This window comes from Allobosea sp. CCNWLY174 (assembly GCF_037120455.1).
Classification (GTDB): domain Bacteria; phylum Pseudomonadota; class Alphaproteobacteria; order Rhizobiales; family Beijerinckiaceae; genus Allobosea; species Allobosea lupini.
The window spans coordinates 110690-167519 of record NZ_JBBBBQ010000004.1; the positions used below are offsets into that span (position 1 = coordinate 110690).

51 protein-coding genes and 1 pseudogene (2 of these 52 cut by a window edge) are annotated in these 56830 nt (G+C 67.8%); 31 read left to right on the forward strand and 21 right to left on the reverse strand.

Annotated features, from left to right (window positions below):
• From V7S63_RS14090 to V7S63_RS14120, 7 genes are all read left to right on the forward strand, one after another.
• Positions 1-269 carry the end of a Cro/CI family transcriptional regulator gene (locus V7S63_RS14090; RefSeq protein ID WP_336530684.1) on the forward strand. 523 nt of this gene lie to the left of the window's left edge, so only the last 269 of its 792 coding nucleotides appear in the window; its start codon lies beyond the left edge, outside the window; the stop codon is at positions 267-269.
• Positions 266-487: a formate dehydrogenase gene (locus V7S63_RS14095; protein WP_427363187.1), complete on the forward strand. Its 222-nt coding sequence runs from the start codon at positions 266-268 to the stop codon at positions 485-487. The genes V7S63_RS14090 and V7S63_RS14095 overlap by 4 nt, the downstream gene beginning before the upstream one ends.
• A 12-nt stretch (positions 488-499) precedes the next feature.
• Complete coding sequence (locus tag V7S63_RS14100) at positions 500-3478, forward strand: formate dehydrogenase subunit alpha (RefSeq protein ID WP_100961438.1); 2979 nt, start codon at positions 500-502, stop codon at positions 3476-3478.
• Positions 3479-3492: 14 nt separating this feature from the next.
• Positions 3493-4089, forward strand: coding sequence for a formate dehydrogenase FDH3 subunit beta (gene fdh3B, locus V7S63_RS14105; RefSeq protein WP_091831965.1), 597 nt, complete (start codon positions 3493-3495; stop codon positions 4087-4089).
• Positions 4090-4178: 89 nt separating this feature from the next.
• Positions 4179-5183: a formate dehydrogenase subunit gamma gene (locus tag V7S63_RS14110; protein WP_091831963.1), complete on the forward strand. Its 1005-nt coding sequence runs from the start codon at positions 4179-4181 to the stop codon at positions 5181-5183.
• A 94-nt stretch (positions 5184-5277) separates the two neighbouring features.
• Positions 5278-5808 carry a molybdopterin-guanine dinucleotide biosynthesis protein B gene (gene mobB, locus V7S63_RS14115; RefSeq protein ID WP_336530685.1) on the forward strand — a complete coding sequence of 177 codons (531 nt, stop codon included), beginning with the start codon at positions 5278-5280 and terminating at the stop codon, positions 5806-5808.
• 2 nt (positions 5809-5810) lie between these two features.
• Positions 5811-7061: a molybdopterin molybdotransferase MoeA gene (locus tag V7S63_RS14120; protein WP_336530686.1), complete on the forward strand. Its 1251-nt coding sequence runs from the start codon at positions 5811-5813 to the stop codon at positions 7059-7061.
• Positions 7062-7121: 60 nt separating this feature from the next.
• Here V7S63_RS14120 and V7S63_RS14125 read toward each other — a convergent pair whose 3' ends face one another.
• The 3 genes from V7S63_RS14125 to V7S63_RS14135 form a co-directional block, all read right to left on the reverse strand.
• Entirely contained in the window at positions 7122-7892 is a 771-nt protein-coding gene (locus V7S63_RS14125) for a TIGR02186 family protein (RefSeq protein WP_336530687.1), read from the reverse strand.
• Positions 7889-8821: a sulfite exporter TauE/SafE family protein gene (locus V7S63_RS14130; protein WP_091831954.1), complete on the reverse strand. Its 933-nt coding sequence runs from the start codon at positions 8819-8821 to the stop codon at positions 7889-7891. The genes V7S63_RS14125 and V7S63_RS14130 overlap by 4 nt, the downstream gene beginning before the upstream one ends.
• Positions 8822-9056: 235 nt before the next feature.
• Positions 9057-12506 carry a hypothetical protein gene (locus tag V7S63_RS14135; protein ID WP_336530688.1) on the reverse strand — a complete coding sequence of 1150 codons (3450 nt, stop codon included), beginning with the start codon at positions 12504-12506 and terminating at the stop codon, positions 9057-9059.
• Positions 12507-12859: 353 nt separating this feature from the next.
• Between V7S63_RS14135 and V7S63_RS14140 the strand changes: the two genes are divergently transcribed.
• From V7S63_RS14140 to V7S63_RS14155, 4 genes are all read left to right on the forward strand, one after another.
• A complete protein-coding gene (locus V7S63_RS14140) occupies positions 12860-13321 on the forward strand; it encodes a MerR family transcriptional regulator (RefSeq protein ID WP_091831950.1) in 462 nt (153 codons plus the stop codon).
• A 261-nt stretch (positions 13322-13582) separates the two neighbouring features.
• Positions 13583-15379 (forward strand): acyl-CoA dehydrogenase C-terminal domain-containing protein, encoded by a 1797-nt coding sequence (locus V7S63_RS14145; protein WP_336530689.1) that lies wholly within the window; start codon positions 13583-13585, stop codon positions 15377-15379.
• 130 nt (positions 15380-15509) lie between these two features.
• Positions 15510-16718, forward strand: a complete 1209-nt coding sequence (locus V7S63_RS14150; RefSeq protein WP_091831945.1) for an acetyl-CoA C-acetyltransferase — start codon at positions 15510-15512, stop codon at positions 16716-16718.
• Between the two features lie 11 nt (positions 16719-16729).
• Positions 16730-18934 (forward strand): 3-hydroxyacyl-CoA dehydrogenase NAD-binding domain-containing protein, encoded by a 2205-nt coding sequence (locus V7S63_RS14155; protein ID WP_336530690.1) that lies wholly within the window; start codon positions 16730-16732, stop codon positions 18932-18934.
• On the opposite strand, the pseudogene V7S63_RS14160 reads toward V7S63_RS14155, so the two are convergent.
• Positions 18935-19093: pseudogene (locus V7S63_RS14160) on the reverse strand (LysR family transcriptional regulator); the annotation flags it as partial.
• A 97-nt stretch (positions 19094-19190) separates the two neighbouring features.
• On the opposite strand from V7S63_RS14160, the gene V7S63_RS14165 reads away from it, so the two are divergent.
• Positions 19191-19685 (forward strand): peptide deformylase, encoded by a 495-nt coding sequence (locus V7S63_RS14165; protein WP_100963159.1) that lies wholly within the window; start codon positions 19191-19193, stop codon positions 19683-19685.
• A 122-nt stretch (positions 19686-19807) separates the two neighbouring features.
• On the opposite strand, the gene aptA is transcribed toward V7S63_RS14165, so the two are convergent.
• A complete protein-coding gene (gene aptA / locus V7S63_RS14170; RefSeq protein WP_336530691.1) occupies positions 19808-21148 on the reverse strand; it encodes an omega-aminotransferase AptA in 1341 nt (446 codons plus the stop codon).
• Positions 21149-21329: 181 nt separating this feature from the next.
• On the opposite strand from aptA, the gene V7S63_RS14175 reads away from it, so the two are divergent.
• From V7S63_RS14175 to V7S63_RS14185, 3 genes are all read left to right on the forward strand, one after another.
• The gene (locus V7S63_RS14175; protein ID WP_336530692.1) at positions 21330-23111 is read left to right on the forward strand and encodes a hypothetical protein; all 1782 of its coding nucleotides are present in this window, start codon (positions 21330-21332) and stop codon (positions 23109-23111) included.
• A gap of 145 nt (positions 23112-23256) precedes the next feature.
• Positions 23257-24711, forward strand: coding sequence for an EAL domain-containing protein (locus V7S63_RS14180; RefSeq protein ID WP_336530693.1), 1455 nt, complete (start codon positions 23257-23259; stop codon positions 24709-24711).
• An 82-nt stretch (positions 24712-24793) separates the two neighbouring features.
• Positions 24794-25651: a TIGR01459 family HAD-type hydrolase gene (locus tag V7S63_RS14185; protein WP_336530694.1), complete on the forward strand. Its 858-nt coding sequence runs from the start codon at positions 24794-24796 to the stop codon at positions 25649-25651.
• Positions 25652-25889: 238 nt separating this feature from the next.
• Here the strand turns inward: V7S63_RS14185 and V7S63_RS14190 are convergent, their stop codons facing one another.
• Both V7S63_RS14190 and V7S63_RS14195 read right to left on the reverse strand, forming a co-directional pair.
• Complete coding sequence (locus tag V7S63_RS14190) at positions 25890-26339, reverse strand: papain-like cysteine protease family protein (RefSeq protein ID WP_336530695.1); 450 nt, start codon at positions 26337-26339, stop codon at positions 25890-25892.
• Between the two features lie 337 nt (positions 26340-26676).
• Complete coding sequence (locus V7S63_RS14195) at positions 26677-27060, reverse strand: response regulator (protein WP_091831929.1); 384 nt, start codon at positions 27058-27060, stop codon at positions 26677-26679.
• Between the two features lie 280 nt (positions 27061-27340).
• Between V7S63_RS14195 and V7S63_RS14200 the strand changes: the two genes are divergently transcribed.
• From V7S63_RS14200 to V7S63_RS14240, 9 genes are all read left to right on the forward strand, one after another.
• The gene (locus V7S63_RS14200; RefSeq protein ID WP_425285417.1) at positions 27341-27784 is read left to right on the forward strand and encodes a MaoC family dehydratase; all 444 of its coding nucleotides are present in this window, start codon (positions 27341-27343) and stop codon (positions 27782-27784) included.
• Positions 27785-27861: 77 nt separating this feature from the next.
• Positions 27862-28845: a bifunctional riboflavin kinase/FAD synthetase gene (locus V7S63_RS14205; protein WP_336530696.1), complete on the forward strand. Its 984-nt coding sequence runs from the start codon at positions 27862-27864 to the stop codon at positions 28843-28845.
• A 194-nt stretch (positions 28846-29039) separates the two neighbouring features.
• Entirely contained in the window at positions 29040-32033 is a 2994-nt protein-coding gene (gene ileS / locus V7S63_RS14210; RefSeq protein WP_336530697.1) for an isoleucine--tRNA ligase, read from the forward strand.
• Positions 32034-32041: 8 nt separating this feature from the next.
• Entirely contained in the window at positions 32042-32530 is a 489-nt protein-coding gene (gene lspA, locus V7S63_RS14215) for a signal peptidase II (RefSeq protein ID WP_100963152.1), read from the forward strand.
• Positions 32531-32688: 158 nt separating this feature from the next.
• Complete coding sequence (locus V7S63_RS14220) at positions 32689-33351, forward strand: hypothetical protein (protein ID WP_336530698.1); 663 nt, start codon at positions 32689-32691, stop codon at positions 33349-33351.
• 144 nt (positions 33352-33495) lie between these two features.
• Complete coding sequence (locus V7S63_RS14225; RefSeq protein WP_091831921.1) at positions 33496-34791, forward strand: M16 family metallopeptidase; 1296 nt, start codon at positions 33496-33498, stop codon at positions 34789-34791.
• A gap of 54 nt (positions 34792-34845) precedes the next feature.
• On the forward strand, positions 34846-36138 hold the full coding sequence (locus V7S63_RS14230) for a M16 family metallopeptidase (protein ID WP_336530699.1): 1293 nt from the start codon (positions 34846-34848) through the stop codon (positions 36136-36138).
• Between the two features lie 22 nt (positions 36139-36160).
• The gene (mutL, locus tag V7S63_RS14235; protein ID WP_336530700.1) at positions 36161-37981 is read left to right on the forward strand and encodes a DNA mismatch repair endonuclease MutL; all 1821 of its coding nucleotides are present in this window, start codon (positions 36161-36163) and stop codon (positions 37979-37981) included.
• A gap of 166 nt (positions 37982-38147) precedes the next feature.
• Complete coding sequence (locus V7S63_RS14240) at positions 38148-38414, forward strand: GIY-YIG nuclease family protein (RefSeq protein WP_336530701.1); 267 nt, start codon at positions 38148-38150, stop codon at positions 38412-38414.
• 108 nt (positions 38415-38522) lie between these two features.
• Here the strand turns inward: V7S63_RS14240 and rsmD are convergent, their stop codons facing one another.
• Together rsmD and V7S63_RS14250 are read right to left on the reverse strand one after the other, a co-directional pair.
• The gene (rsmD, locus tag V7S63_RS14245; RefSeq protein WP_336530702.1) at positions 38523-39083 is read right to left on the reverse strand and encodes a 16S rRNA (guanine(966)-N(2))-methyltransferase RsmD; all 561 of its coding nucleotides are present in this window, start codon (positions 39081-39083) and stop codon (positions 38523-38525) included.
• A gap of 72 nt (positions 39084-39155) precedes the next feature.
• The gene (locus V7S63_RS14250) at positions 39156-41360 is read right to left on the reverse strand and encodes a pseudouridine synthase (RefSeq protein WP_336530703.1); all 2205 of its coding nucleotides are present in this window, start codon (positions 41358-41360) and stop codon (positions 39156-39158) included.
• A gap of 170 nt (positions 41361-41530) precedes the next feature.
• Between V7S63_RS14250 and V7S63_RS14255 the strand changes: the two genes are divergently transcribed.
• Positions 41531-41959, forward strand: coding sequence for a nucleoside deaminase (locus V7S63_RS14255; RefSeq protein WP_442896475.1), 429 nt, complete (start codon positions 41531-41533; stop codon positions 41957-41959).
• A gap of 315 nt (positions 41960-42274) precedes the next feature.
• On the forward strand, positions 42275-42655 hold the full coding sequence (locus V7S63_RS14260; protein WP_336530705.1) for a hypothetical protein: 381 nt from the start codon (positions 42275-42277) through the stop codon (positions 42653-42655).
• Between the two features lie 7 nt (positions 42656-42662).
• Here the strand turns inward: V7S63_RS14260 and V7S63_RS14265 are convergent, their stop codons facing one another.
• A complete protein-coding gene (locus V7S63_RS14265; RefSeq protein ID WP_336530706.1) occupies positions 42663-43403 on the reverse strand; it encodes a sulfite exporter TauE/SafE family protein in 741 nt (246 codons plus the stop codon).
• A gap of 150 nt (positions 43404-43553) precedes the next feature.
• On the opposite strand from V7S63_RS14265, the gene V7S63_RS14270 reads away from it, so the two are divergent.
• The gene (locus V7S63_RS14270) at positions 43554-44300 is read left to right on the forward strand and encodes an ArsR/SmtB family transcription factor (RefSeq protein WP_336530707.1); all 747 of its coding nucleotides are present in this window, start codon (positions 43554-43556) and stop codon (positions 44298-44300) included.
• Here the strand turns inward: V7S63_RS14270 and V7S63_RS14275 are convergent.
• From V7S63_RS14275 to purD, 5 genes are all read right to left on the reverse strand, one after another.
• Positions 44260-45129: a patatin-like phospholipase family protein gene (locus V7S63_RS14275; RefSeq protein ID WP_336530708.1), complete on the reverse strand. Its 870-nt coding sequence runs from the start codon at positions 45127-45129 to the stop codon at positions 44260-44262. The genes V7S63_RS14270 and V7S63_RS14275 overlap by 41 nt on opposite strands.
• A gap of 145 nt (positions 45130-45274) precedes the next feature.
• Positions 45275-46189, reverse strand: coding sequence for an alpha/beta fold hydrolase (locus tag V7S63_RS14280; protein WP_336530709.1), 915 nt, complete (start codon positions 46187-46189; stop codon positions 45275-45277).
• Complete coding sequence (locus tag V7S63_RS14285; RefSeq protein WP_336530710.1) at positions 46186-46611, reverse strand: type II toxin-antitoxin system VapC family toxin; 426 nt, start codon at positions 46609-46611, stop codon at positions 46186-46188. The genes V7S63_RS14280 and V7S63_RS14285 overlap by 4 nt, the downstream gene beginning before the upstream one ends.
• On the reverse strand, positions 46608-46862 hold the full coding sequence (locus V7S63_RS14290) for a type II toxin-antitoxin system VapB family antitoxin (protein ID WP_091831901.1): 255 nt from the start codon (positions 46860-46862) through the stop codon (positions 46608-46610). Before V7S63_RS14290 ends, V7S63_RS14285 begins: the two co-directional genes overlap by 4 nt.
• A 60-nt stretch (positions 46863-46922) precedes the next feature.
• Entirely contained in the window at positions 46923-48203 is a 1281-nt protein-coding gene (gene purD / locus V7S63_RS14295; protein WP_336530711.1) for a phosphoribosylamine--glycine ligase, read from the reverse strand.
• A gap of 92 nt (positions 48204-48295) precedes the next feature.
• Here purD and xseA point away from each other — a divergent pair, with 92 nt between their 5' ends.
• Both xseA and V7S63_RS14305 read left to right on the forward strand, forming a co-directional pair.
• Positions 48296-49819, forward strand: coding sequence for an exodeoxyribonuclease VII large subunit (gene xseA, locus V7S63_RS14300; protein WP_336530712.1), 1524 nt, complete (start codon positions 48296-48298; stop codon positions 49817-49819).
• A 156-nt stretch (positions 49820-49975) separates the two neighbouring features.
• Positions 49976-50704, forward strand: a complete 729-nt coding sequence (locus tag V7S63_RS14305; protein WP_167561574.1) for an SGNH/GDSL hydrolase family protein — start codon at positions 49976-49978, stop codon at positions 50702-50704.
• Between the two features lie 32 nt (positions 50705-50736).
• On the opposite strand, the gene V7S63_RS14310 is transcribed toward V7S63_RS14305, so the two are convergent.
• Positions 50737-51582 carry a dienelactone hydrolase family protein gene (locus V7S63_RS14310; RefSeq protein ID WP_091832449.1) on the reverse strand — a complete coding sequence of 282 codons (846 nt, stop codon included), beginning with the start codon at positions 51580-51582 and terminating at the stop codon, positions 50737-50739.
• 119 nt (positions 51583-51701) lie between these two features.
• Between V7S63_RS14310 and V7S63_RS14315 the strand changes: the two genes are divergently transcribed.
• Positions 51702-51923: a DUF2093 domain-containing protein gene (locus V7S63_RS14315; protein ID WP_336530950.1), complete on the forward strand. Its 222-nt coding sequence runs from the start codon at positions 51702-51704 to the stop codon at positions 51921-51923.
• Here the strand turns inward: V7S63_RS14315 and lpxK are convergent.
• The 5 genes from lpxK to V7S63_RS14340 all read right to left on the reverse strand — a co-directional run bounded on the left by lpxK (position 51891) and on the right by V7S63_RS14340 (position 56275).
• Positions 51891-52925, reverse strand: a complete 1035-nt coding sequence (gene lpxK / locus V7S63_RS14320) for a tetraacyldisaccharide 4'-kinase (protein ID WP_336530951.1) — start codon at positions 52923-52925, stop codon at positions 51891-51893. The two genes, V7S63_RS14315 and lpxK, sit on opposite strands and share 33 nt — an antisense overlap.
• Positions 52925-54226, reverse strand: a complete 1302-nt coding sequence (locus V7S63_RS14325) for a 3-deoxy-D-manno-octulosonic acid transferase (RefSeq protein ID WP_100959170.1) — start codon at positions 54224-54226, stop codon at positions 52925-52927. Before V7S63_RS14325 ends, lpxK begins: the two co-directional genes overlap by 1 nt.
• Positions 54223-54972, reverse strand: coding sequence for a lysophospholipid acyltransferase family protein (locus V7S63_RS14330; RefSeq protein WP_100959169.1), 750 nt, complete (start codon positions 54970-54972; stop codon positions 54223-54225). The genes V7S63_RS14325 and V7S63_RS14330 overlap by 4 nt, the downstream gene beginning before the upstream one ends.
• A gap of 26 nt (positions 54973-54998) precedes the next feature.
• Positions 54999-55241, reverse strand: a complete 243-nt coding sequence (locus tag V7S63_RS14335) for a DUF4170 domain-containing protein (RefSeq protein ID WP_100959168.1) — start codon at positions 55239-55241, stop codon at positions 54999-55001.
• A gap of 206 nt (positions 55242-55447) precedes the next feature.
• Positions 55448-56275: a 3'(2'),5'-bisphosphate nucleotidase CysQ gene (locus tag V7S63_RS14340; RefSeq protein ID WP_336530713.1), complete on the reverse strand. Its 828-nt coding sequence runs from the start codon at positions 56273-56275 to the stop codon at positions 55448-55450.
• A 288-nt stretch (positions 56276-56563) separates the two neighbouring features.
• On the opposite strand from V7S63_RS14340, the gene V7S63_RS14345 reads away from it, so the two are divergent.
• Positions 56564-56830: the 5' portion of a DUF6101 family protein gene (locus tag V7S63_RS14345; RefSeq protein WP_143079678.1), read on the forward strand. Its footprint extends 222 nt past the window's final position; 267 of the gene's 489 nt are visible here — the first part of the coding sequence; it begins with the start codon at positions 56564-56566; its stop codon lies off the right edge, out of view.

Here is a 56830-nt window from a genome sequence, read left to right on the forward strand (position 1 = left end):
GGCTCGGTCTCGCTCGCGCCGAGCGCGTCGGCGAGCCCGAAGACCATATCGCCGTGCTGATGGATATCGAGGCCAGGCTGATCCGCGGCGAGGTTTCGGGCGAGGGGGTCGACGAGACATCCTTCTTCGCCCGCCACATCCGCCCCTGGGCCGACCGCTTCTTCGCCGATCTCGAAACCGCGCAGGCGGCGCGGTTCTACCGCGCCGTCGGCCGGGTCGGCAGCCTTTACCTTTCGATCGAGACGCAGGCCGCGAGCCTGCCCGCATGACATACGGCACGGAGGAGACGACGATGTCGCAGAAGAGCAAGGAGACGGCTCTCGACCGCCGCAACTTCTTCAAGGCGCTCGGCGCCGGCGCAACGGTGGCCGTGGCTCCAGTCGCGGTCACGCCTGCCGCCGCCGTCGATCCCGGCAAGGACGAGACGAAGGCGCGCTATCGCGAGAGCGAGCACGTCAAGGACTTCTACCGTGTCAACCGTTACTGAGGAGGCGGCATCATGCTGATCAAGCGCAAATCCGCCGACGTCCAGCGCGGCCGCCTGCAGAGCGCCCTTGGAGGCCTCGCCTCCGGCGTGATGGACCGCCGCTCCTTCCTGCGCCGCTCCGGCCTCGTCGCCGGCGGCGTCGCGGCTGCAGGCGCCCTGCAGATCGGCTCGGTCCGCAAGGCCGAGGCCGCCGTGCCCGGCCCCGCCACCGGCACCAAGGTCGTCAAGAACATCTGCACCCATTGCTCGGTGGGCTGCACCGTCCGGGCCGAGGTCAACAACGGCGTCTGGGTTGGCCAGGAGCCGGCCTGGGAGAGCCCGATCAACCGCGGCAGCCATTGCGCCAAGGGCGCCTCGGTGCGCGAGCTCGTCCATGGCGATCGCCGCATCAAGTACCCGATGAAGCTGGTCGACGGGCAGTGGCAGCGCCTGTCCTGGGACCAGGCTATCAACGAGATCGGCGACAAGATGATGGAGATCCGGGCCAAGTCCGGCGCGGATTCTGTCTATCTGCTCGGCTCGGCCAAGTTCTCCAACGAAGGCTCCTACCTGTTCCGCAAGTTCGCGGCCTTCTGGGGCACCAACAACGTCGATCACCAGGCCCGCATCTGCCACTCGACCACGGTCGCAGGTGTCGCGAACACCTGGGGCTACGGCGCCATGACCAACTCCTACAACGACATCCGCAATTCGAAGACCGTCATCTTCATGGGCTCGAACGCGGCCGAGGCGCATCCGGTCTCGATGCAGCATATCCTGACCGGCAAGGAGCAGCAGCGCGCAAACGTCATCGTCTTCGACCCGCGCCTGACCCGCACCGCGGCGCATGCCACCGACTATGTCCGTTTCCGCTCGGGCACCGACATCGCGGTGATCTGGGGCCTGATGTGGCACATCTTCAAGAACGGCTGGGAGGACAAGGCCTTCATCGCCGCGCGCGTCCACGGCATGGACGACGTCCGCAAGGAGGTCGAGAAATACGATCCCAAGACGGTCGAGGACATCACCGGCATTCCGGGCGAGCAGCTGAAGCGCGTCGCCCAGACCTTCGCCACGGTTAAGCCGGCGACCTTTGTCTGGTGCATGGGCGTGACCCAGCACTCGGTCGGCACGGCCAATGTCCGCGCCATCTGCAACCTCCTGCTGGCGACCGGCAATGTCGGCTCCAACGGCACCGGCGCCAACATCTTCCGCGGCCACTGCAACGTCCAGGGCGCAACCGACTTCGGCTTGGATATCTCGAACCTGCCTTGCTATTACGGCCTGGTCGAGGGCGCCTGGCGCCACTGGGCCCGCGTCTGGGGCGTCGACTACGACTATTTCGTCTCGCGCTTCGACGAAGTGCCGGCCAAGGGCGGCCGGCCGGCCCGCACGCGCAAGGCCAATATGGAGACCTCCGGCCATACCTCGACCCGCTGGTTCGACGCCGCGAACCTGCCGGCCGAGCAGGTCGATCAGAAGGACAACCTCAAGGCCATGTTCGTCATGGGCCATGGCGGCAACACCATCCCGCGCATGCCGGATGCGGTGAAGGGCCTCGAGAAACTCGATCTCCTCGTCGTCTGCGATCCGCATCCGACCAATTTCGTCTCGCTCGGCGGGCGCAAGAACGGGACCTACATCCTGCCGATCTGCACCCAGTTCGAAACCTCCGGCTCGCGCACCTGCTCGAACCGCTCGGTGCAATGGGGCGAGAAGGTCGTCGAGCCGATCTTCGAATCGGCCAGCGACTACGCGGTCATCTACAAGCTCTCGCAGAAGCTCGGCTTCGCCACCGAAATGTTCCGGCCCTATGAGATGGTCCAGGGCAAGATCGGGCTGGAGCCGACGGCCGAATCGATCCTCAGGGAGATCAACCGCGGCGGCTGGTCGACCGGCTATACCGGCCAGTCGCCCGAGCGCCTGAAGCTGCACATGGCGAACCAGGACAAGTTCGACATCGTGACGCTGCGCGGCGCCAAGGGTTCGCCGGTCGAGAACGATTTCTACGGCCTGCCCTGGCCGTGCTGGGGCACGCCCGAATACAAGCACCCGGGCACCCACATCCTCTACAACACCTCGCTCGCGGCCAAGGATGGCGGCGGCACCTTCCGCCCGCGCTTCGGCCTCACCCGCGAGCGCACGCTGCCCGACGGCAGCAAGGTCGAGGATACCCTGCTCGCCGAGGGCGGCTCCTACTCGCTGAACTCGGACATCAAGGACGGCTATCCCGAGTTCACCATGGGTGTGCTGAAGAAGCTCGGCTGGGACAAGGACCTGACGCCGGCGGAACTGGCCACCATCTCCTGGATCGGCGGCAACGCCGTCGACGGCGTCTCCTGGTCGACCGACCTCTCCGGCGGCATCCAGCGCGTCGCGCTGGAACATGGCTGCGTACCCTATGGCAACGGCAAGGCCAGGGCCAATGCCTGGAACCTGCCGGACCCGGTGCCGGTCCATCGCGAGCCGATCTACTCGCCGCGCGTCGACCTCGTGGCGAAATGGCCGGCGCGTCCGGACGAGCGTACGCTGCGCATCCCGAACCTCCACACCTCCGTGCAGAAGGCGGCGGTCGAGAAGGGCATCGCCAAGTCGTTCCCGATCGTGCTGACCTCCGGCCGCCTCGTCGAATACGAGGGCGGCGGCGAGGAGACGCGCTCGAACAAGTGGCTGGCCGAATTGCAGCAGGACATGTTCGTCGAGATCAACACGGCGGATGCGGCCGAGCGCGGCATCCGGGATGGCGCCTTCGTCTGGGTGACCGGGCCGGAGAACAACTCCAAGGCCCGGGTCAAGGCGCTGGTCACCGAGCGGGTCGGCAAAGGCGCCGCCTTCATGCCCTTCCATTTCGGCGGCTTCTATCAGGGCGTCGACCAGCGCGGCAATTATCCGAAGGGCCTCGACCCGATCGTGCTGGGCGAGTCGGTCAATATCGTCACGACCTATGGCTACGACCCTGTGACCGCCATGCACGAAGGCAAGGTCACGCTCTGCCAGATCGCGGCGGCGTGAGGAGGAACTGAACCATGGCCCGGATGAAATTCCTCTGTGACGCCGATCGCTGCATCGAGTGCAACGCCTGCGTCACCGCCTGCAAGAACGAGAACGACGTGCCCTGGGGCATCAACCGCCGGCGCGTCGTCACCATCAATGACGGCAAGCCCGGCGAGCGCTCGGTCTCGATGGCCTGCATGCATTGCACGGATGCACCCTGCATGGCCGTCTGTCCGGTCGACTGCTTCTACAACACCGCCGACGGCGTCGTGCTGCACAACAAGGATCTGTGCATCGGCTGCGGCTACTGCTTCTACGCCTGCCCGTTCGGCGCCCCGCAATATCCGAAGGTCAGCAATTTCGGCTCGCGCGGCAAGATGGACAAGTGCACCTATTGCTCGGGCGGCCCGGAGGCCGACCTGTCGCCGGCCGAGTATCAGAAATACGGCTCGAACCGTCTCGCCGAGGGCAAGCTGCCGCTTTGCGCCGAGATGTGCTCGACCAAGTCGCTGCTCGCCGGCGACGGCGAGGTGATCGCGCAGATTTACAAGGAACGCGTGGTCAAGCGCGGCTACGGCTCGGGAGCCTGGGGCTGGCAGACGGCCTATCGGGAAACCATCACGATCTGAGCTGGGGGAGGAGGGCGCATCACGGCCTGGCAAAAGGTCGGGTGCGTTCTTCCCCAGATTGACGCTGCCTTCGCGAAAAGGATGCCGCAATGTCGCTGCGCGCTCATCTCCGCTTCCTCGTAACGGCGCTGCTGCTGGCCATCGCCGTCGGCATCGCCCAGCCTGGCTCCGCCCAGCAGGTCAACCCGACCGCCGATTCGGTCAGGGAGAAGCAGTTCCTCGATGCGCTGAAGGGCAATCCTTCGGCCGAATTGCAGGGCCGCATCAGCATCCCCGACACCAAGGCGGCGACGCTGGAGCGCCCCGCCGGGCGCGAGTGGCGGGCCTTCCACCAGAACACCATGACCAAGATCGGCGCGGTCGCTGTGCTCGGCATGCTGATCGCGCTGATCGCCTTCTATCTCATTCGCGGCCGTATACGGATCGAGAGCGGTCCCTCCGGGCAGACGCTGACGCGCTTCAACGGTTTCGAGCGCTTCGTCCACTGGCTTACTGCAGCCTGCTTCATCGTGCTGGCGCTGTCGGGTTTGAACGTCACCTTCGGCAAGGCGCTGCTGCTGCCGTTGATCGGCCCGGAGGCGTTCACCAACGTCTCGATCGTGGCGAAATGGGCGCACAACTACCTGGCCTGGCCGTTCATGCTGGGTATCGCCCTGATGTTCCTGATCTGGATCAAGGACAACATCCCCGGCATGGTCGACGTCCGCTGGTTCGCGGCCGGCGGCGGCATCGTCGGCAAAGGCCATCCGCCGGCCAAGCGCTTCAACGGCGGCCAGAAGATCGTGTTCTGGACCGTCGTGCTGGGGGGCGCTGCGCTCGGCGTCTCGGGCGTCTATCTGCTTTTCCCCGCGACGGCCGGCGGCGTGCTCAACCTGCAATTCTGGAACGTGGTCCACGGTATCGTCGGCGTGCTGATGATCGCTGCCATCCTCGCCCACATCTATATCGGCACGGTCGGCATGGAGGGCGCCTTCGACGCGATGGGCTCCGGCGAGGTCGATCTCAACTGGGCCAGGGAGCACCATTCGCTCTGGGTCGCCGAGGAAATGAAGAAGGGCCACGTCCACGGCGGCAAGCTGCAGCCGGCGGAGTGAACTTTTGCCGCGCTTGACCCGCTGACGGCATTTGCATGATGACAGCCGGGCGCATCTCGCGCCCGGCTTTGTCTTTTTGAGGATGTCGTTGTCGATGCGCGTGATCGGACTGGCGGGCTGGAGCGGGGCCGGCAAGACGACCCTCCTCACCAAGCTGATCCCGGAATTCAATCGCCGCGGCGTCAGGGTCTCGACGATCAAGCACGCCCATCACGCCTTCGATCTCGACACCCCCGGCAAGGATTCATGGGCGCACCGGCAGGCCGGCGCCTCCGAGGTGCTGATCTCCTCGGGCAAGCGCTGGGCGCTGCTGCACGAGTTGCGCGACGAGCCGGAGGCGGCGCTGCCGGAGTTGCTGGCACGGCTGTCGCCGGTCGATCTTGTCATCGTCGAGGGCTTCAAGCGCGATCGGCATGCCAAGCTCGAGGTCTATCGTGCGGCCAACGGCAAGCCGTCCTTGTATCCAGGCGATCCCAGCATCGTCGCCATCGCCAGCGACACCGCCTTTCCGGATGCCGGCCGGCCGGTGATCGGGCTCGACGACGTCGCCGCCATCGCCGATTGTCTCTTCGCCAATGCCCGGCCGCTCGACACGGTGCTGGCCCGGGCGAAAGAGGATTGCTGACGATGGCGCAGCTCAGCGCGGATGCCGACGCCTTCGGGCCGATGCTGACGATCGAGCAGGCGGCCGGACACGCCGCCGAGCGCATCGCGGCGGTGGCCGGCAGCGAGACTGTCCCGCTCGCCGCGGCGGATGGGCGCGTGCTGGCCGCGGATGTCATCGCGCCGCTCGACCTGCCGCCCTTCGCCAATTCGGCGGTCGATGGCTATGCCGTCCGTTTCGCCGACCTGGCGGCCGCGGAAACGCAGCTCCCGCTCTCGGGGAGGGTTGCAGCCGGCAACGACGCCGTCGGTGTCGCGACGGTGGGGGTGGCCGTGCGTGTCTTTACCGGTGCGCCGATGCCGGCGGGTGCCGATACCGTCTTCATGCAGGAGGACGTCACGCTGAAAGCCGGCGCGGTCATCCTGCCGCCCGGGCTGAAGCGTGGCGCCAATACCCGGCCAGCGGGCGAAGATCTGCCGCGCGGGCATGTCGCGCTCGCTGCCGGCCGGCGCCTGCGACCACAGGACCTCGCGCTGCTTGCCGCGCTCGGCCTGACCGAAGTCGCGGTGCGCAGACGTGTCCGCGTCGCGATCTTCTCGACCGGAGATGAGCTCAACGAGCCCGGCACGGCCCTGCCGCGCGCGGGCATCTACGATGCCAATCGCAGCCTGCTGCGCGCGCTCGTCACCCGCGCCGGGGCGGAGGTCGTCGATCTTGGCATCCTCAAGGATGAACCTGAGAGCCTCGCCGCACGCCTGCTGCAGGCTGCGGAAAGCTGCGATCTGATCCTGACCTCGGGCGGCGTCTCCACAGGCGAGGAGGACCACGTCAAGGCGGCGGTCGAGCGCGCCGGCGAACTCGCCTTCTGGCGTGTCGCGATCAAGCCCGGCCGCCCGGTGGCGATGGGGCAGGTCGCCGGAACCCCCTTCATCGGTCTCCCTGGCAACCCCGTCGCGGTCTTCGTCACCTTCGCGTTCGTTGCCCGCACCGTGATCGCGCTGCTCTCGGGCACACTGCCGAACAGGCTGCACGGCCTGCCGGTCAGGCTCGGCTTTCCCTACAAGAAGAAGGCGGGTCGACGCGAATACGTCCGTGTCTCGCTGGCTCCCGGGCCGGACGGCATCTCGGTGGCGCGCAAGCATCCGCGCGATGGCGCCGGCGTGCTGACCTCGCTGACCGAGACCGACGGGCTGGTCGAACTCGCCGACGAGCTGACGAACGTGGCCGAAGGCACGATCGTGCCTTTCCTCGCCTATGAGATGCTGACGGGCTGAAGCATCGGGCCGACAAGTCGAATCCATTTATTCGAAACAAGCCGACGTGCGATCCAAGGCTCAGTCGCGCCGGAAGATCACCGTCGCCAGCCAGCCCAGCAGCAGGGCCACCGCGACCGTCGCCAGGCCGTAGAGAAGCGGCCGGTCATGCGCGGCCGAGGTCATGCGCTGTTCTGCGCCGGTCTTCACCACCTCGAAATTGGTGGTCTGGCGCGCCAGGATCGAGCCGCCGGCATAGAGCAGGACCTCCACCTCATAGGGGCCGGTCGGCGCGACCGCCGGAATCTTGATCTGCGAGCTGAACAGGGCCGGCGACAGGAAGGTCACGCCTCTTTCGTCCAGCGCATAGAGCTGCTTGCCTTCGAGCGTCCGGATCAGCGCTTCGCGAAAGCGGGCGATATCAAGTTCGAAGTCGAAGCCCGTCGGTGTGCGCTGCGCATTGGCCAGGCCGATCTTGTCGCGTCGCGCCGCCTCTTCCGACAGGATCTCCTTGATCGGCCGGTTGGTCGCGACCGAGAGATAGATCGAGCGGTCCGGGAAGCGGCGCTGGGTGCGGTTGATCCAGAGCGGGCCGACGCGCTCCTTCTCACGCACGATCAGCATGCGCCGCGGGCCGCGGACGGTGACGACGATGTCGTAGGGGTCGGCCCGCGCGACGGACCGGCCATCGCGCTCGACCAGGCCGAACACCGCGAGCTGGTCTCCGGTGAAGTTTGAGGCGATCGCGATCCGGTGGGTCGACAGGGCCGCGATCAGCGCCTCGGCCTTCGCGGGGAGGGCGGCGAGGGCCGCGAGGCAGGTCGCTATGAGGGCGAGCGCCGCGTGTCTCATCGCTGCGCTCCGTCCTGCACCACCACCGAATAGGGCTCGCTCGGGGGCAGGAAGAGCTCGACCGCGAAGCGCAGGCCGACCGACAGGATCAGCAGCGCCAGCAGCAGCCGGAACGAGGAGACGTTGAGATTGCGCGCTGCCCGGCCGCCGAACTGCGCGCCGATGACGCCGCCGACCAGCAGCAGCATGGCCAGGATGATGTCGACCGACTGGTTGGTGACGGCGTGCAGCACCGTCGCGCCGGTCATGGTGACCAGGATCTGGAACAGCGAGGTGCCGACCACTACGGCCGGCGGAATCCGGAAGAAATAGATCAGTGCCGGGACGAGCATGAAGCCGCCGCCGACGCCGAGAACGGCGCCGATGAAGCCGATGATGACGGCGAGCGCCATGATCGGGATCACGCTGGCATAGAGCTGGGAGCGCGGGAAGCGCATGCGCAGCGGCAGGCCCATCCAGGGCGGATGCGAGCCGGCCTCGCGCAGGCGGCGGGCCGGCTTGCCCCTGCGGTCGCGTAGCGCGACGCGCACCGCGTCGAACAGCATCAACCCGCCGATGCAGGTGAAGAGCGTGACATAGGCCAGGGTGATCACCAGCTCGAGCTGGCCAAGCCGCCGCATCGAGTTGAAGAACAGCACGCCCAGGATCGTGCCGACTATGCCGCCCGAGACCAGGATGCCGCCGAGCTTGAAGTCGAGCGCGTTGCGCCGCCAATAGGTCAGCACGCCGGTCATCGATGAGCCGGCGACCTGCGCGGCGACGGTCGCGACAGCGACGGCGGGGGGGATGTCGAGGAAGATCAGCAAGGGCGTCAGCAGGAAGCCGCCGCCGACGCCGAACAGGCCCGAGATGAAGCCGACCGCGCCGCTCAGCCCGAGCACCAGGAAAATGCTGATCGGCAGTTCCGCGATCGGGAGATAGATCTGCACGCTTCCAAACCTTACCGGCCGTCGATGCCACCTCATGTCGGGCATGAGCCGCAAAAGTGGATACGACTTTTGCGACGAGAACATGCCCGACGTGCTGAGCCGGCACGAATTTCTGCTGCTCCGCCGGGACCGTCCGAACGAAAATCACGCCATAGCGGTGACGCTACAGCGGAATCCTTTTCAATTTGTGCAGTTTTGAGGGGCTTTCGGCGCAGGTCCGGCCTGCACCGAAAGCTCAGCCGCGGCTCGGCTTGGCCGGCTTTTTGCCGGCGACCGGCGGTTCGTCCCAGCCCTTGGCCGGCTGCGTGACCTCGTTGGCGTTCGCCTCCAGCGGCTTCGGCTTCCAGCTCTCGGCCGCTGCCTTGGCGGCGGCGAGATCACCGGCCGGCAGTCGGCCCGCCACCTCGTCGCGTTTGCGGCCGGCATCCTCGTCACCCTGGGCTGCCGCGATCGCGAACCAGCGATAGGACTGGCTGAGATCGGCCGGAGCGCCGAGGCCGCGACCGAGCAGGATGGCGAGATTGTACTGGCTGTCGCGCACGCCATGCTCGGCGGCGCGGCGGAACCAGTCGGTCGCCGTGGCATAGTCCGGCTTGCCGCCGGCACCCTCGGCGTAGAGCACTGCGAGATTGTGCATCGCCTTGGCGTTGCCGCGCTCGGCGGCGCGCCCATACCAGACCTTGGCCAGCGCCGGGTCGCGGTTGGTGCCGATGCCCTTCTCGAACATGTTGCCGAGGCGGAACTGCGCCGGCCCGAGACCGGCGACGGCGGCGCGCTCGAACAGGCGCAGCGCCAGCTTCGGGTCGCGGTTGCCGGGGCCGTCGGCCGCCTGGGCCGCGATCTGGTAGACCGCGCGGGCGTCGCCCGCGAGCGCTGCCTTGCGCAGGCCGGCGCTGCCGACAGTCGGCGGCAACTCGCCGATGCCGGTGACGGTATCGACCGCCTCGGACGGGCTCTGCAGCGGCAGCGAAGCCACCATTGAGGGCACGGAGGCTGCCGGCGGCAGCGACTCCGCATTGGCCGCCTGGGCCGGCGCGGGAACCGCGGCCTGCGCCGGCGTCGTGCCGATCTGCAGCGGCGGCAGGGCCGAGCTCTGGTCCCTCACCGGCGGTGCCGCCGGCTCGGCCGGGGCGCCTTGCGGGGTCGGCTTGGCCGCAGGAGCTTCGGCGGGGGCGGGCCGGGTCGCTTCAGTCCGGCTGCTGCTCTCGTTCACCAGCTGCTTCTTGGCGCTGCCCTGCTGGCTGCTCGAGAAGACCTGGGCGGCGCCGATCGCGAGAACCAGCGCGGCGAGACCGAGCAGCAGCGGCCGCCGGCGCTTTTCGAGAATTTCCTTGAGGCGCCCGCCGCCGGAGGGTGACTTGGCCGCCTTGCCGGGCTTGCTCGTCTCGGTCGTCGCCGGGTTGGTCGCCGCAGCGTCGCTGGCGGCCTTGGCCGAGCGACGCGCCGCGGCGATCAGGCTCTGGCGGACGGCCTGCGGATCATTGCCCTGTGGGGCGGGTGCCTCGGGGCGCGGCCGGCCGGAGCCCGGCTCCAGCGGCAGGTCGAGCCCGCCGGTGCGCGGCAGGCGCGCCTCGGCGACGAAGCGCTCGGCCATCGGGGCAGTGGGAGCCACCGCCCGGATCTCGTCGGCCGCAGCGGGCGTGCGCACGCGTGGCGTGGCTGCGCCACCGCGCCGGTCCTCGCCCAGCTCGGCTTCGAGATCGCCGAGGCGACCGATGATGGTCTCCAGCGTCCGGTGCACGGCGCCGATCGCATCCTGGGTCTCGCGTCCGGTCGAGACATGGGTCTCGCGCAGGCCGCTCATCAGGTCGCTGAGTTCCGACAGGCTGGCGCCGCGAGACGGCGGCAGGTCGGCCATTGCGGCGCGCGCCGCGCGCTCGGCCGCCGCCGTGGTGTCCTCGCGCATGCCCTGGAGATGGACGACGAGGTCCTGCAGCGTCCGTTCGATGCCGTTTTCGGCAGAGCGGGTCGCGGCCTGCTGGTCCAGCCGCTGGGTCAGGCCGGCGATCTGGCGCTCGAGCGCATCGAAGGAATCGGAGCCGGCGCCGGGTCGGCCAGCCTCGTCGATCTTGGCGGCGAGGCCGCGCAGCATGTCCTCGACCGGGCGCATGTCGACCCGGGCGACAGGTGTGCCGCCGTCATCCGTCATCTGGGCGAGCCTGCTCGAGGCGGCGAGCTGCTCGATGCGATCGGTCAGCGTCTCGATCCGGTCCTCGAGCCGGCTCGGCGGCCGGTCGGCCAGCTCTTCGAGCTTGATCACCAGCGATTCGATGCGCTCGGCGAGCTGGTTGGAGGCCGGCCGGCCGATGGCGTCGAGTTCGCCGAGGCGGGCGACGAGCTGGTCGACCTGCCCGTCGATCACCGAGGTCGTCATCGTCGGTAGCGTGTCGAGCTTCTGGGCGAGCGATTCGACCTGGCGCGACAGGGCCAGCAGCGGGGCGCTGTCACCGGTACGCTCGCGCAGGCGATCGGCGTGCAGGCTCTCGCGCACATCCTCGATCGCCAGCGACAGGCTGCGCAGGTCGCGGGTGTCGTCGCGCAGGCGCCCGACATCCGAGGTCAGGGCGTTGAGCTGCAGCGACAGGTCGTCGAAGCGCCGGCCGTCCGGAGTGGAGACGATTTCTCGCAACTCGGCGAGTTCGTTCAGGATCGGAGCGATCAGCTGGCGGTCGCCGCCGCGTGCGGCGAGCGCATCGACCTTGGCGGCCAGATGGGCGACTTCGAGCTCGAAGCGGTTGTAGCTTTCCTGCGAGCGCCCGTCGGACAGGCGGCCGATCTCGGCCTCGATCCGCGCCAGCGGCTTCAGGATGGGGTCGAGCCGCTCACGCCCGTCGAGGCGGTCGAGCCTGGCTCCGAGCTCGCTGATCGCCCGTTCGAGCGGCTTGTAGGCGGCGCGCTGCTCCTCGACCCGCATCGCCGGCTGGGCCGGCGCGATGCGATCGTTCAGCTGGCGCAGATCCTCGCGCAGGCTCGCGAGCGTCGGCGCGGCGGTGGCAGGGCGCTCAAAAGCTGTGGCGGCAGGGCGCTCGAAGACTGCGGTGCGCGCATCGCCGTCGAGGGCGCGCTGGCGCGAACGGATGTCGGACACAGCGGCGGCGAGACCGTCGCGGCTGAGCACGACCGGGCGCGTGGCTTGCGGCAGGGGCGCCGGGGGGGCAGCCGGCCTGCGGCTGGTCTCTTCGGCCCGGCGTTCGATGTCGGCGAGCCGGGTGCCCATCGTCTTGATCGCGTCGGCGATTACGGCGGTGGCGCGCTCCTGGCGCTCGACCGTGGCGCGCTCGCCATCCGAGAGGCGGCCCTCGGTGCGCTCGATCCATTGCGCGATCGAGTCGAGCGCGCTTGCGGTGCGCGCATTGCTGTCGCGCGTCAGGCGCTCGGCCATGGCGGCCTGGGTTATGAACGCGTCCATGCGGTCGCGCGAGAATTCGGGCCTGGCTGGGGCGGCCTGCGGGGCCGCAGCCGTCTGCATGCCGCCTTGTGAAAGGCGGGCAAGGCGCTCTGAGAGCGCGGCGATGTCCTGCTCCTCGGCGTGCTGTGCGACGGTCTCCGGTTCCCCGGCCTCGTCGCGAATCTTGTTGTCGAGCCACTCGCCGAGCGTCATCCCGGCGCGGCGCGCGGCCGCCTTCGCCGCGTCACGTGTGCGCGGATCGACGCCCTTGACGCTCCAGGGCAGGCTGGTCGCCATGTCACGCTCGCCTCGAGGGGCAATCTCGACCAAAGGCGCTTGCAGCCCCCTCAGGCGGCGGCGCCCTTGCGATCCCGGCAATCATGAACATCGGGTTGATGCGAATGATACTGCAGACCGCGGCACCGACTTTTCGCCGTCACGGTAAATAGAGCGTTAAGATCGAGGCGCCGGACGTTAATTTTCCGGAAACGCCTGCCCAGGCAGGTTGCCCAGGCCGGGCATAACGGTAACTTACCCCCGGTTGGCGGCTAACGACGTGACGTAAGGGAGCCGCCTCGCCTACATTGCCGGCAACGCAGGGACGCCTTCCGGTGGGTCGCCGTCCTGCTTCGCAACCTTAAGGAACAGATATGCCGCGCCAAAGCTCAGCTCTGGCGGCCACCTCAAGTCACGACGGCCGCTCCGCCTCCCCGCAGACCACGAATCCCGCCGAAGCCGATGGCTTCACCATCAGCGACCTCGCCCGCGAATTCGGGGTCACCCTGCGCACGCTGCGCTTTTACGAATCACGCGGCCTGCTCGCGCCGGCACGGTCCGGCCTGACCCGGATCTATTCCGGCCGCGACCGCGCCCGGCTCGCCCTCATCCTCAAGGGCAAGCAGCTCGGTTTCACCCTGGTCGAGATCCGCGCCATGCTCGCCAACGAGGAAGGCAAGGAGCTCAAGGGCAAGGAACCGTCCGCCTCGGTCGGCGGCCTGCAGCTCAGCCGCAGCCAGATCGCCGAGCAGCTCGAATTGCTGCGCAGCCAGCGCACCGAGATCGAGACCGCTATCGCCGAGCTCGAAACGACGCTCGCGCGCCTCGACGCCTGAAGCGGCCCGGTCGCCTGACCGGCTCACCTCGCTGAGATAATGATGCCCCGAACCTCGCAGGTTCGGGGCATTTTTCGTTTGCACGTACTGCGTGCGCGGCGCCAATCTCTCCCGACTGCGCTGTCCGGAAGAAAAAGTGGGCTGGCCCCTTGGCAAGCTGCGGCTAGATAGTTTATATGTGAACTATCTCGAAGCGCCGCTGCCCTATCGCGCCGGCAAGCTTCGTCACCAAAACTGTACGAAACGCCAGGGAGGGATGCGATGCCGGTCTACAAGGCGCCTGTCGAGGACACGCTGTTCCTGCTCAACGACGTCTTCCAGTTCGAGCGCTACAACAACCTCCCGGGCTTTGCTGAGGCGACGCCGGACCTGGTCGAGGCCGTGCTGGGCGAGGGCGCCAAGCTCTGTGAGGAAGTCCTCCAGCCGATCAATCATTCAGGCGACCAGGAAGGCTGCAAGCGCAATGCCGACGGCACGGTGACGACGCCGAAGGGCTTCAAGCAGGCCTATGAAGCCTACGCTGCAGGCGGCTGGATCGGGCTCGCCATGGATCCCGAGTACGGTGGCCAGGGCCTGCCCTACACGCTCGGCGCCATCATGAACGAGTTTTCCTCCTCGGCGAACATGGCCTTCTCGATGTACCCGGGCCTGACCATGGGCGCGATGGCCGCGCTCTATGTCCACGGCACGGACGAGCAGAAGCGCACCTATCTGCCGAAGATGGCCGAGGGCACCTGGTCGGGCACGATGAACCTGACCGAACCGCATTGCGGCACCGATCTCGGCCTGATCAAGACCAAGGCCGTGCCGAACGGCGACGGCTCATATGCCATCACGGGCACCAAGATCTTCATCTCGGCCGGCGAGCAGGACATCACCGAGAACATCATCCACCTCGTGCTCGCCCGCATCGAGGGCGCGCCGCAGGGCGTCAAGGGCATCTCGCTCTTCGTCGTGCCGCGCAACGAGGTCGGAGCCGACGGCTCGGTCGGCGCGAACAACAAGGTGTCCTGCGGCTCGATCGAGCACAAGATGGGTATCCACGCCAACTCGACCTGCGTCATGAACTATGACGGGGCGAAGGGCTGGCTGGTCGGGGCCGAGAACAAGGGCCTCAACGCCATGTTCGTGATGATGAACGAGGCCCGCCTCGGCGTCGCGATCCAGGGTCTGGCCCAGTCCGAGGTCGCCTATCAGAACGCTGTCGCCTACGCCAAGGACCGTCTGCAGGGCCGGGCCCTGACTGGCGCCAAGAACCCCGACAAGCCGGCCGATCCGCTCTTCGTCCATCCGGACGTGCGCCGCACGCTGATGTCGATCAAGGCCTTCAACGAGGCGGCGCGCGCCTTCGTCATCTGGAACGCGATCAAGTCCGACGTTGCCCATCGCTCGGGCGACGATGCCGAGCGCCAGGCCGCCGACGACCAGCTCGGCCTGATGACGCCGGTGCTCAAGGGCGTGCTCACCGATGTCGGCTTCGACAATGCGGTAAAGGCCCAGCAGATGTATGGCGGCCATGGCTACATTGCCGAATGGGGCATGGAGCAGTTCGTCCGCGATGCCCGCATCGCCATGATCTACGAGGGCGCCAACGGCGTGCAGGCGATGGACCTGGTCGGCCGCAAGCTCGGCCGCGACGGAGGCCGCGCCATCATGGCTTTCTTCAACGAGGTCGGCGCCTTCGTGAAAGACAACGAGGGCGATGAGGCGCTGAAGCCGCTGCTGGCCTCTCTGCAGCTCTCGTTGAACCATCTGCAACAGGCGACGATGTGGTTCATGCAGAACGCGCTCGCCAAGCCGGACAATGCCGGCGCCGGTGCGCATGACTACATGCACCTGCTCGGCCTGGTTAGCCTCGGCTATATGTGGGCGAAGATGGCCAAGGTCGCGCAGGAGAAGCTCAAGGCCGGCGCCAATGGCCAGGCCGAGCGCATGAACGCCAAGCTCGTCACCGCGCGCTTCTTCATGGAGCGCTCGCTGCCCGAGACCGCTGCGCATCTGGCGCGGATCACCTCCGGCTCCGACGCCACGATGGCGCTGAGCGCCGAGCAGTTCTGAACAGCGTCGTTGCGAGGAGACGAAGCCGACGAAGCAATCCAGGAGCGGCAGAGCTCTACGGTCTGGATTGCTTCGCTTCGCTCGCAATGACGGCTAGGTTGCCCGCAAAACGTCCGATGGGAGGCCCTTGATGGCTGATGCTTTCATCTATGACCATGTCCGCACTCCGCGCGGCAAGGGCAAGGCCGACGGCTCCTTGCACGAGGTCACCGCGATCGAACTGGGCACGCAGACGCTGCGCGCCATCAAGGAGCGCAACAATCTCGATACCAAGCTGGTCGAGGACGTGGTCTATGGCTGCGTCGATCCGGTCGGCGAGGCTGGCGCCGACATCGCCCGCACCGTCGCTCTGAAAGCCGGCTACGGCAAGGAAGTGCCGGGCGTGCAGATCAACCGCTTCTGCGCCTCGGGCCTCGATGCGGTCAACCTCGCCGCGGCGCAGGTCATGTCCGGCCAGAAGGAGATGACGATCGGCGGCGGCGTCGAGAGCATGTCCCGCATTGGCATGGGCGCCTCGGGCTTCGGCATCGCGGTCGATCCCTCCGTCGCGATCGACACCTATTTCATGCCGCAGGGCGTCTCGGCCGACCTGATCGCGACCAAGTACGGCTTCTCGCGCGACGATGTCGACGCTTATGCCGTGCGCTCGCACAAGCGCGCCGCCAAGGCCTGGGAAGAGGGCCGCTTCAAGAACTCGGTGATCCCGGTCACCGACGTCAACGGCCTGATCATCCTCGATCGCGACGAGACCATCCGCCCGGCGACCGACATGCAGGCATTGGCCGCGCTGAAAGCTTCCTTCGTCCAGATGGGCGAGATGGGCGGCTTCGATGCGGTCGCGACCGCGGCGCATCCGGACGTCGAGTTCGTCAACCACGTCCACCACGCCGGCAACTCGTCGGGCATCGTCGACGGCGCTGCCGCCGTGCTGGTGGGTTCGAAGAAGGCCGGCAAGGCCGCGGGCCTGAAGCCTCGCGCCCGCATCAAGGCTTTCGCCACCACCGGCTCCGATCTCGCGCTGATGCTGACCGGCCCGGTCGACGTCACCGAGCTCGTGCTCAAGAAGGCCGGGATGAGCGTCAAGGACATCGACCTGTTCGAGCTGAACGAGGCCTTCTCCTCGGTCGTGCTGCGCTATCAGCAGGCCTTCGACATCGACGACGCCGTGCTCAACGTCAATGGCGGCGCCATCGCGATGGGCCATCCGCTCGGCGCCACCGGTGCGATGATCCTCGGCACCGTCCTCGACGAGCTCGAACGCACCAACAAGCAGACCGCTCTGGTCACGCTGTGCGTCGCCGTCGGCATGGGCGTCGCCACCATCATCGAACGGGTTTGAGGAGAGAGCCGATGAACCTCGTCAATTTCCGCTTCGACACCGACGCCGACGGCATCGCCACCCTGACCTGGGACATGCCCGAGCGCTCGATGAACGTCATCACCCCGCAGGTGATGGAAGAACTTAACCAAGTCGTCGACAAGGTCGCCTCCGACGAGGCGATCAAGGGCTGCGTCATCGTCTCCGGCAAGGAAGCCTTCTCCGGCGGCGCCGACCTCACCATGCTGCAGGGCCTGCGCGACCTCTATGTCAAGCTCGCCAAGGAGCAGGGCGAGCAGATCGCGATGCAGCGCTTCTTCGACGAGAGCCGCAAGCTTTCGCTGCTGTATCGTAAGCTGGAAACCTGCGGGAAGCCGTTCGCGGCGGCGATCCATGGCGTCTGCCTCGGCGGCGCCTTCGAACTCGCGCTCTCCTGCCAGCTCCGCGTCGTCTCGGACGATGCCTCGACCCGCGTCGGCCTGCCCGAGATCAAGGTCGGCCTGTTCCCCGGCGCCGGCGGCACGCAGCGCGTCTCGCGCCTGATGCAGACCGGCGACGCGCTGCAGATGATGTTCAAGGGCGACCAGATCAAGGCGCTGCCGGCCCGCAATATGGGCCTCGTCCATGCCGTCCTGCCGCGCGACCAGATCGTCGCGGCGGCCAAGGAATGGCTGAAGGCCAACCCGCAGGCGAAGCAGCCCTGGGAAGATCCCAAGTTCAAGCTGCCCTCGAACAAGGTCCATTCGCCGGCCGGGATGCAGATCTGGCCGCCGGCCAACGCGATCTATCGCCGCGAGACCAACGACAACTATCCGGCCGCCCGCGCCATCCTGAGCGCGGTCTATGAGGGCCTGCAGCTGCCGATGGACCTCGCCCTCAAGGTCGAGAGCCGCTACTTCGCCAAGATCCTGCGGACGAAGGAGGCGGCCTCGATGATCCGCTCGCTCTTCGTCTCGATGCAGGAGCTGAACAAGGGCGCCCGCCGCCCGGCCGACGTGCCCGCTTCGAAGCTGAAGAAGGTCGGCGTCGTCGGCGCCGGCTTCATGGGCGCCGGCATCGCCTATGTCACCGCCAATGCCGGCATCGAGGTGGTGCTGGTCGACCGCGACATCGAGGCGGCCGAGAAGGGCAAGGCCTATTCGCACAAACTGGTCACCGACCAGATCACCAAGGGCCGCGCCAAGACCGCCGATCGCGACGCGCTGCTCGGCCGCATCAAGGCCTCGGCCGACTATGCCGATCTCAAGGGCTGCGACCTGATCGTCGAGGCGGTCTTCGAGGACCCGAAGGTCAAGGCCGAGGTCATCGCCAAGGTCGAGGCCGTGGTCGGCCCCAAGACCATCTTCGGCTCCAACACCTCGACGCTGCCGATCACTGGCCTTGCCGAGCACAGCGAGCGGCCGAAGAATTTCATCGGCATCCATTTCTTCTCGCCGGTCGAGAAGATGCTGCTGGTCGAGATCATCATGGCCAAGAAAACCGGCAAGAAGGCGCTCGCCATGGCGCTCGACTTCGTCCGCGCCATCAGGAAGACGCCGATCGTCGTCAACGATGTCAGAGGCTTCTACGCCAATCGCTGCGTCGGCAATTACATCCGCGAGGGTCACCTCATGCTGATGGAAGGCGTGCCGCCGGCGATGATTGAGGCCGCCGGCAAGCAGGCCGGCATGCCGGTCGGCCCGCTCTCGCTCAATGACGAAGTCGCGGTCGATCTCGCCTACAAGGTGCTGAAGGCGACCAAGGCGCAACTCGGCGAGGGCGCCGTCGACCCCGCGCAGGAGAAGCTTCTCAACGAGATGGTCGAGAAGCATGGCCGCCTCGGCCGCAAGAACCGGAAGGGCTTCTACGACTATCCGGAAGCCGGCCCGAAGCGGCTCTGGCCCGGTCTCGCCGATCTCGTCTCCAACCATATCCACCCCGAAAAGGTGGATATGGATGAGCTGAAGCACCGCCTGCTGGTCACGCAGGCGCTCGAAGCGGCCAAGACCTATGAGGAAGGCGTCGTCACCGATCCGCGCGAGGCCGATGTCGGCTCGATCATCGGTTTCGGCTTCGCGCCCTATAGCGGTGGCACGCTGAGCTATATCGACAATATGGGCGCGGCCGCCTTCGTGAAGCTCTGCGAGGGGCTGGCCAAGAAGCATGGCGAGCGCTTCAAGCCGAACCGGCTATTGAAGCGCATGGCCAAGACCGGCGAGAGCTTCTACGGCAGCGCCGAGAAGAAGGCTGCGGCCTGATCAGGCGAAGAGCTGCTCCTTCAGGAGCGGCTCCAGCCAGTCGGCGAAGACCTTCAGGCGGCGCGACAAATGCTGCCGGTGCGGATAGAGCAGGGCGACCGGCATCGGCTCCGCCCTGTGCTCCGGCATCACGTCGACCAGCTCGCTAGCTGCCGGATGTGTGGTGGCAACCTGAGGGATGTGGAGCGCATCCATCCGGATCGCTACGCTGTATTGGCGATGACGCTCCAACCGGGGAGCGCATGACAAGACTGCGATGCCTGTCCGACCGATCCTGAGCTTTCCCGATCCGCGCCTGCGGCTACCTGCTCCACCGGTCACGCGGTTCGATGCGGATTTGCGTGCTCTTGCGGAAGACCTCCTCGATACGATGCGGTCGGCGCCCGGCATCGGCATCACCGCGCCGCATATCGGTGTCCCGTCCCGGCTCGTCGTGCTGGAGCTGACGCCCGGCGACGTCCGCATCTATGCCAATCCCAAGCTCGACCAGGTCTCTCGGGAGACCATTCGCCATACCGAGGGCAGCGTCTCGATGCCGGGTGTCACCGACGAGCTCGAGCGCCATGCCCATGTCCGCGTGCGTTATCAGGATCTGGAAGGCAAGGAACAGAGCGAGGATGCCGACGGCTTGCTCGCCGTCTGCCATCAGCATGAGATCGACCAGCTCGACGGCATCTTCTGGATCGACCGCCTGTCGCGACTGAAGCGCGACAGGTTGATCACCCGCTACAACAAGCTGCGGCGGGGGTGACACTCGTCATGCTCGGGCTTGACCCGAGCATCTCGGGCCGAAAGAGGCGCCGAGGGGCGCCTTCTCGTCATGAGATTCTCGGGCCTGCGCTTCGCTTCGCCCGAGAATGACGTCAGTTCGGCTCAGTTCGCCACCGCCCTGATCACCCGCTTGAGCTTGCCGATCAGCTCCTCGACCTGGCTCTCCGTGATGATCAGCGGCGGCGAGAAGGCGATCGTGTCGGCGGCGGTGCGGATCATGAGCCCTTCCTCGTGGAAGGCGCGCTCGATCACCTCGTAGCCGCGCTTGCCGGGGCCCTCGGCCCGCGGCGCGAGATCGACGGCGCCGACAAGGCCGAGCGTGCGGATATCGACCACGTTCGGCTCGCCCTTCAGGCTCATCACCGCATCGGCCCAAGCGTCCTCCATCGCCCGCGCCCGCTCGAACAGGCCTTCCTCGCGATAGATGTCGAGCGCTGCCAGCGAGGCCGCCGCCGCCAGCGGGTGGCCGGAATAGGTGTAGCCGTGGAACAGCTCGATGACGTTGTCGGGCCCGTTCATGAAGGCGTCGTAGACGTGCTTGCGCACGATCACGCCGCCCATCGGCACCGTGCCGGAGGTGACGCCCTTGGCGAAGGTGATCATGTCCGGGATCACGCCATAGCGCTCGGCGGCGAAGGCGAAGCCGAGGCGGCCGAAGCCGGTGATGACCTCGTCGAAGATCAGGAGGATGCCGTGCTTGTCGCAGATCTCGCGCAGGCGCTTGAGGTAGCCCTTCGGCGGCGGCAGCGCCCCGGTCGAGCCCGCCATCGGCTCGACGATCACCGCGGCGATTGTCGAGGCGTCGTGCAGGGCGACGACGCGCTCGAGATCATCGGCGAAATGCGCGCCGTAGTCCGGCTCGCCCTTGCTGAAGGCCTGCTTCTCGCGGTCATAGGTGTGGGAGATGTGGTCGGTGCCGGTCAAAAGTCCGCCGAAGAACTTGCGGTTGTTGACCATGCCGCCGACGGAGATGCCGCCGAAGCCGACGCCGTGATAGCCGCGCTCGCGGCCGATCAGCCGGGTTTTCGAGCCCTTGCCTGAGACGTTCCAGTAGGCGAGGGCGATCTTCAGCGCCGAATCCGCCGCTTCCGAGCCCGAGCCGGCAAAGAAGACGTGGTCGAGATCGCCCGGCGCCAGCGCCGCGATTCGGGCTGCCGCCGCGAAGACCTTGGGATGGCCGTACTGGAAGGACGGGGCGTAATCGAGTTCGCGCGCCTGGGCCTGGATCGCCTGGATGATCGGCTCGCGGGCATGGCCGGCATTGCAGCACCAGAGCCCGGCGGTGCCGTCCATCACCGGCTTGCCCTCTGGGGTGTAGTAGAACATGCCCTCTGCCCGGGCGACCATGCGCGGATTCTGCTTGAACGACCGGTTCGCCGTGAACGGCATCCAGTAGGCTTCGAGATCGTTCGGGGCGCTGATGGCGCGCGGCGCAGATGTCATGGTCCGGTCCCATTTAGTTTTTTAAAGCTTCCTCAACCTAGCAGCGCGGTCGGGGCTGTAAATCCACGTCGGCTCGGGGCATGCCTGCGTCCGGCGAGCGGCGGCCAGCCGCTCGGGGCAGGTGACGTTACGTCGTTTCTGGCGTAGTCTGAACAAGGGGGTAACACTGGACTACGCCCCAATGACTGAAGGCGTTGCCGGTCGGGACGGAAGCGGCACGATCGCGCCGGAGGACATCCGCGCGCAGCTCGACCGCGTCCTTGCATCTGACATCTTTCGCAGCGCGCCACAGCTCACTGCCTTCCTGAGCTATGTCGTCGAGCAGGCCCTGGCCGGCCGCGCCGCCGAGCTCAAGGGTTATACCATTGCGGTCGAGGCATTCGGACGCCCGCCCGAGTTCGATCCGCAATCTGACCCGATCGTGCGCGTCGAGGCGGGGCGCCTGCGCAAGGCGCTCAATCTCTACTTCGCGGCCGAGGGCGTGCGCGATCCCGTGCGGATCGCGATTCCCGTCGGTGCCTATGTGCCCAGCTTCACGCGGCAGGGCTTCGCGGAACCGGAGGCAGCGACCGCGAGCTTGGAGCCTGCGCAGCCCGCAGCCGCCGCCGGCAGGCGATGGCGAGCATGGGCCTATGCGGTTGCAGCGCTGGTGCTGACCGGCGCGATCGCGTTCGTCGCCTGGCGCCAGGCCGGGACCGGGCCGGAGCTGAGCGTCGCCGTCGCGAGCGGGGACATGCTGGCGCCGCGGCCGGCAACCCCCAATGCGCCCGACCAGTCCGCTTCGGCACAGCCTCCCGAGCCGGTCGCTGCGCCTGCGAGCCTGCCCGTGATTGCCGTGGTGATCGCCGGCGACATCGTCGATCCCGCGGTCGAGGATGCGGCGCGGCTGTTCATGCGTCATCTCGTCGACACCATGGCCCGCTTCGACGACCTGCTCGTGGTCAAGTCGCCAGGTACGGCGCTGCGGCCGGAGGAGGGGGCCGATTATATCCTGACCCTCAACACGTCGCGGGCCGGCGACAAGATCGAGGGGTTCGTGCGGCTGAGCGCAGCGAGGGACGGGCGGGTCGTCTGGACCACCTCCGGCGCGCGCAGCCTGGCGGCCGTGAGCGACGGCACGGAACTGCGCGAGCTGGCGCAGGGCGTGGCGATCCGGCTGGCTCAGCCCTTCGGCGTCCTGCATGCCGATTTCAGGCTCGCCACGCTGCCGCCGGGGGTCGGCTGCATTTACATGGCGCTCAATTTCCGCCGGCACATGAAGGCGGACGATCATCTGGCCGCGCGCAACTGCCTCGATGCGCTGGTCGCGCGCGATCCAGACTTCCATCCGGCCTGGTCGCATCTGGCGTTGCTCACCGCAGATGAATACGCCGCCGGTCTGAACGCGCGCTCCGGCTCGCCGCTCGACCGGGCGCTTGCCGCCGCGGTCACGGCCGTGAGGCTGGCGCCGGCGAGCGCGCGCGCTCATCAGGCCCTGATGGAGGCGCAGTTCCTGCGCGGCATGGCCGAAGAAGCGCTCAAATCCGGCCGGGAGGCGATGGCGCGCAACCCCTACGATCCCGACATCATGGCCGATCTCGGCGCGCGCTACGTTCAGCTCGACCGGGCGGCCGAGGGCCTGCCCTTGCTCGAGCGCGCCGCTGCGCTGAGCAATGGCCGGCCTTCCTGGTATGACGTCTTCCTCTACTTCGCGGCGTACCTGACCGGCGCGAACAAGCTCGCGGAGAGTCAGGCTTCACTGATCAAGGCGGAGGAGACGCCGCTCGCTTTGGTCGCGCGTGCCGTGGCGAGCGCCGCCGCGGGTGATCGGGACGGGTTGGAGGAGGCCATGCGCATGCTGGGCCAGGCCGAGCCGCTCTTTGCTCTCGATGCGCGGCTCTTTTTGGCCCGCAAAGGGTTCTCGCCGCCGGTCATCGACCGCATCCTGGCTGCGATCGGCCAGGTCGGGCTGCAGTTGCGGTAGGCCGGGAACAGGGGGCTTCGGCAAGGTTCGGTCGCACAATCCGTCGATGGACCTCGCAGTTGCTGAATCCGGCCGCTATTCTGTGGCTGTCGCAGCTGATTCGTAGCGTTGCGTTGCCCCTCAACCCCTTGCGCGATTTCGGCCCTTGGCTCGCACCCGCCTCAGCGCTCTCTCTCCGGCCGCCAGCGGCGTCGTCGGCTTCTCGCTGGGCGCAGCGGCGATCCTGCTCCTGCCGGGCAATCTCGCCAACGCATTGGGATTGCTGAGCGCCGGGCTCGGTTTGGCCGGAGCGGCAGCCTTGGCGCGCCGCAACACGGCGCGCGAGCGCGAGCAGCTGCTCGCGGCGATCGGCGAGGTCAAGGTCCGCCTCGCGACCAATGCCATTCGCGTCGACTCGATGGCCAAGCGCCTCGACCAGATGCCGATGGGCGAGGCCGATGCTGCGCCGGCCAAGGCGATGCTCCACGAATTGACGGCGGAGGTCGGTCTGCTCGGCGATCTCCTGCAGCAGGTCGCGACGACCTTGGGCGAGCATGACGACCAGCTCAGTCGTATTGAAGGCCGGCTCGCCAATCCACCGCCGCCGCAACCGGCGCGGATTGCGGCGCTGGTCCCTGAACGTCCCGATTTCCGCGCTCCCGAGCCTCTGGTCGCGACACGGCAGGACCCGGCCGAGGCGGCGCAGCACCGCGCGGCCGAGGAACGCGCCGCCCTGATCAGCGAAGCTCTGGCGAAGGGCCAGGTCGAGGTTCATCTCCAGCCGATCGTCAGCCTGCCGCAGCGCCGGACGCGGGGTTACGAGGCGCTCGTCCGGCTGCGTCTGGACGAGAAGACGCTGCTGCTCCCCTCCGAATTTCTGACCACGGTCGAGGACCGCGGCTTCGGCCCGACGCTCGATGCGCTCGTGCTGACGCGGGCACTGGCCATCGCCCGCCATCTCGGCAGCAAGCCTGGCGAGCTCTTCGTCTCCTGCAATTTCAGCGCGGCGACCTGGGGCTCGTCGCGCGCCTTGGCGGCGTTGTCGCGCATCTTGGAAAAATACCACGACCACATCGGCAATCTCGTCATCGAGGTGCCGCAGCGCGTCTTCCGGGCGCTGGAGCCGGCGAGCCTCGGCCTGCTCGGCGCCATGTCGGCCAATGGCGTGCGTTTTGCGCTCGACCATGTCGCCGATCTGCGCTTCGACCCGGTCTCGCTGCATGATCGCGGTGTGCGCTTCGTCAAGGTCTCGGCGGCGCTGCTGCTGGCCGAGGCGCGCGGTGGCAAGCTCGCCGACATCGCGGCAGGCGACATCGCGATTCAGCTCGCGCGCGGCTCGATCCAGCTCGTCGCCGAGGAGGTCGAGGACGATCCGATGGTCGCCGACATGCTCGATCTCGGCATCGGCTTCGGCCAGGGCATCGTCTTCTCGCCGCCGAGGCCGGTCAGGCCCGAGGTCTTCGCCGAGCCGCAACCGGCTGAGATCGCGCCGATTCCGAAGTCCGCTGCCGCCATGGCGGCGCCCGCTTCCGCCGAGGTGGTCGAGCATCCAGCCATGGCATCGCCGCCTGAGGTCAAGCGCGTGCCCTTCCGCGACATCCTGCGCCGCGCCACCGCCTGACTCGCTCCTCGGGGATTGAAGCGCTGGCCTGTGCTGGCGAAGCCGCGTAGACAGGCGGCGCCAGTCCGATTGGAGTTTGCCCGTGCCGTCATCAACCCGCCTTCTGTCCGGGGTTGCGCCCGTCATCGGCCAGTACGAGCTCTGCCTCTGCGACATCTGGGGCGTGGTCCATAATGGGGTCGCGCCGTTCGCTGCCGCCTGCGATGCCCTGGCCCGGATGCGGGCGGGCGGCGTCACCGTCGTGCTGGTCTCGAACGCGCCGCGCCCGCGCTCGGAGATCGCCGTCCAGCTCGGCAAGCTCGGCGTGCCCGGCGACGCCTTCGACGCGATCGTTACCTCCGGCGACGTCGCGCGCGACCTGATCGCCCATCGAGCCGGCGAGCCGCTCTATCACCTCGGCCCGTCCCGCGACCTGCCGCTGATGGCAGGGCTCGACGCGCCGCGCGTCGGCCCCGCTGAGGCGCACTACGTCCTCTGCACCGGCCTGTTCGACGACGAGACCGAGACGGCCGAGAGCTATGCCGAACAGCTTGCGGATTTTGCCCGGCGGAAGCTGACGCTGATCTGCGCCAATCCGGATCTCGTCGTCGATCGTGGCGGACGCATCGTGCCCTGCGCCGGCTCGCTCGCCGTCGCCTATGAGCAGCTCGGCGGCGAGGCGATCTATGCCGGCAAGCCGCATGCGCCGATCTACGACCTCGCCATCCGCATCGGCCAGGAGCTACGCGGCGAGACGGTCGAGAAGACGCGCATCCTGGCGATCGGCGATGCGATCCGCACCGACATCGCCGGCGCAGCGCAATATGGCCTGGCTTCGCTGATGTGCGTCGCCGGCATCCATGCCGGCGAGATGGCGGGCTTGTCGGATGGGGCGCTGCAGGGCTGGTTCGGCCGCCAGAGCCACCGGCCCGACTACGCCATGCCGCATCTGGCCTGGTGAGAGTACCTCATAGGCCTGTCACTCCGGCCAGCGGCCAAGCGCAGCTCCAGAAACCATTGTGCATCGTCGACCGTCGGTTAGAAATTCCCGGTGCCCTCAGCCTTCGAGACGGCCCTGCCGCGCCGTCAGCATGAAGCTGCGAGTTTCCAAGCAGGTCTAGGGAAGTGCCCTCATGGGGCCGCCAGATGTCGCATGAGTGCACGATGCTTCAGGCAGCTCGTCCAGCAGGTCACACAAGTCATGCTTCCCAGGCGAGCAACCACGGCTTGCCGTTGAAGCTGGCGACATTCGCCCATCGATAGGATCCATACCATGGATCCATGAAGCTGATCTGTGCGACGCCATTTGCGTGGCTGACGCCATAGATGACGATCGTATGTGAATTAAGGACGCTCGACTTGTATATGAGTACGACGAGCCCCTTGCGCAGATGCGAATCGATTAGGCTCTCAGTGAGGCTTTCACGTCGCCAATCCGTGAAATCCATGCTGAAATCGCTCAATAGAGTCAGAATACTTTTCTCGGATGCTCCGCCACTCGGGGGTGGATTGTCGTCATAGCTTGCGGCGATCGAACTCTGCGTGTGGCCAGCATATCCAATCGTGGCTCTCGTCCATGACTCGAAGGCTGCTGCGTAGCAGTGCATAGGTGTGTCTTGTTTAACCTTGGGAGAAACACGCCTGTACATCGATCGCTCCCCTTAATCTAAATATTCAATGGCACATGCGATATGAGGCTCTCGCGATGGCACGCTTTCAGAAAACCTCGTTCCAGTCAAAAGCAGATGACAGCCTGCGCGCGGGTGCGGCCGGCCTTGGATGCCGTTTGGAAACTCACAGCCCTCATCGTGGGAAGCGCGTCGAAGGATCTCCAGAGACGCCATTCCTCGCAGGATGGCTCCTCAGGATGAGGGCTCGGTGAACTTCCGAATAGGCTGTGAGCCCTGTGACAGCGTCCGGCCCCCGCTCGCTCCGGCCGCAGTAACGGCGGGAAAGCTATCAAGCGATGGAGTGCGCGACGCTGCCTCAGGCGGCGCAGGCCGCCTCGATCTTCGATTTCAGCGTCTGCGCGTTGAACGGCTTGACGATATAGTTGTTCACGCCGGCCTTCTTGGCGGCGATGACGTTCTCGGTCTTCGATTCCGCCGTCACCATGATGAACGGCGTCTCGGCGATGGCGTCCTCGTTGCGGACCTGGCGCAGCAGCTCGTAGCCGGTCATCGGCTCCATGTTCCAGTCCGAGATCACCAGCCCGTATTTCTTGTCGCGCATCTTGGCGATCGCTGCATTGCCGTCGGAGGCGTCGTCGACATTCTCGAAGCCGAGCTGCTTCAAGAGGCTGCGGATGATCCGGACCATCGTCTGATAGTCGTCCACCACCAGGATCGGCATTGACGGGTCGACAGCCATGACGGCGCTCCAAGCAAGTAGTCAGCAGGGCCCAACGGCGCCGGCGCGGGGTCGCTCTCGCAGAGCGGCGACCTTGGGTCAATTGTCATAGGCGCTCGGCGTTTCAAAGCCGTTAACCCGGTCGCCGAGTGACCCTGCGGCATACGACCTTTGGCGGACGGAGGAACAAGCAACAGGCACCAAAGTTCAATGGTGCGGTGCAGCGAGGTGTGAGAGGCTGCCTGCCCGATTCCGGATTCAGGCGGCCTTTTGGCCGTGCTGCAGTTGCGAGAGCCGACCGATGATGGCGAGCACGCTCTATCAAGTCCATGCCTTCGAGGATCTGGTCGTCGGCCAGCGCGAAAGCCTGATGCGCACCGTGATGGAGCGCGACATCTCGCTCTTCGCCGACCTTTCGGGCGACGCCAATCCGATCCATCTCTGCGACCGCTACGCCGCCTCGACCAAGTTCGGCCAGCGCATCGCTCATGGCATGCTGACGGCAAGTCTGGTCTCGGCCCTGCTCGGCACGCGCCTGCCCGGACCGGGCGCTGTCTACCTCTCGCAGACCCTCAATTTCCTTGCGCCGGTGAAGATCGGCGACGTCGTCACCGCCCGCGTCGAGGTGGTCGAACTCGTGCCGGAGCGACGCCGCGCCCGGCTCTTCTGCGACTGCCTGGTCGACGGCAAGGCTGTGCTGGAAGGCGAGGCCTGGGTGGCGCTGCCGCGTGCCACGCAAGCCTGAACCGGCCTTGACGCTTCCCGCCGCTTGGGGCCAAACACGGCGGTAGCCGGGGCTTCCCGGCGTCGACCCTGCGTTCCATGAGCTCATTCCCCGAGGCCGCGCGACCCGATGCGCTGCCCGCCTTCACCCTTGAACCCGGCAAGCCGGTGCCGGCCGATCTGCGCGGCCGCGTGCTGGCGCTCGGCAATTTCGACGGCGTCCATCGCGGCCATGCCGAGCTCGCCCGCGTCGCCGGCGAGATGGCGGCGCGGCAGGGGACCAGCGCCGCGGCGCTGACATTCGAGCCGCATCCGCGGACGGTTTTCAGGCCGCAGCAGCCGGTGTTCCGGCTGACGCCGGAGCCGGTCAAGGTCGCGATCCTCGCCAGCCTCGGGCTCACGCCCAGCTTCGTCGTGCCGTTCGATCGCGCGGTCGCCGCCATTCCGGCCGAGGCCTTCGTCGATGACCTCCTGCTCGGCCAGCTCGGCGCCGCCGGCCTCGTCTGCGGCTATGACTTCCATTTCGGCAAGGGGCGCACAGGCTCGCCCGAGATGCTGCAGGCGCGCGCCGGCCATGCCGGCATTCCGGTCGTAGTCGTGCCGCCCTTCGCCTTCCAGGGCGAGCCGGTCTCCTCGACGCTGGTGCGCACGGCGCTCGAAGCCGGCGATGTCGGTCATGCCGCGGCGCTGCTCGGCCGGCCCTGGTTCGTGCGTGGCGAAGTCGCCCATGGCGACAAGCGCGGCCGGGATCTCGGCTATCCCACCGCCAACATGCATCTCAGCCATGATTGCCGCCTGCGCTTCGGCATCTATGCGGTTCGCATGAAGATCGACGGAGCCTGGCATAACGGTGTCGCCAGCTTCGGCAGCAGGCCGACCTTCGACGACGGCGCGCCCAGGCTCGAGACCTTCGTCTTCGACTTCTCCGGCGATCTCTACGGCAAGACCGTCGACGTCGCCTTCGTCGCCTTCCTGCGCGGCGAGGCGAAATTCGATAGGCTCGAGGCGCTGATCGTCCAGATGGATGCCGACAGCGCAAGCGCACGCGGCATCCTGGCGGCGACGCCGGCCTTCCTTCCATGACCGCGCTTTGCTAGAAGCCGCTGATGTCCGCTCTGCACCTCGTTTCGCCCCTGCGAATTACCGGCCCGGCTGCCGCCCTGCGCTGATAGCGCGGGCGCTTGCGCAGGCCGGGACGACGATCGCTTCCCCGTGACATCTCCAGGATGGGCGCCGCACCGCATGCCGAGCCGCCATCCGCACCGCCGAGCCGGATCATGACCGACAAGACCGCCGAGAAGCCCGAGACCACCGATTATTCGCAGACCCTGTTCCTGCCGCAGACGGAATTCCCGATGCGTGCCGGCCTGCCGCAGCGCGAGCCCGAATTGCTCGCCCGCTGGGCCAGGATGGACCTTTACCGCAAGCTGCGCGAGGCCGGGCAGGGCCGCGACCGCTTCGTCCTGCATGACGGCCCGCCCTATGCCAACGGCAACATCCATATCGGCCATGCGCTGAACAAGGTGCTGAAGGACCTGGTGACGCGCTCGCAGCAGATGCTCGGCTACGATTCCAACTATGTGCCGGGCTGGGACTGCCACGGCTTGCCGATCGAGTGGAAGATCGAGGAGCAGTACCGCGCCAAGGGCCTGAACAAGGACGACGTCGATGTCGTCGAATTCCGCAAGGAATGCCGCGTCTTCGCCGAGAAATGGGTCGACATCCAGCGCAACGAGTTCAAGCGGCTCGGCGTCGAGGGCGACTGGGACGATCCGTACCTGACCATGGCCTATGGCGCCGAGGCGCAGATCGCCCGCGAGATCATGAAGTTTGCCGAGAACGGCATGCTCTATCGTGGCTCCAAGCCGGTGATGTGGTCTGTCGTCGAGAAGACCGCCCTGGCCGAGGCCGAGGTCGAGTACGAGGAGCACACCAGCGATACGATCTTCGCGGCGTTCCCGGTGCTTGGCTCGGGGCCGCTCGCGGGAGCGTCGGTGCTGATCTGGACGACGACCCCCTGGACCATCCCCGGCAACCGCGCGATCTCGTTTCACAACAAGATCGCCTACGGCCTCTATCGGGTGACGGCCGCGCCGGAAGGCAACTGGGCCAAGGTCGGCGCGCGCTATGTGCTGGCCAAGAACCTCGCCGAAGCGCTGTTCAAGACCGCCAAGGTCGAGGCTTACGAGCTGGAGCGCGACGTCAGCGCTGCCGATCTCGGCGGTCTCGCGACCGCTCATCCGCTGCGCGGCCAGGGCTACGACTTCGACGTGCCGCTGCTCGACGGCGACCATGTCACCGACGATGCCGGTACCGGGTTCGTCCATACTGCGCCCGGCCATGGCCGCGAGGACTTCGACGTCTGGATGGCCAATGGCCGCATGCTCGCCGAGCGCGGCATCGAGACCCGCATTCCCTACACCGTCGACGCGGATGGCCGCTTCACCAAGGAGGCACCGGGGTTCGAGGGCGCGCAGGTCATCACCGACAAGGGCGAGAAGGGCAACGCCAACGAGGTGGTGATCAAGGCGCTCGCGGCGACCGGCAACCTCGTCTCGCGCGGCCGGCTCAAGCACCAGTATCCGCACAGCTGGCGCTCGAAGAAGCCGGTGATCTTCCGCAACACGCCGCAATGGTTCATCGCCATGGACAAGCCCTATGGTGATGCCGGCGATCCCGATCCGGCGGCGCCGGCCCCGACCGCCGGCGGCAATGCCGACACGCTGCGCAACCGTGCGCTCAGGGCGATCAGGGAGACGCAATGGGTCCCCGCCGCCGGCGAGAACCGCATCAACGGCATGATCGCCAACCGGCCCGACTGGGTGGTCTCCCGCCAGCGTGCCTGGGGCGTGCCGATCACCGTCTTCGTCGACAAGGAGAGCAAGGAGATCCTAGTCGACGACAAGGTCAACGCCGCGATCGCCGAGGCCTTCGAGCAGGAGGGCGCCGACGCCTGGTTCACCGACACCGACGGTGCGCGCTTCCTGAAGCCCTATGGCTACGATCCGGCGAAGTACGAGCGCGTCGTCGACGTGCTCGATGTCTGGTTCGATTCAGGCTCGACCCATGCCTTCACTTTGGAGAAGCGCGCCGATCTCAAGACCCATCGCGTCGTCGATGGCGGCCGCGACAAGGTGATGTATCTCGAAGGCTCGGACCAGCATCGCGGCTGGTTCCATTCAAGCCTGCTCGAAAGCTGCGGCACGCGCGGCCGGGCCCCCTACGACGTGGTCCTGACCCACGGCTTCTGTCTCGACGAGAAGGGCGAGAAGATGTCGAAGTCGAAGGGCAACGTCACCGCCCCGCAGGACGTGATCAAGGACAGCGGCGCCGACATCCTGCGCCTCTGGGTCGCGGCGGCCGACTATTCGGACGATCTGCGCATCGGCAAGGAGATCCTGAAGACCTTCGTCGAGACCTATCGCAAGCTGCGCAACACCATGCGCTGGATGCTCGGCACGCTGGCGCATTTCGACGAGGCGATCCGCGTCTCCGATCCGGCCTCGATGCCGGAGCTGGAGCGGCTGATGCTGCACCGTCTCGCCGAGCTCGGGCCGCAGGTCGAGGAGGCCTACCGGACCTACGATTACAAGAAGGTCGTGACGCTGCTCTCGCAGTTCATGAACACCGAGCTCTCGGCTTTCTATTTCGACGTCCGCAAGGACGCGCTCTATTGCGATCCGCGCTCCAGCCATGTCCGCAGGAGCGCGCTCACCGTCGTCGACCATCTCTTCCGCTGCCTGACGACCTGGCTCGCGCCGATCCTGGTCTTCACCGCGGAGGAAGCCTGGCTCGACCGCTATCCGCAGGTGAAGGACGGCGATGGCTCGGTGCATCTCGAGCTCTTCGCCGAGGCGGATGATGCCTGGCTCGATCCGGAGCTGGCCGAGCGCTGGGCCAAGGTTCGCCGCGTGCGCCGCGTCGTCACCGGTGCGCTGGAGCTGGAGCGCGCCGGCAAGCGTATCGGTTCCTCGCTGGAGGCCGCTCCTGTCGTCCACATCGCCGATCCCGATCTACGCGTGGCTCTGAGCGGGCTCGATCTCGCCGAGATCTGCATCACCTCCGGTGCGACGATCGCCGACGGGGAGGGGCCGGCCGAGGCTTTCCGCCTGCCGGACGTCCCCGGCGTCTCGGTGGTGCCGTCGCGCGCTTCGGGCATTAAATGCGCCCGCTCCTGGAAGTATTTCGATCCGGCGACGGCCGAGCCCGGCTTCCCTGAGGTGACGCCGCGCGACGCCAAGGCGCTGCGCGAGCTCGGGCGCGCCGCGTGACGGCTGCGATGACGCCGCTGCGCCGTCTCGGCGCCCTGATCGTCGGGCTCACCTTCGTGCTCGACCAGGCGCTGAAGCTCTGGCTGCTCTTCGGCCTCCGCTTGGCCGAGGAGGGGCCGTTCCAGCTCGCCTCCTTCCTGGAGATCGTGCTCGCCTGGAACCGCGGCATCTCCTACGGCCTGTTCCAGCAATCGACCGATATCGGCCGCTGGGCGCTGGTGGTGCTCTCCATCGTCGCGGCGATCTGGCTCTGGCGCTGGATGTGGCGCAGCGACGACAGGCTGACGGTGGTGAGCCTTGCGCTGATCATCGGCGGGGCGCTCGGCAACGGGCTCGACCGCATGGTCTACGGCGCCGTCGTCGACTTCGTGCATGTCCATGTCGGCAGCTTCAGCTGGTACATCTTCAACATCGCCGACGCGGCGATCGTCTTCGGCGTGCTCGGCCTCCTGTGGGAATCGCTGAGGCCGGGGGCGGGGCGTTCCAAGGCGGCTTGAGGCGTCCTAGTGGCGCTGGCAAACAGGCCGGCCACAGCTCATTTACGGCAATCTGGCAAAAGGGCTCCCGATTTTGCGGGATATGGGTTAAAAGGCCCGCCATGCTTTCGCCGTGTCGCTCAGGCAAGACGCGGCAGGTATCGGTATGGAGAGGTGAGATGGCTTATCGGATCCGCGCTTCGCGCATGCTGCTTGCCGGCGGCCTGCTGCTGGCGACGACCCCTGCTTTCGCCCAGGAGGGCATGCTCTTCAAGAACCTGGTCGATGGCATGGGCCTGTTCGGCCGCGACAAGGCGGATATCGAGTACAAGCAGCGCGCTCCGCTGGTTGTGCCGCCGTCCTCCACCTTGCCGAAGCCGCAGGAGGCCGGCGCCAACCGTAGCGCCGCCTGGCCGGACGATCCGGACGTCGCCCGCCGCAAGGCCGAGCGCGACAGCTCCAACATCCTGTTCTCGACCACCGAGGCCTACCGCGCCAACACCAGGCCGCTGATGTCGCAGGAGGAACTGCGCCGCGGCCGCGTCGCAGGTCGTGCCAACGGGCCCGAAGGTATCGTTCCCGACCACAACACCGGCAACAATCAGATCGAGCCGATCCGTATCGGCCGCGACATGGCGGCACGTCAGGCGCAGACCGATACCTCGAACCTCGCCTACGGCACCGAGCCGGCTCGGCGCTTCCTGCACGAGCCGCCGACCGGCTATCGCCGCCCGGCCGCGACGGCCGCGCTCGGCCCCGGTCAGACCGGTCCGCGCGAGGACAAGCAGGCTGTCGGCCAGCGCGAGTTCCTCGTCGGCCAGAAGGTCTACGAGAACCAATAGGCTGCATGCCATTGTCTTGCGCTGCGTTGGTTTTCTGCCGCAGCCGGACTATCTAGAGCACGAGCCCCCGTTCCGGCTCGGGTCCATGCGGGCCCGAGCCGCTTCGTTTCTGGACCTCGCGATCTGCAGGAGCTTTTCAAGGTCATGACGGTGCACACCGCTCCCGCCAACACAGCCAGCCAGATCGACTCCTACAGGCTCGCCAACGGGCTCCAGATCGTGGTCGCGCCCGACCACCGCGCCCCTGTCGTCACCCACATGGTCTGGTACCGCAACGGTTCCGGCGACGATCCGGCCGCCAAGTCGGGCATCGCCCATTTCCTCGAACACCTGATGTTCAAGGGTACGGCGAAATGGCCGGCCGGCGAGTTCTCGAAGATCGTCGCGAGCTATGGCGGCCAGGAGAACGCCTTCACCTCCTATGACTACACCGCCTATTTCCAGCGCGTGCCGAAGGAGCACCTGCGCGCGATGATGGACTACGAGGCCGACCGGATGACCGGCCTCGCCTTCGACGAGAGCGTGGTTGCGCCGGAGCGCGATGTGGTGCTGGAAGAGCGGCGCATGCGCGTCGACGCCGACCCCGCCGCCCAGCTCGGCGAGGAGTTCTCCAGCGCGCTCTATGTCCACCATCCCTACGGGACGCCGATCATCGGCTGGGAGCACGAGATCGAGGGGCTCTCGCGCGACGACGCCTTCGCCTATTACCAGCGCTTCTATACGCCGGAGAACGCCATCCTGGTCGTCGCCGGCGATGTCGAGCCTGCCGAGGTCCTGCGTCTCGCCCAGGAGACCTATGGCGTGATCCCGGCCCGCGGTGAGGCGCCTGCCCGCAAGCGTCCGGCCGAGCCCGAACCGCGTGCCGCCCGCCGCGTCGCCCTCAACGATCCGCGCGTGCAGCAGCCCTCGCTGCGCCGCGCCTGGCTGGCTCCGACCTATGTCTCGCCGCAGCGTGACGAAGCCTTCGCGCTCGAACTCGCAGCCGAGATTCTCGGCGGGGGTACGACCTCGCGGCTCTATCGCAAGCTCTGCGTCGAGCAGGAACTCGCCGCCGGTGCCGGCGCTTATTTCATGGGCTCGATGGTCGACCGCTCTGCCTTCCAGCTCTCGGTCAGCCCGCGTCCGGGTGTCGAGATGGCGGCGCTCGAAGCCGGGCTCGATGCGGCGCTCGCCGCTTTCATCGCGGAAGGGCCGACCGAGCTGGAGCTCGCCCGCGCCCGCACCCGCCTCGTGGCCGAAACCGTCTTCGCACGCGACAGCCAGTCCTCGCTCGCCCGCATCTTCGGCTCGGCGCTCGCCGTGGGCGAGAGCGTCGAGGACGTGCTGCTCTGGCCGCAGCGCATCGAGGCCGTGACGCGCGAGCAGGTAATGGAGGCGGTTCGGCGCTATCTTCGCCCCGATCGCTCGGTCACAGGCCTGCTCCTGCCGGCCGCCGCCTGATATCGCGCTCAAAGCCATTATAGGCGGGCTCTGGTCCGCCGCCGAGGATTGCCGATGACCGTTTCGCTCGCTCCCGCCACTGCCACTCCCGGTCCCTCGCTCGCCGTCCAGCGCGTCACCGCCGCTTGCGGTGTCGAGGCCTGGCTGGTCGAGGAGCACAGCCTGCCGCTGCTAGCCCTGGATTTCGCCTTCGACGGCGGCGCCAACCGCGATCCGGCCAATGCCGCCGGCAGTGCCAACCTCATCTCCGGCCTGCTCGATGAGGGCGCCGGCGATCTCGATGCCGAGGCCTTCCAGGGCCGGCTGGCCGACCACGCCATCAACCTCTCCTTCGATGCCCGCCGCGACGACTTCCACGGCCAGCTTCAGACGTTGTCGCAGCATCGCGAGACCGCCTTCGAATTGCTCGGCCTTGCGCTCAATGCGCCGCGCTTCGACGCCGATGCGGTCGCGCGGGTCAAGGCGCAGGTGATCGCCGGCCTGCAGCGCCAGGCGCAGAACCCGGATGTGATGTGCCGCAACGCTCTCTTCGCCGCCGCCTTTCCCGGCCATCCCTATGGCCGGCCGGAGCGCGGCGATGTCACCAGCGTAGGTGGCATCGAGCCCGCGGCGCTGAAGGCGCTGACGCAGGGCCTCTTCACCCGCGGCGGTCTCAAGGTCGTCGCGGTCGGCGACATCACCGCGAGCGAGCTGGCTTCGCGGCTCGACGCTCTCTTCGGTTCTCTGCCGGCCGGGGCGCCGCGTGTCGAGCCGGCAGCCCCCTTGCCGGTCGCAGGGCTCGGCCAGACCCGTGTCGTCGATCTCGACGTGCCGCAGACCGTGTTGCGCTTCGTCGGCCCCGGCCTGATGTGGGACGATCCGGATTTCATCGCTGCGACCGTGCTGAACCATATCCTCGGCGGCTCGGCCTTCACCTCGCGCCTGTTCATGGAAGTCCGCGAGAAGCGCGGCCTCGCCTATGGCGTCTCCTCCAGCCTGATGCCGCTGCGCCAGACCGGCTTCCTCGTCGGCGGCACCTCGACCCGCAACGACCGCGTCGCCGAATCGATGAGCGTGATCCGCGAGGAGATCGCCAAGCTCGTGACCGAAGGCCCGAGCGAGCACGAGGTCGAGGAGGCCAAGCGCTATCTGATCGGCTCCTATTCGCTGCGCTTCGACACCTCGCCGAAGATCGCCGGCGAACTGCTCGGCCTTGCGATCCGCGGCGAGCAGCCGGACTTCGTCGAGACCCGCAACCAGCGCTTCGCGGCGGTGACGCTGGCCGATGTCCGGCGCGTCGCCCAGCGCCTGTTCGGCGAGGGCAAGCTGCTCGTCCAGGCCGTCGGCCGGCCGGTGGGGCTGGTCTGACGCTCCCGGCCGAGGAGCTCTCATGAGCATTCGCCGTCTCGATCCCGTCCTGGTCGATCGCATCGCCGCCGGCGAGGTGATCGAGCGGCCGGCCGCGGCGGTGAAGGAGCTGGTCGAGAACGCGATCGATGCCGGTGCTGCCAGCATCGCCGTCACCATTCGGGCCGGCGGGCGCGAGTTGATCCGCGTCGTCGACGACGGCATCGGCATGAGCCCGGACGATCTTGCCCTCTGCGTCGAGCGCCACGCCACCTCCAAGCTCCCCGATGGCGACCTTTTCGCCATCCGCTCGCTCGGCTTTCGCGGTGAGGCGCTGCCCTCGATCGGCTCGGTGGCGCGGCTGTCGATCACCACGCGCCAGCGCGATGCGACGCAGGGCTGCGCCCTCGTGGTCGAGGCCGGCGCCAAGGGCGCGGTCAGGCCGGCGGCGGCAGCGCCCGGCACCCGGATCGAGGTCAGCGACCTCTTCATCTTCACCCCGGCCCGCCTGAAATTCCTGAAGAGCGACCGCGCGGAGGCGCAGGCCGTCTCCGACATGCTGCGGCGGCTCGCCATCGCCCATCCCGAGGTGCGCTTCTCGCTCGAGGGCGAGCATGCCGGCGCCTTCGACTGGCCAGCCGAGCCGATCGGTTCGGATGGCCATCTGCGCCGCCTCGGCCGCGCGCTGGGCCGCGATTTCCCGGAGAACGCCCTGCCGGTCGAGACCGAGCGCGAAGGCGTCCGGCTCTCCGGCTTTGCCGGCCTGCCGACCTTCCATCGCGGCACCTCGGCCGGCGTCCACATGGCGGTCAACGGCCGGCCGGTGCGCGACAAGCTACTGCTCTCGGCGGTGCGCGGCGCCTATGCCGACGTCGTACCCTCCGACCGGCACCCGGTGCTCTATCTCGACGTGCTCTGCGATCCCGCCGTCGTCGACGTCAACGTCCACCCGGCCAAGAGCGAGGTTCGCTTCCGTGATCCGGCGCTGGTGCGCGGCCTCGTCGTGTCGAGCCTCAAGGCGGCCTTGGCAGGCGCCGGCCACCGCGCCACCACCACCGGCGGCGCCCGCACGCTCGACGCCTTCCGCGCGGTGTTCTCGGGCGGCGGCTTCGGCAATGCCGGGCCGGCCACGATCCAGCGCCCGAACTTCGGCAGCATCGCTGACTGGCGCAGCCCTGAGTCAGCCATGCCAGCTCAGTCGATGCAGGCCGGCTTCGCCGATCTCGCCATGCCTTCGGCCGATGCGCGCGCCCATCTCGCCGAGCCGCCGCAGGACGCGCTCGACCGGCCTTTAGGGGCGGCCCGCGCCCAGGTCCACGGCACCTATATCGTCGCGCAGACCCGCGACGGCATGGTGATCGTCGACCAGCACGCAGCGCATGAGCGGCTGGTCTATGAGCGGCTCAAGGCCGAGCGCGCGAAGAGCGGCATCGCCCGACAGCCCATGCTCCTGCCCGAGGTGGTCGAGCTCGACCCCGTCGACGCCGACCGGCTGAACGCCGCGGCTTCGGACCTCGCCTCGCTCGGCCTGGTCATCGAGAGCTTCGGCCTAGGGGCTGTGCTGGTGCGCGAGGCGCCGGCCGCGATCGCAGGCGGCGATCTCCAGGGCATCGTCCGCGATGTCGCCGACGCGCTCGCGGAGCATGGTGATGCCGGTTCGCTGGAACGCAGGCTTGACCATGTCCTGGCGACGATGGCGTGCCACAACTCGGTCCGCGCCGGCCGCCGCCTGCGGCCGGAGGAGATGGACGCGCTCTTGCGCGAGATGGAGGCGACGCCGAATTCCGGCCAGTGCAATCACGGCCGCCCGACCTATGTCGAACTGAAGCTCAGCGATATCGAGAAGCTGTTCGGGAGACGGTAACGGAAAGCGCTCCCGTCGTTGCGAGGAGCGTCAGCGACGAAGCAATCCAGGACGACATGGAGCGCTGCCGCCCCTGGATTGCTTCGCTACGCTCGCAACGACGGCTATTGATGCTTTGAATTGTCGAAGCCGAAGGTCGAGCACGCGCGAACCCGCTGTCTACATCATGGCGAGCCAGCGCAACGGTACGCTCTATGTCGGTGCAATTGCGAACCTTACTGAACGCGTCTGGCAGCATAGAGAGGCATTATTGGCAGGCTTCACCAAACGATACGGCTGCAAGCTCCTCGTCTGGTATGAACGCCACGAGCGAATGGAAGATGCCATCGGCCGCGAGAAGCAGATCAAGGGCGGTTCGCGCGCCAGAAAGCTTGCGCTGATCGAGACGATGAATCCGAGTTGGCGCGATCTGTATGAGGATTTGGCGGGCTGACGCCCCCCGTCATTGCGAGCGAAGCGAAGCAATCCAGGGGGGCTTGCCGCAGTGCCTTGCCGTCCCTGGATTGCTTCGTCGCTGCGCTCCTCGCAATGACGAAGAGGCTCAGCTTGCCCTCAAAAACCGCACCTGCGTCTCGCCATAGTCGCGCCGGTCGAGCTCCTCGAACCCTTCCGGCAGAGCGATCTGCGCGTCCGCCGCTTCCTCCAGCAGCACCAGCGCATCCTTTGCCAGCCAGCCGCCGTCGCGCGCCGAGGCGAGCGCCTTTTCGCCCAGGCCCTTGCGATAGGGCGGGTCGCAGAAGACGAGGTCGAACGGCGCCATGCCGGTGATCGGGCCGAGCCTGGTCGCGTCGCGGCGGAAGATGCGGCTATAGCCGGCGAGCCCGAGCGCCATCTGGTTCTCGCGGATCAGCCCGCGCGCCTCGGCCCCGTCATCGACCAGAAGCGCGAAGGCGGCGCCGCGCGACAGCGCCTCGAACGCCATCGCGCCGGTGCCGGCGAAGAGGTCGAGCACGCGCGCCCCGTCGGCCGCATCGCCATGGCCATGCGCCAGCACGTTGAACAGCGATTCCCGCAGACGGTCCGAGGTCGGCCGGATCGCGCCGATGCCCGGCTTCGGGCTGGCGAGAGACCGGCCGCCGAAGCGGCCCCCGACGATGCGCATCAGGCGGTCTCTTGCATTGTGGGCATGATGTAACCCGAAAACCGGGTCCCGCTTTTCGGCATCATGCCCGCCTCAGCCGCGACGGTCACGCCCGCCGCCAGAGCGCGGCGGACCGGAACGTGGCGGACCGGAGCGCGGTGGGCGCTTGTCGCCACCAGGGCGCGGGCCGCGTCCGCCCGGACGATCGCCGCTTGGCCGCTCACCGGTCGGCTTGCCGCGGAACGGCCGAGCAGGGCGTTCGTCGGAACCAGCGCCAGCACCTGGCGGGCGCTTGCCGCGCGGCGGTTTGTCGGCCCAGTCGCCGCTGCCGCGCCAGGGTGATTCACCGCCGCGGTCGCGGCCGAAGCTCTCCTCGCGTGGCGCACGGCTCGGCCGCTCGCTGCGTGGTGCGCGCGCCGGCCTGTCCTCGCGCGGCTCGTCGCTGGGCTTGGCGCTGATGCGCTCGACCTTGACGCGCCGGCCCTTCGGATCGGCGATCGCCTTGTCGCGCACACGCGTGACGGTGCCGGTAGCCTCGCGCGCCTGCCGTTCTTCCTTCGGATCGGCGCCGCGGCGCGGTGGCGCCTTGCGCTCGCGTTGCGGCTCGGCCTCGACATCGCGCCAGACGCCGCGGGTCCACGGCTTGTCGCCACGCAGCGGGCGGGCCTCCTCCGCCTGCTCCTCGCGCGGACGGCGGCGTGGCCGGTCGTCGCCGGCAGGCGCTGGCCGGCCGCGGGCAGGTCTCTCGTCCGCTCGGTGCTCGTCGCGCCGCGGCGAGTCGAAATCGACGCCGGCCTTGGCCATCAGCTCGGTGCCGAGCTGGTCCTTGAGCACTTTGGAGCGGACCTCCTCGGCCTCGCCCTCCGGCAGGTCGCCGAGCTGGAACGGGCCGAAGGAGACCCGGATCAGCCGGTTCACCTGCAGGCCGAGATGCTCCAGCACCGTCTTGACCTCGCGGTTCTTGCCCTCGCGCAGGTCGACGGTCAGCCAGGTGTTCGAGCCCTGCTCGCGCTCGAACTGCGCGATGACCGGGCCGTACTGGACGCCGTCGATGGTGACGCCGCCTTTCAATGTGTCGAGCTGGCCCTGGTTGACCTGGCCGAAGGCGCGCACGCGATAGCGCCGGAGCCAGCCGGTCTCGGGCAGCTCCAGCATCCGCGCCAGCCCGCCGTCATTGGTGAGCAACAGCAGGCCTTCCGTGTTGATGTCGAGCCGGCCGACGGAGAGCACGCGCGGCAGGTCCTCCGGCAGCGCGTCGAACACGGTCGGGCGCCCCTCCGGATCATGGTTGGTCGTCACCAGGCCGCGCGGCTTGTGGTAGAACCAGAGCCGCGTGCGCTCACGCGCCGGCAAGGGCTCGCCATCGACCAGCACGACGTCGTTCGGGCCGACATCGAGCGCCGGGCTCTCGATCACCCTGCCGTTGACGCTGACGCGGCCTTCCGCGATCAGCGCCTCGCTGTCGCGGCGCGAGGCGACACCGGCGCGAGCCATCACCTTGGCGATGCGCTCCGGCTCCTGCGGCGCAGCCGGAACCGATACGGCCTCGGCGATCTCGGCGGCGTTGCGATGCGCCCGGTCGGGACGAGTGCGCGTCGGGTTGCTGCCGCGCGGGGTGTCGAAGCGCTTGCCGCCGCCGAAGCTGCGGCCCTCGCCACGTTCCTCGCGACGCGGCGGCCGGGCAGTGCGCGGACCGTCGCTGCTGCGCTCGCGCGGCGGCCGGTGCTCTTCACCGTCACGCGAGCGGAAGGGACGTTCGCCGCCGTCGCGCGGTGGGCGCGAGGGTGCGCCGTCGCGGGAGGGGCGTGCCGCACGACGCTCGTCATCACCACGTCCACGGAAGGGACGGTCTCCATCGCGCGGTGGGCGCGACGGGGCGCCGTCGCGGGAAGGACGTCCGAAGCCACCGGGCCTGTCACCACCGGTCCTGTCGCGACTTGGCCGGTCGCCATCCCGGGGCGGCCTGCTGGCGCGGCGCTCGTCGCTGCCACGGTCGCGGAATGGCCGCTCGCCACCCTCGCGCGGCGGCCGCTCGCCGCTCGGGCGCTCGCGGAATGGCTTCTTCTCGAAGCGGCGCGCAGGGCGCTCGCTATCGCTACGGCGCTCGGCGCCTTCGGCCGGTGCGCGCCGGGGGCGCTCCTCGCCATCGCGCGAACGGAAGGGCGGCTTCCCGCCGCGCGCGGGCGGACGGCCACCGGAGCCACCGCGTCCAGGACCGCCATCGCGCCCGCCGCCGCGGCCGCCGGCGCCGCCGCCCTTGCGCGGGCCGCGGCTTTTCTGGTTGTTGTCGTCGCTCATGGTGGCTCCTGAAGCCGGATCATCGCGGACCGGGTTGCGAAGCGATCCGGGACGGCAGCGGCTCTTGAATCTGGTATTAGCCGGCGCTTGTAGCAGGCGACTTCGCCCGCTGCGAGCGGCAATGATGGGGTTCGATGGGATCGATCGACGCAAAGCGGATCGAGACGCCGATGGCGCTGGCGCTCGCCGAGGCGCGCGCCGCGGCGGAGCGCGGCGAGGTACCGGTGGGGGCGGTGATCGTCCGTGGCGGTGAGGTGCTGGCGAGCGCCGGCAACCGCACACTCGAGCTGAAGGATCCGACCGCCCATGCCGAGACATTGGCGATCCGGCTGGCCTGCGACGCCATCCAGTCGGAACGGCTGATCGACTGCGATCTCTATGTCACGCTGGAGCCCTGCCCGATGTGCGCGGCGGCGATTTCCTTCGCCCGGATCAGGCGGCTCTATTTCGCAGCGTCCGATCCTAAGGGCGGGGCGGTCGAGAACGGCGTCAGGCTCTATCGCAGCCCGAGCTGCCATCACGCGCCCGAGGTCTATGGCGGCCTGAGCGAGCGCGAGGCGGCTGCGCTGCTGCGCGATTTCTTCCGCGAGAGGCGCTAGCATTTGCGAATGAAGTAATAGACCGATTTTCTATAGAAAATATGCTATCAAGATTGTGTATATTTTTCGACGTAAGGGCCAAGAGCGCCTAGTCCGATCGATCTAGCTCCAATGGGGTAAGGGCGCTTCGAGTTGATCGACCGAGGCGTTGCTGGCGCTTTTCGCCATGTTTTTGCCTTGTATCATTCGTACGTCGCCGCTGCACTGCTCAGCCAGACCAAGGAATGGTGGCTTGAGCCTTCCATTCTCCAAAGTCGGTAAATCTCCATTATGCGTAAAGTTGCGTTGGCTGCGCTGTCCGCGGCCTGCTGGTCCGTGTCTCCCTCCTTAGCCGCCGATACCCATCTCGCGATGATCTCGTTCCAGCCCCAGGTGAAGGGGCTCGGCTGCCTGAAGCCGGAAACCCTCGGCATGATCAAGGAACTCACCGCCAAGATCGGCCCGATCCAGATCACCTCGACCTGCGGCGGCCGCCACGCCCGCAACTCCCAGCACTATCGCGGCAATGCCATCGACTTCCGTCCTCTCGCCACCTCGCCACGGAATGCCGCAGCCGTTGCCAAGAAGATCGAGAGCGTCGGCGGCGTCGGCTCCTATTCGAACGGTCTCGTACACGTCGATGTCGGCGACCGCGAAATCGCCTGGTATGGCCACAAGCGCAGCCGCCGCCTGGCCTATGCCGGGCGCGGGCGTTGAGTTCAGCTCAGAGCAAGGTCCGGACGACCAGATAGCCGCCCAGCGCCAATAGCCCGGCGAAGAAGCAGAGCTTGAAGGTCGCGGCCGAGATCCGCTGGCGGATCGCCTGGCCGAACCACATCCCGGCCAGCGCCGGCAGCAGCGCCAGCAGCGAGGCGCCAGCGACCTTCAGGTCGAGCGCTCCGGCGCCGACCAGCCCGAAGGACAGCGCGATCGTCGAGACGATGAAGGAGAGGCCGAGCGCCTGCACCAGTTCGTCCTTGTCGAAGCCGAGCGCCTGCAGATAGGGCACGGCGGGCAGCACGAAGACGCCGGTCGCCGCGGTGGCGGCGCCGGTGATGACGCCGACCAGCGGGCCGAGCCAGATCTCGGTCTTTTCGGGCACGCGCAGCTTGGCCGCCTTCAGCCCGACCAGCGCATAGAGCACCAGCGCGATGCCGAGCCAGAGCGTCGCCGAGCCGTCCTTGGCCTTCTCCAGCAGCCCGGCTCCGGCCCAGGTGCCGACACAGGTTCCGGCCAGCATCGGCCAGAGACGGATGGCGATGGCCTTGAGCCTTGGCCCGGCGAGCTGCCAGCTATTGGTGACGAGGTTGGGGATGACCAGCAGCGCCGCCGCCTGCGCCGGCGCCATCACCACGCCGAGCACGCCGACTGCGATCGTCGGGAGGCCGAGCCCGATCACGCCCTTGACGAAGCCTGCGAGCACGAAGGTCGCGGCGACGAAGGTGAGGAGCGTCGTCTGGTCCATGATCCTGCCAGTCCCGATTGCGATGCCGTGACTTCTGGCAGTCCTGACCCCGGCTGTCGCTTTTCGATACTACGGTCCCCGCCGTAGCGTCCTTGCTTGCCTCAGCGGGCACGGACGTCATCATGGCAGCCACAATGGAGGCGTCGAGCCATGGCCATGCACGGACCCTATCTCGCCGAGATCGCCCATCTGATGGGGGATCCCGCCCGCGCCAACATGCTGCATGCGCTGATGGATGGCCGCGCGCTGACGGCGAAGGAGCTCGCCTTCCTGGCAGGCGTCGCGCCGCAGACTGCGAGCGGTCATCTCGCCAAGCTGATGCAGGGCGGCCTGCTCGATGTCGCCGCGCAGGGCCGCCATCGCTACTACCGTCTGGCCGGGCCGGAGGTCGCGACCGCATTGGAAGGGCTGATGGTGCTCTCCGGCGGCCAGGCGAATGGCAGGCGGTTGCCCTCGCGCATCAGTGCCGACCTCGCCCGTGCCCGTACCTGCTATGATCATTTCGCCGGCCGCCTGGGCATCGCGATCCATGATGCGCTTTTGGCGGGCGGCCATCTCACCGTCGCCGATGGCGGCTACGGGCTGACCCGTTCCGGCGTCGCGCTCTTCGCCGGGCTGGGGATCGATCCGGCGACGGCGAGCAAAGGCAGGCGGGCGGCGCTGCGCCCGTGTCTCGACTGGAGCGAGCGCCGCCCGCATCTCGCCGGCTCGCTCGCGGCGGCCTTGGCCTGCCGCTGCCTTGAGACGGGCTGGGTAATGCGGATCAAGGATAGCCGCGCGGTGGTCCTGACGGAGAAGGGGCGTGCGGCGCTGGAGGCCGGCTTGCCGGGCTTCTGCTGCGACGAGCCCGAGGCGGTCACGCCGCCCGTTCGAGCGCCTCTGAAAGCCTCCGCTTGACCTCGTCCTTCGCCGGCTGGGCGGCGTCGAGGATCGCCTGCCAGCGGAAGAAATCGAGTCCGCCGAAGCCCTCGCCACCGGCGCGGATCAGGATGTCCGGCGGCTGGCGCTCGATCATGCGCTGGACCAGTGCCCGCGTCAGGATCTGCGAAACGCCGACCATAGCTTCCAGCGGCTCGGGCACGCGGCTGTCGCTGACCGTCGCGGGTGCGCTGGTGTCGACCGCGAGGACGAGGCGCCCCGGTCCGAGCAGGCGGTCATAGGGCAGGGGATTGATCGCGCCGCCATCGATCAGAACGCGGCCGCCGATCGTCACCGGCTTGACCAGGCCGGGGATCGCCAGCGAGGCGGCGACAGCCGGCGTCAGCGGGCCGCTGCCGAGCATGACCTCGTCATGCAGATGATAGTCGGTCGCGACGCTGAGGAAAGGGATCCCGAGCTCCTCGAAGCGATCGGGCACGGCCTGCGGCCAGAACAGGTCGAGCAGGCGCTCGCCATCGATCAGCACGGGGTTGCCGAGGCCGCCGCGCCAGAGATCGGCGATCTTGCCGATGCGTGCTTCGAGCAGCCTGGCGATCACCCGGGCCCGGTCGCGGAAGCTTGCCTCGACATGGGCACGCAGGTCGCGGCCGGAGAGGCCGGCGGCATAGGCCGCGCCGACGATCGCCCCCATCGACGAGCCGGCGATCAGCGCCGGCTTCAGACCAAGCTCATCGAGGGCCTCCAGCACCGGGATATGGCTGAGCCCGCGCGCGCCGCCCGAGCCGAGCACGAGGACGAGCTCGGGCTTCGAAGAGACCTTGTTCGTCGCTGGCAGGGCTGAGGTCATGGCGAAAGGCGATCCGCTTCTACCCTTTCATAGTCATCCCGGGCGACCGAAGGGAGACCCGGGATCCATTCCGGAACCTATATTGGTGAGGCTCAGGCATGGATCCCGGATCTCCGCTTCGCTGCGTCCGGGATGACCAGCATGTTTATGGAAGCGGTTGCACCAGGAAAGGTATCACCTTTGCCAGCGTGTCCTGCGGATTCTCCTCCGGCAGGAAGTGGCCGCTGGCGATTGCCTGCCCCTCTGCCTGCGGCGCGAAGGTCTCGTGCCAGATGTCGAGCGGGCTTGCGCCCTTGGCCGGGATGCCGGCCTCGCCCCAGAGCACCAGCACCGGGCAGAGGATCTTTTTGCCCGCGCCGAGATCGGCCTTGTCGTGCGCGAGATCGGTCGTCGCACCGGCGCGATAATCCTCGCAGGCGGCGTGGATACGCGATGGGTCGTTGAAGGAGTCGGCATAGGCGGCCATGGCCAGCGGGTGAAAGGCCTCGATCTTCTTGGCTCGCGTCCAGCTCGCGATCGTGTGGTCGAGCCAGCCGGCGGGGTCGGCCTGGATCAGCTTCTCCGGCACAGGCTCGGGCTGGGCCAGGAAGGTCCAGTGATAGACCTGCATGGCGCGCGCCGCGTCCATGCCTTCCCACATCGAGACGGTCGGCAGGATGTCGAGCAGGACGAGCCGCTCGACCCGGCCGGGATGGTCGAGCGCCAGGCGGTAGGCGACGCGGGCGCCGCGATCATGGCCGATCACGGCGAAGCGGTTGAAGCCGAGCGCGCTCATGACGGCGACGATATCCTCGCCCATGCCGCGCTTGCTGTAGAGCGCCTTGCCGCCATCGCCATGCGGTGCCGCCGACCAGCCATAGCCGCGCAGATCCGGGCAGACGACGGTATGAGTCTTGGCCAGTTCGCCCGCCATCTCGTGCCATTCGGCATGGGTCTGCGGGAAGCCGTGGATCAGCACCACCGGCGGCCCCTCGCCGCCGACACGGGCGAAGATCTTGCCGACCGGCCCGTCGATCCAGCGCGCCTCGAATCCGGGGAAAAGGCTGTCGATATTGGTCATGGCCGCAACTCCTGTGATGCTACGGCCGCGACGAGGTCGGTCCGGCCGAAGTACTCGCCCTTGTAGAGCAGAGGTGCGTTCAAGGATTTGGCAAGAGCATAGGAGAAGCAGTCGCCGAGGTTGAGCTTTGCGGGGTGGCGGCCCTTGCCGAAGCGAGCGAAAGCTTCGGCTGCGAGGACGGCTTGCTTCTGGTCCAGCGGGGCGGCCTCGATGCCAAGATCTTCGAGCAATCTTAGATGCAAGGCGACTGGAGCATTGGCGTTGCGGCTCGTGGAAACCATGAAGCTCTCAAAGAAGGTCACCATCGAGCAGAAGTTGGCGGCACTGGCGTTGAGCGCGGCTAGCAGCCTGTCTCGTTCAGGCTCGTTGCGAAGGATGGCGATGATCGCCGAGCTGTCGACTACGATCGGCGAGCTGATCACGAGGGAACGCCGTTCTCATCATAGCCAATGATTTCGTCATCGGTCAGATGCTCGTTGATCCTTGGATAGGAGCGGATTTCAGCGAGCGTTCGCTCCAGCTTCTCCATGTCGATCCGTCCCTTGCGTGGGGGCAGCTCAGCGAGCTCGCGCTCCGCCGCTGTCTTGACCGCATCGGTGATCGTCCTACCGGTGCGCGCGGCAAGTTCGCGCACGATACGGTCGGTTTCGGGATCCTTGATCAGGATGGCCATGGCATCCTCGTATATATATCGATCGTATCTCGATATATATACGAAGCGGCGGTCGCTTTGTCAGCCTTCGCGCTCGCGCTTGACCGCCTGCCAGCCGATGTCGCGCCGGCAGAAGCCACCCGGCCAATCGATCAGGTCGACGGCCGCATAGGCCTTCGCCTGCGCCTCGCTGACGCTTTTGCCGAGCGCCACGATGTTCAGCACGCGCCCGCCATTGGCGACGATATCGCCGTCCTTCGCCTGCGTGCCGGCATGGAAGACCAGCACGTCCTTCTCGGCGGCGGCCTTGTCGATGCCCTTGATCACGCTGCCCTTCTCCGGTGTGCCGGGATAGCCTTTCGCCGCCATCACCACCGTCAGCGCTACCTCGTCGGACCAGCGCAGGTCTACGGCGTTGAGCACGCCGTCGCGCGCGGCGAGCAGGGCAGGCACGATGTCGCTCTTCAGGCGCGGCATCAGCACCTCGCATTCGGGATCGCCGAAGCGGGTGTTGTATTCGATCAGCTTCGGGCCATCGGCGGTGATCATCAGCCCGGCATAGAGAATGCCTTTGAAGGGCGTGCCGCGCTGGTTCATGCCCATCAGCGTAGGCTGGATGATCTCGGCCATGACCTGCTGCTCCAATGCCTTGGTCATGACCGGAGCCGGCGAATAGGCGCCCATGCCGCCGGTGTTCGGGCCGGTGTCGCCGTCGCCGACGCGCTTGTGGTCCTGGGCCGAGGCGAGCGGCAGCGCATGTGTGCCGTCGCAGAGCGCGAAGAAGCTGGCTTCCTCGCCGATCATCCATTCCTCGATCACCACCTCGGCTCCCGCCGCGCCAAGCCCGCCCGAGAACATCATCGCGAGCGCCTCATTGGCCTGCTCGACGGTCTCGGCCATGACCACGCCCTTGCCGGCGGCGAGTCCGTCGGCCTTGATCACCAGCGGCGCGCCGGTCTTGGCGACGTAGGCCCTGGCAGCGGCTTCGTCGGTGAAGCGGGCGAAACCGGCGGTCGGAATCCCGAATTCGGCGCAGAGTTCCTTGGTGAAGGCCTTCGAGCCTTCGAGCTGCGCGGCCGCCTTCGACGGACCGAAGGTCTTGATCCCGGCGGCTTCGAGATCGTCGGTGATGCCTTCGACCAGTGGGCCTTCCGGCCCGACCACGACGAGGCCGACGCCCATCAGCTTGCAGAAATCGGCAACAGCGCGGTGGTCGGCGATATCCAGCACGACATTCTCGCCGCATTGGCCGGTGCCGGGATTGCCCGGCGCGATGAAGAGCTTGTCGCAGAGCGGCGAGGATGAGATCGCCCAGGCCAGGGCATGCTCGCGCCCGCCGGACCCGATCAGAAGAATGTTCATCGCATCTCTCCGCTTGCTCGAAGGCGCAATAGCTGCCGCGGGCTGGCGGAGCAACGCTTCTGCTGGCGTCGTCGTGTCGTTAAATACGATCCATGGACAACGAATCGCCTCCGCCCGCCGGCAACGCCCCCGAATGGTCGGTTTCCGACCTCTCCGGAGCGCTCAAGCGCACGCTGGAGGACGCCTTCGGTTTCGTGCGCGTCCGCGGCGAAATCTCCGGCTACCGCGGGCCGGTCGGCTCCGGCCATGTCTATTTCTCGCTGAAGGATGCCAACGCCAAGATCGACGCGGTGATCTGGAAGGGCGTCTTCGGCCGGCTGAAGACCAAGCCCCAGGAAGGGCTCGAGGTCATCGCCACCGGCAAGATCACCACCTTCGCCGGCAAATCGAGCTACCAGATCATCATCGATTCCCTGGAGCCGGCCGGCATCGGCGCGCTGATGGCGCTGCTGGAGGAGCGTCGCAAGAAGCTCGCCGCCGAGGGCCTGTTCGATCCCGGCCGCAAGCAGCTCATCCCGTTCCTGCCGCGCGTGGTCGGCGTCGTCACCTCGCCGACCGGCGCCGTCATCCGTGACATCCTGCACCGGCTGGAGGAACGTTTTCCACGTCAGGTCCTGGTCTGGCCGGTCCGCGTCCAGGGCGAGAGCAGCGCGGCCGAGGTCGCGAATGCGATCGCCGGCTTCAACGCGCTGCCGGAAGGCGGCCGGATTCCACGTCCGGATGTGATCATCGTCGCGCGCGGTGGCGGCTCGCTCGAGGACCTGATGGGCTTCAACGAGGAGGTGGTGGTCCGCGCCGCCGCGGCCTCGCTGATCCCGCTGGTCTCGGCGGTCGGCCACGAGACCGACGTCACCCTGATCGACCATGCCGCCGATCTGCGCAGCCCCACGCCGACCGGCGCGGCCGAGAAGGTCGTGCCGGTGCGGGCCGAGCTGCTGGCGCAGGTGACCGATCTCTCGCGCCGCCTTTCCGGCGCGACGCTGCGCCTCTCCGAGCGCCGCCGCAACGACCTGCGCGCGCTCGCCCGCGCGCTGCCGACGCCCGAGACCCTGCTGGCGGCGCCGCGCCAGCGGCTCGATCTCGCAGCTACGCGGCTCGGTCCGGCCCTGGCGCGCAATGCCCGCGCCTATGAACAGCGCCTGGCGCAGCTCGATCGGCGCCTGCATGCGCAATCGCCGGCGGCACGGCTTGCCACCCATGCGGCCCGGCTCGATGGGCTCGGCAAGCGGCTCGCGGCGGCGCGCGGCGCGCTTCTTCGTACCGAGCGCGACCGTATCGCCCGCGCCGGCGATCGGCTCGATGCCGTCGCTGCGCGCGCGGTCGCAGCTTTCACCGGCCAGGTTCAGCGCCGCCGCGACCGGCTGGAGAGCGTCTGGGCGCTCGCCGCCTCGCTCGGGCCGCAGGCGGTGCTGGCGCGCGGTTATGCGCTGGTGCGCGACGAGGGCGGCAATCTGCTGCGCAGCGCCACGGCAGCGCGGCCGGGATTGGCCCTTCAGGTCACGCTCGCCGACGGCAGCTTCGGCGCGATTGTGCCGGGCGGGGCTTCTCCGCCGCAGGTGCCGCGACAGGCCGCGCGCAAGGCGGTCGGCGGGAGCGGGCAGGGCGATCTGTTCTGACATTCCGAAAACCGGTCATTCACCACCAATTTGGATGAACCGCGTCCCGTTCAGATAGCGTTCAGCTAGCGCTGGCTAATCGCTGCCTGATAGCGGTTGGGGGAATGGTCCTTGATGCTCGCCGGTTTCCGGATACGCCTTGCTTGTGCCTTTGCCATGCTTGCGCCTCTGGGCCTGCAGGCTCAGCAGGCAAACGCGACCGAGTTCGTCTGCAGGCCGTCGACTCTCACACGCGATGCCGCTGATCTCGCTTCCGCCTGGAAGGGGGGTAGCGCTCCCCTGCGCATTCTCGCCATCGGCTCGTCCTCGACTGAAGGAATCGGCGCCAGCGGCAAGGACAAGACCTATCCGGCCCGACTCGGCTCGCTGCTGCGCGAAGGGCTCGGAGGCCGCTCCATCGAGATGGTCAATGCCGGCATCGGTGGTGAAACCGCGCCGCAGACGCTTCTGCGCCTGAAGGCTGCGCTGGTGGACGGCCGCTACGATCTGGTGATCTGGCAGGTCGGCACGAACGACGCGGTGAACGGCGGCGACCTCGGCACCTTCCGCAATCTCGTGGCGGATGGCATCGCCGCCGCCAAGCAGGCCCGGACCCGGCTCGTCATCCTTGATCCGCAGTTCTATCCGGGCATCAAGGAGACGGCGCGTTATCGCGCCTATGTCGACGCCATCGCCGACGTCGCTAGGACGCAGGCGGTTCCGGTGCTGTCGCGCTACCAGGCGATGCTGAGCTGGTATCAGCGCGACGCGGAGGGCTTCATGGCGGCGCTCGCCGGCGACCGTTTCCATATGAGCGATGCCGGCTATGGCTGCCTCGCGCAGGACATCGCCCGCTCACTCCTGGGCGACAAGCCGGCTGTGACGCTGACGGCCTCGGCACGCTGAGCTTTGATAAGGCCGCTGCTCGCCGGCCCGCTTCACTTGCCCATCAGGAAGGCCTTCACGCGCCTGATCGCATCGTCGCGCGCGGCCGGGTCGGTGCCCACCGTGACCTTGCCGGTTCCGGAGGCCGAATAGGCAACGCCTTCCTTCTCGCGCTTGTCCAGGCGCGGATGGTCGAAATCATGCACCGCGCCGGGATAGAGCACGAGCTCGACCGGTTCGCCACGGGCGCGGGCGGCCTTGGCGAGGAAGTCGCAAGGGGCAGGCGGCGTCCAGTCGTCGGCGTCCCCCATCAGGATCAGGGTCGGCAGCCTGGCCTCGAAGCTCCCCGACTCCGATTGCAACCGGCAGCCGGGATAGAAGGCGACGGCGCGGGCGAAATCCGGCTGGCGGTCGGCCGGCCGGCGGTCCTTTCGAATTGCAGCCAGAATGGTGGAGCCACCGCCCGACCAGCCGAGCAGCGCGATTGCATCGCGGCGGACATCGGGACGGTCCTGCAGCCAGCGCCGTGCCGCCATCGCATCGCCGACGCGTTCGCGGCTGGCGCGGATGGTGACGTCCTTGACGCCGCATTGCGAACCGAGCCCGCGCGACCCGTAGCTGTCCGGCATCAGGACGATGAGCCCGGTCCCGGCAAGGCGCTCGCCCCAGTCGCTATGCCGCATCGAAAGCTTGTCGGGCTCGCGCCAGAGACCGCCGCACCCATGCAATGCGACGACGGCAGGGAACGGTCCCGGGCCTGTGGGCCGAAACATCACACCGTCGAGCTGGTAATCGTCATGCGGGATGCGGACGCGTTCATAGCCGCCCGCCATCGCGGCTTCCGCGAGCAGGGAAACAAGACCAATCGCCAGCAAGGTGGCGCGGGTCAGGCTGGACATCATCGGAACTGACGCTATCACAGAAAGACCATATTGGAACAATGCGTGGTTTCAGAGATGGTTGCGTCAAGCTGCAACCTGTACGCTAACCGTCCGCCGCTCGATCCCCCGGCCCTATGATGAACATCAACGAACGTCTGCCCCCTTCAGGATCGGAAGCGCTGGTCGATTACGGCCATGGTGAGTTCCGCGTCGTGCGCCCTGGCGCCTTCGTCCGCTGCGCCGTCACTGGTGCTGCGATCCGGCTCGAGGATCTGCGCTACTGGTCGGTCGACTGGCAGGAGGCCTATGCCTCGCCTGAGGCGGTGCTATTGCGCCTGCGACGCGCCGGCCGCAGCTGAGCGGGCCTTCACGACGGCGTGACGCAGCAGCGCGTCGAGTGCTGCGTCATCCTCGAAGACGAGCGTGACCGGCACGCACAGAAGGAGCGAGCGTTCGGCCGCCGGCCAGAGCGGCGCGAGCTTGACCATGTCCTTCTCGGTGACGGCGATGCGGCAGGCCTTCGCCTTGGCGTCGCCGATCAGCGCCGCGACGTCGGCATCCGAATAGGCGTGGTGGTCGCCATAAGCGCGTTGGCCGGCAAGCCGCGCACCGGCGGCGCGCAGCGTCGCCGCGAATTTCTCGGGCCGCCCGATCCCCGAGGCGGCCAGAACCGATAGGCCGGCGAGCTCCGCCTGAATGTCGACCGGCGGCACGAGCTTGGCCCGCAGCACGCGTTTGCCGACGGTGAGTGCGTGCGCGGCGACATGCTCGCCGGCCGCTCCCTCGCCGATGACGACGAGGGCATCGACCTGCCCGAGCTGCCCGGCGAGCGGCGCGCGCAGCGGCCCGGCCGGCAGGCAAAGCCCGTTGCCGACGCCAGCGACGCCGTCGACGACCGCCAGTCGCAGGTCCTTGTGCAGCGCGGGATTCTGCAGCCCGTCATCCATCAGGACGACGCTGGCGCCCGCTTCGCGTGCGAGCGCAGCGCCGGCTGGCCGCTCCCGCGCTACGATCGTCGGCAGCTGCGCCGCCAGCAGCAGGGGTTCGTCGCCAACGTCGACGGCTGCGTGCCGGGCCGCATCGACCCGCAGCGGGCCGGGCAGCCGCCCGCCATAGCCGCGCGTCAGGGCGAAGGGCGTCTCACCCATCGTGGCGAGCCGGGATGCCAGCGCCAGCGTGGTCGGCGTCTTGCCGGCGCCGCCGGCGACGAAGTTGCCGACGCAGATCACCGGAAGGCCGGCTTCGATACCCGGACGGCGCATGCGCTTCAGCGTGACCGCGCCATAGAGCATCCCGAGCGGTTGCAGCAGCCGGGCGAGGGCGGATGGCGGCGCGTGCCACCAGAAGCCCGGGGCGCGCATCACTCCACGCTCTCGCGCTGGCCGATGGTCGCGCGCAGCAGCAGCGGCTCGATCGCCTGGACGGTCCGTTCCAGCGCGCCGCTGAGCTCGGTGCTGGTGCGGGCTGCGGCCCGCGCGGCCTGGCGCGCTGCAGCGGGGTCGCTGAGCCAGCGATGCACTGCCTGGGCCAGCTCCTGCCGGTCGGCGACCTGGATTGCGCCACCGCCGGCATCGAAGGCGGCAAAGAGATCGGCGGATTTATGCACGAGCGGGCCATGCAGCAGGGCGCAGCCGAGCTTGGCCGGCTCGATCGGGTTGTGGCCGCCGATGGGGGCGAGCGAGCCGCCGATGAAGGCGACCGGCGCCAGCCGGTAGAACAGGCCGAGATCGCCGAGCGTATCGGCGATGTAGAAGTCTATGTCGCGCTCGGGGAGGTGGCCGAGCGAGCGCCGGGCGCTGGCGACGTCGTTGGCCTGCGCCAGCGCCTCGACCTCAGCGCCGCGATCGGGATGGCGGGGCACGACGATGGTGAGGAGCTTTGGCAGATGCGTCCTGACGCCGAGATGGGCCGCGAGCACATCCTCTTCCTCGCCCGGATGGGTCGAGGCGGCGACCCAGACCGGCCGGCCGGCGGCGAGGCCGTCAAGCAAGGCAAGCGTATTGGGGTCGGCCGGTGGGGCGGGGACGTCGAATTTCAGGTTGCCGGCGATGCTGACGCGCGGTGCGCCGAGCTGGGCGAGGCGTTGCCCGTCCTCCTGCGATTGGGCCAGGCAGCGGTCGAAGCCGGAGAGCAGATAGCGCGAGGTCTGCGGGAACTTGTACCAGCGCCGGAAGGAGCGCTCCGACATGCGCGCATTGACCAGGACGAGCGGCACGCTGCGCTTGCCGGCTTCGATCATCAGATTGGGCCAGATTTCGGATTCGCAGATCAGGCCGAGATCGGGGCGCCAATGGTCGAGGAAGCGGCGCATATAGCGGGGAACGTCGAGCGGCAGGAACTGATGGATCGCCCCGGCCGGCAGGCGCTGCGCCAGGAGGCGCGCCGAGGTCACCGTGCCCGAGGTCACCAGCACGGCGAGCCCGCGCCGCTGCAGCCGCTCGATCAGGGGCAGCAGCGTCACCGTCTCGCCGACGCTGGCGCCATGCAGCCAGACGAGCGTCTTCGCCGGCCGCTCGATGCTCGGATGGCCCCGCCGCTCGGAAAGGCGTGCCGGGTCCTCCTTGCCGCGCCGGCGCCGCCAGAGCAGCAGGCCGGCGGCTGCCGGCTCGAGCAGGGCGGTGAGCGTCCGGTAGGTCTGGATGATGAAGCTGCGGCCGATCATGCGGCGCTGGCCTTGGCCGTTGCTTTTGCAGCCTGGATTTCACGCAGGTCCGCGCCGGGATCGCGCGCGCCGATCAGCGCATAGGCGCGCTCATGTACGGCGTCGAGCCCGGCCTGGACGGCAAGGCGCGCCGCCTCGCAGGTCGCCTCGTCCGCCTCGCGCGCAACCCAGACGGGATCGCCGACGACGATGGCACCGCGCCCGAAGGGCAGGCCGATCGAGGCGCGATCCCAGCTGTTGAAGTCGATGCGCCGGCTGGTCACCACGGCGATCGGATGGATTGGCCGCCCCGAGGCGCGCGCCAATTGGACGATGCCCGGGCCGCAGATGCGGGCGCGCTTGGGGATGTCGGCGGTCAGCACCATGGTGTCGCCGGCGGCGAGTCGGCGGACCATGGCGAGGAAGGCCGGCGCGCCGCCCTTCTCGCGGACCTTCTTGCCAGAGGCGCCCGAGCCGCGGATCGCCCCGATGCCGAGCTCGCGCAGCGCGACGGCGTTGAAGCCGCCGTCGCCATGGCGCGAGACCAGCGAGCAGGACGGCATCCACTCCGGCCGGGCGAACGGGATCATGACATGCTGGCCGTGCCACATCGCGATGATCAGCGGCAGCTCGCCGCGCACGCGATCATAGACGTCGGCCGGCTCGACGACGAAGCGGTTCGTGCGCCTGACCAGGCGCAGATAATAGGCGAGGCTGCGCCCAAGCGCCTCCTGCGCGAACTTCGTCTTGAGCAGCGAAAATCCCATCGAGCCGGACTGCAGCGTCTTTCAGATCAGCTCTGGGCTGTCGAGGGATCGAGCAGGCGATGCAGGTGGACGACGAAATAGCGGGTCTGGGCCTGATCGACGGTCTGCTGCGCCTTGGACTTCCAGGCCGCATGGGCGGCGGCGTAGTTCGGGTACACGCCGACGATGTCGACCTGGGATAGATCCTTGAACTCGACCCCGTCGAGCGAGCTCAACTCGCCGCCGATCACGAGGTGCAGCAGCTGCTTGGTGTCCTGGCTCGTGCTCATCGTTCGTCTCCGACCGGTGTCCTGAGGTCTGCGTCGAAAGCAAGCTGGAGCAGCGCCGGACTTGCTCCGACCTGCCTTGCCTGCGCTTTTGCCGTGCGATCAGATAAGCCATCAGCCGCGCGCGCGCGAGGGCCGATCGCCAACAAATTGCGGTTATTTCCGGCAGCTTTCGCCCTGGCGCTGCGGCAGCGGCGTCGCGCCGCGCTTCAGCTCCGCTGCGGCTGGCTCTCGCGCAGCCGGCGCAGCGCCTGCGCGAGTGAGGTGGCAAGACTGGTTCCAGACGCCATCAGCATGCCGTGGACCGGTATCTCGCGGTTATAGCTGAGCGCTTCGCCATCGGAGGTCGTGACCTGGCCGCCGGCCTCCTTGAGCACGAGATCGGCGGCGGCGAGATCCCAGTCGCGCGCATCCGGTGAGACCACCCCGGCATCGATCGTTCCGTCGGCAATGCGGGTCAGGCGCAGCGCCAGCGACGGAATCTTGTCCGCCGCGACGAAATCCTGCTGGCGGGCGAGGGCGTCGAGGATCGGTTTTGGGCCTGCGATGCGGGCACCGGCGAGCGTCGTGAGCCCGTTCGCGCGGATCGGCTTGCCGTTGCTCTGCGCTCCACCGCCGCTGACCGCCGTATAGGTCGTCGTCCCTGCCGGCGCATGCACCACGCCGAGGATGGGGCGCCCTTCGTCGAGCAGGGCGACGCAGACCGCCCAGTCGGCCGAGCCCGCCATGTAGGCGCGGGTGCCGTCGATCGGATCGACCACCCAGACGAAGCGGCGCGACAGCCGGATCGTGTCGTCAGCCGTTTCCTCCGAAAGCCAGGCGGCTTCCGGCAGCAGCGCCGCGAGGCGGACATGCAGGAAGGTATCGACACCGATATCGGCTTCGGTCACCGGCGAGCCGCCGGCCTTCGACCAGGTCTTGGCGACGGTATTCGCCCCGGGGCGGAACAGGTCGAGCGCGAGGCCACCGGCCTCGTGGCAGGCGGCTTCGACGGCGGCCAACAGATCCCCGGCGATCGGCAATGGTGTGGATGTCATCGCACTTCGTTACGGCCTTGCGGGGCGGCTGAACAAGGAAAAAGCCACCATCGGGAGAAAGATTCCGTCAAGCATCAACCGGGAAACCAACCGCAAAAGGGCGGAAAACCGCTTCAACACCTTTGTTTAACCCTCAAGCTTAAGCGCTCGGACAATCCTTCCCGCCACTCTCCTCCCTGCAGAGCACGAGAACCCCGCATCCACAGAGGGTTCCGGGCAGCAGGGATTAAGAGAGAGGCGTTAAAACCGATGGCCAGCGTCACGCCGGCTGCTGGGGAGGCTGGCTGCGTGCCTGCCTTCCCCAGCAGCGCGCATAATCAGAGCGGGCAGCCCTCGCAGTCGGCGCAAGCGCCGCAGCAGCAAAATAGCCCACGCATCGAGCGTGTCGGGCCGGTGCGTATCCTGCGTGGCGGCAAGGGCTGGCGCGGCATCGCGCTGCGCCTCGCCGGCGGCGCGATCGCCGATGATGACCGTTTTCAGGTTGCTCTGACCGCGGGCGATGGCCGTTCGGTCGTTGTCGCTGTGCTCGATCAGGACGATGCCATCGCCGTCTGG

Coding starts and splice junctions, on each gene's coding strand:
- ileS (WP_336530697.1), top strand. CDS start 29,040: ATGACCGACAAGACCGCCGAGAAGCCCGAGACCACCGATTATTCGCAG.
- V7S63_RS14165 (WP_100963159.1), top strand. CDS start 19,191: ATGCCTGTCCGACCGATCCTGAGCTTTCCCGATCCGCGCCTGCGGCTA.
- V7S63_RS14315 (WP_336530950.1), top strand. CDS start 51,702: ATGAACATCAACGAACGTCTGCCCCCTTCAGGATCGGAAGCGCTGGTC.
- V7S63_RS14095 (WP_427363187.1), top strand. CDS start 266: ATGACATACGGCACGGAGGAGACGACGATGTCGCAGAAGAGCAAGGAG.
- V7S63_RS14305 (WP_167561574.1), top strand. CDS start 49,976: ATGCTTGCGCCTCTGGGCCTGCAGGCTCAGCAGGCAAACGCGACCGAG.
- V7S63_RS14155 (WP_336530690.1), top strand. CDS start 16,730: ATGAACCTCGTCAATTTCCGCTTCGACACCGACGCCGACGGCATCGCC.
- V7S63_RS14310 (WP_091832449.1), bottom strand. CDS start 51,582: ATGTCCAGCCTGACCCGCGCCACCTTGCTGGCGATTGGTCTTGTTTCC.
- V7S63_RS14290 (WP_091831901.1), bottom strand. CDS start 46,862: ATGGCCATCCTGATCAAGGATCCCGAAACCGACCGTATCGTGCGCGAA.
- V7S63_RS14220 (WP_336530698.1), top strand. CDS start 32,689: ATGGCTTATCGGATCCGCGCTTCGCGCATGCTGCTTGCCGGCGGCCTG.
- V7S63_RS14195 (WP_091831929.1), bottom strand. CDS start 27,060: ATGGCTGTCGACCCGTCAATGCCGATCCTGGTGGTGGACGACTATCAG.
- V7S63_RS14200 (WP_425285417.1), top strand. CDS start 27,341: ATGATGGCGAGCACGCTCTATCAAGTCCATGCCTTCGAGGATCTGGTC.
- V7S63_RS14335 (WP_100959168.1), bottom strand. CDS start 55,241: ATGAGCACGAGCCAGGACACCAAGCAGCTGCTGCACCTCGTGATCGGC.
- aptA (WP_336530691.1), bottom strand. CDS start 21,148: ATGACATCTGCGCCGCGCGCCATCAGCGCCCCGAACGATCTCGAAGCC.
- V7S63_RS14280 (WP_336530709.1), bottom strand. CDS start 46,189: ATGACCAATATCGACAGCCTTTTCCCCGGATTCGAGGCGCGCTGGATC.
- purD (WP_336530711.1), bottom strand. CDS start 48,203: ATGAACATTCTTCTGATCGGGTCCGGCGGGCGCGAGCATGCCCTGGCC.
- V7S63_RS14255 (WP_442896475.1), top strand. CDS start 41,531: ATGGCGCTGGCGCTCGCCGAGGCGCGCGCCGCGGCGGAGCGCGGCGAG.
- mutL (WP_336530700.1), top strand. CDS start 36,161: ATGAGCATTCGCCGTCTCGATCCCGTCCTGGTCGATCGCATCGCCGCC.
- rsmD (WP_336530702.1), bottom strand. CDS start 39,083: ATGCGCATCGTCGGGGGCCGCTTCGGCGGCCGGTCTCTCGCCAGCCCG.
- V7S63_RS14190 (WP_336530695.1), bottom strand. CDS start 26,339: ATGTACAGGCGTGTTTCTCCCAAGGTTAAACAAGACACACCTATGCAC.
- fdh3B (WP_091831965.1), top strand. CDS start 3,493: ATGGCCCGGATGAAATTCCTCTGTGACGCCGATCGCTGCATCGAGTGC.
- V7S63_RS14120 (WP_336530686.1), top strand. CDS start 5,811: ATGGCGCAGCTCAGCGCGGATGCCGACGCCTTCGGGCCGATGCTGACG.
- V7S63_RS14265 (WP_336530706.1), bottom strand. CDS start 43,403: ATGGACCAGACGACGCTCCTCACCTTCGTCGCCGCGACCTTCGTGCTC.
- mobB (WP_336530685.1), top strand. CDS start 5,278: ATGCGCGTGATCGGACTGGCGGGCTGGAGCGGGGCCGGCAAGACGACC.
- V7S63_RS14100 (WP_100961438.1), top strand. CDS start 500: ATGCTGATCAAGCGCAAATCCGCCGACGTCCAGCGCGGCCGCCTGCAG.
- V7S63_RS14145 (WP_336530689.1), top strand. CDS start 13,583: ATGCCGGTCTACAAGGCGCCTGTCGAGGACACGCTGTTCCTGCTCAAC.
- V7S63_RS14275 (WP_336530708.1), bottom strand. CDS start 45,129: ATGACCTCAGCCCTGCCAGCGACGAACAAGGTCTCTTCGAAGCCCGAG.
- V7S63_RS14230 (WP_336530699.1), top strand. CDS start 34,846: ATGACCGTTTCGCTCGCTCCCGCCACTGCCACTCCCGGTCCCTCGCTC.
- V7S63_RS14330 (WP_100959169.1), bottom strand. CDS start 54,972: ATGGGATTTTCGCTGCTCAAGACGAAGTTCGCGCAGGAGGCGCTTGGG.
- lspA (WP_100963152.1), top strand. CDS start 32,042: ATGACGCCGCTGCGCCGTCTCGGCGCCCTGATCGTCGGGCTCACCTTC.
- V7S63_RS14175 (WP_336530692.1), top strand. CDS start 21,330: ATGACTGAAGGCGTTGCCGGTCGGGACGGAAGCGGCACGATCGCGCCG.
- V7S63_RS14140 (WP_091831950.1), top strand. CDS start 12,860: ATGCCGCGCCAAAGCTCAGCTCTGGCGGCCACCTCAAGTCACGACGGC.
- V7S63_RS14240 (WP_336530701.1), top strand. CDS start 38,148: ATGGCGAGCCAGCGCAACGGTACGCTCTATGTCGGTGCAATTGCGAAC.
- V7S63_RS14150 (WP_091831945.1), top strand. CDS start 15,510: ATGGCTGATGCTTTCATCTATGACCATGTCCGCACTCCGCGCGGCAAG.
- V7S63_RS14340 (WP_336530713.1), bottom strand. CDS start 56,275: ATGACATCCACACCATTGCCGATCGCCGGGGATCTGTTGGCCGCCGTC.
- V7S63_RS14270 (WP_336530707.1), top strand. CDS start 43,554: ATGGCCATGCACGGACCCTATCTCGCCGAGATCGCCCATCTGATGGGG.
- xseA (WP_336530712.1), top strand. CDS start 48,296: ATGGACAACGAATCGCCTCCGCCCGCCGGCAACGCCCCCGAATGGTCG.
- lpxK (WP_336530951.1), bottom strand. CDS start 52,925: ATGCGCGCCCCGGGCTTCTGGTGGCACGCGCCGCCATCCGCCCTCGCC.
- V7S63_RS14325 (WP_100959170.1), bottom strand. CDS start 54,226: ATGATCGGCCGCAGCTTCATCATCCAGACCTACCGGACGCTCACCGCC.
- V7S63_RS14135 (WP_336530688.1), bottom strand. CDS start 12,506: ATGGCGACCAGCCTGCCCTGGAGCGTCAAGGGCGTCGATCCGCGCACA.
- V7S63_RS14110 (WP_091831963.1), top strand. CDS start 4,179: ATGTCGCTGCGCGCTCATCTCCGCTTCCTCGTAACGGCGCTGCTGCTG.
- V7S63_RS14250 (WP_336530703.1), bottom strand. CDS start 41,360: ATGAGCGACGACAACAACCAGAAAAGCCGCGGCCCGCGCAAGGGCGGC.
- V7S63_RS14225 (WP_091831921.1), top strand. CDS start 33,496: ATGACGGTGCACACCGCTCCCGCCAACACAGCCAGCCAGATCGACTCC.
- V7S63_RS14125 (WP_336530687.1), bottom strand. CDS start 7,892: ATGAGACACGCGGCGCTCGCCCTCATAGCGACCTGCCTCGCGGCCCTC.
- V7S63_RS14205 (WP_336530696.1), top strand. CDS start 27,862: ATGAGCTCATTCCCCGAGGCCGCGCGACCCGATGCGCTGCCCGCCTTC.